Origin of the sequence: Pseudomonas sp. QS1027 (genome assembly GCF_002814235.1) — a bacterium.
In the GTDB taxonomy this organism is placed as follows: Bacteria; Pseudomonadota; Gammaproteobacteria; order Pseudomonadales; family Pseudomonadaceae; genus Aquipseudomonas.
The window spans coordinates 1-55,720 of sequence record NZ_PHSU01000043.1 but is presented as its reverse complement, the minus strand read 5'-3'; the positions used below and the strand labels follow the sequence as shown (position 1 = coordinate 55,720).

Here is a 55,720-nt window from a genome sequence, read left to right as displayed (position 1 = left end):
TTTAAACCCCTGTATTGATTCGACAAACGGGCCCAGAAGTGACCAAAAAGCTGTTATAAAGTTGCGCGATTACCAATTAGAGCCTTGCCTAATGCGACCATTTTTCAAGACATGGCTAACCATTTGCCTATTAATGCCACTGGCCGCCCACGCCACCAACCGTGAGCAACGTCTTCCTTCCGTCAACGGTCACACTGCCAAATCACCGGCTACCGTTGCCCATGCTACCGATCTGACCGCCCCGGTGGTCAAACGCCCTGGCAAGCACAGCAGCCATGGCAAAGCCCGTCATGATAGCGTGGTGGCTATCAATCCGGCAGCACCGAACGCCAAGCAGAGCAGCGCTGTGCTCAGCCGTGCGGTGAATGTGCTGGGGACCCCGTATCGCTGGGGCGGCAGTAGCCCGAGCAAGGGCTTCGACTGCAGCGGCCTGGTCAAGTATGCCTTCAACGGCGTAGCAGCCAGTGATCTGCCGCGCACGTCCAATGCCATGGCCGCCGGCCACGGGCAGAAAGTCGCGCGCAAGGACCTCAAGCCGGGCGACCTGCTGTTCTTCACCCTCAAGAGCCGCAAGGTCAACCACGTGGCCATCTACCTGGGCAACGACCGGTTTATCCATGCGCCGCGTCGCGGCAAGTCGGTGACCATCGACACGCTGAAGAAGCCGTACTGGGACAGCCATTACGTGATTGCCAAGCGAGTGATCCCGAAAGAGCAGAATCATATGCGGGTTGTGCAGCGCTGATTGGTTTCGTAGTGCGCCTGTGAAGTTTTTGGCGCACTTGAGGGCCTCTTCGCGGGCAAGCCCTGCTCCTACAGTGTTGCGTCGTTTACAAAATCGGTGAACGACGACGTACTGTAGGAGCAGGGCTTGTCGGGTCGCCGCACCGCCGCGAAGGCGTCAGAACAGCCACCACAAGGCGCCTAGGCCGGCCCCAGGCTCAAGTCATCCGGCCCTTTGCCACCCGCCCCTTTCTCCAACTTGATCATCAGCCGCAAGTCATTGGCGGAGTCCGCATGCGCCAGCGCATCGCGGTAGCTGATCACACCCTCCTGATGCAACGCATACAACGCCTGGTCCAGCGTCTGCATCCCCTGCTCGGTCGAGCGCTTCATCAACCCCTTCAGATCCTTGATCTCGCCCTTGCGAATCAGGTCGGCCATCAGCGGTGTATTCAGCAGCACTTCCACCACCGCCCGCCGCCCCTGGCCATCCCGGGTCGGAATCAACTGCTGGGCGACAATCGCCCGCAGGTTGAGTGACAAGTCCATCCAGATCTGCGGATGCCGGTCCACGGGAAAGAAGTTGATGATCCGCTCCAGCGCCTGGTCGGCATTCGGCGCATGCAGGGTCGCCAGGCACAGGTGCCCGGTTTCCGCGAACGCCAGGGCGTGGCCCATGGTCTCCCGGGTGCGTACTTCGCCGATCATGATCAGGTCGGGAGCCTGGCGCAGGGTGTTTTTCAGCGCCACCTCGTAGGAATCGGTGTCGATCCCCACTTCGCGCTGGGTAATGATGCAGTTCTGGTGCTCATGAACGAACTCGATGGGGTCCTCGACCGTGACGATATGGCCGCTGCCCTGCTGGTTGCGGTGGCCGATCATCGCCGCCAGGGAGGTCGACTTGCCGGCACCGGTCGCCCCGACCAGTATCACCAGCCCGCGCTTGAGCAGCGCCAGTTGCTCGATGATCGGCGGCAGCTTCAGCGTGGCCAGTTCGGGAATCCGCGTCTCGATGCGCCGCAACACCATGCCCGGTTGGCTGCGCTGGTAAAACGCGCTGACGCGAAAGCGCCCCACGCCCTTGGGATGGATGGCGAAATTGCATTCGTGCAGGTGGGTGAAGTCGAGCTTCTGGCGCTCGGTCATCAGGCCGAACACCGCGTCCTGGGCCTGTTCCTGGGTCAGCGGGACACGGGTCACCGGCAGGATCTGGCCGTTGACCTTGAGCGACGGCGGCAGGCCCGGGGTGATAAACAGGTCGGAAGCGCCTTTTTCGACCATCAGGCGCAGCAGTTTCTCGAACTCCATGAGCGTCCCCGCGTCACATCAGGCAGATACCTGTGTGACAGCGTAGAAGCCCCTGGGGTCCGTGTTAGAAGTTATCCGGAATCTTTGCCTTCTCCCGGGCGTTATCCCGGGTGATCAGGCCCTTGGTCAGCAGCTCCTTGAGGCACATGTCCAGGGTCTGCATGCCCAGCGAACCGCCGGTCTGGATCGAGGAATACATCTGCGCCACCTTGTCCTCGCGGATCAGGTTACGGATCGCCGGGGTGCCGAGCATGATCTCGTGGGCGGCGATACGCCCGCCGCCGACCTTCTTCAGCAGGCTCTGGGAAATCACCGCCTGCAGGGATTCGGAGAGCATCGAGCGGACCATGGACTTCTCCTGCGCCGGGAACACGTCGACCACCCGGTCGATGGTCTTGGCCGCCGAGGTGGTGTGCAGGGTGCCGAACACCAGGTGACCGGTTTCCGCGGCGGTCAGCGCCAGGCGGATGGTTTCCAGGTCGCGCATCTCGCCCACCAGGATCACGTCCGGGTCCTCCCGCAGGGCCGAACGCAGGGCCGCGGAAAAACTCTGGGTGTCGCGGTGCACTTCGCGCTGGTTGACCAGGCACTTCTTCGATTCGTGGACGAACTCGATCGGGTCCTCGATGGTCAGGATATGGTGATGCCTGTTGTTGTTCAGGTGGTCGATCATCGCCGCCAGGGTGGTCGACTTGCCCGAACCGGTCGGCCCGGTCACCAGCACCAGCCCGCGCGGCACCTCGGTGATCTTGCGGAACACCTCGCCCATGCCCAGGTCGCTCATGGTCAGGACTTTCGAGGGAATGGTCCGGAATACCGCGCCCGAACCGCGGTTGTGGTTGAAGGCGTTGACCCGGAAGCGCGCCACGCCCGGCACTTCGAAGGAGAAGTCGGTCTCCAGGAACTCCTCGTAGTCCTTGCGCTGGCGGTCGTTCATGATGTCGTAGATCAGGTCGTGGACCTGCTTGTGGTCCAGCGCCGGCAGGTTGATCCGCCGTACATCGCCGTCAACCCGGATCATCGGCGGCAGGCCCGCCGAGAGGTGCAAGTCCGACGCGCCCTGTTTGGCGCTAAAGGCCAGCAGCTCGGTGATATCCATGAGGCTCCCCAATACAGGTAGAATGCCGCAGACTTTTGACCTGCTGGCGAATTTGAATGACCACGATAGCAGACAACATCACCACCGTTGCAGCCCGCATCGCTGCCGCTGCACAGGCCGCCGGCCGCGACAGCGCCAGCATCGGCCTGCTCGCCGTGAGCAAGACCAAGCCCGCCGCCGCCGTGCGCGAAGCCCATGCCGCGGGCCTGCGGGACTTCGGCGAGAATTACCTGCAGGAAGCCCTGGGCAAACAGGCCGAATTGACCGACCTGCCCTTGTGCTGGCACTTCATCGGCCCCATTCAATCGAACAAGACTCGCGCCATCGCCGAGCATTTCGATTGGGTGCACTCCGTGGATCGCCTGAAAATCGCACAACGCCTGTCCGAACAGCGCCCGGCTGACCTGGCGCCGTTGAATATCTGCATCCAGGTCAATGTCAGCGGCGAGGCCAGCAAGTCCGGCTGCACCCCGGCCGACCTGCCGGCCCTGACCGCGGCCATCAGCGCGCTGCCGAACCTGAAGCTGCGCGGGCTGATGGCGATCCCCGAACCGACCGAAGAGCGTGCCGAACAAGACGCCGCGTTCGCCACCGTGCGGACTTTGCAAGACAGCCTCAACCTGCCGCTCGACACACTTTCCATGGGCATGAGCCACGATCTCGAGTCGGCCATTGCCCAAGGCGCCACCTGGGTGCGGATCGGTACCGCGCTGTTTGGCGCCCGCGATTATGGCCAGGCCTGAAATGGCCTCACACACTCGTTTCAAGGATCCGTCATGAGCAAGAGCAAGAATCGAATCACTTTCATCGGCGCCGGCAACATGGCGGCCAGCCTGATCGGCGGCCTGCGTGCCGAGGGCCTGGACGCCGCGCTGATTCGCGCCAGCGATCCCGGTGCCGAGACCCGCGCGCGGGTCCAGGCCGAACACGGTATCGAAGTGTTCGCCGACAACGCCGAGGCCATCCTCGGGGCTGATGTGGTGGTGCTGGCGGTCAAGCCGCAGGCCATGAAGGCCGTGTGCGAAGCCTTGCGCCCAAGCCTTGCGCCCAACCAACTGGTGGTGTCGATTGCCGCCGGCATCACCTGCGCCAGCATGAACCGCTGGCTGGGTGAGCAGCCAATCGTGCGCTGCATGCCGAACACCCCGGCGCTGCTGCGCCAGGGCGTCAGCGGCCTGTTCGCCACCGCGCAGGTCTCCGCCGAGCAGCGCCAACAGGCGCAAACCCTGCTGTCGGCCGTCGGCAGCGCCTTCTGGCTGGACGAAGAACAGCAACTGGACGCCGTGACCGCAGTGTCCGGTAGCGGCCCGGCGTACTTCTTCCTGCTGATCGAAGCCATGACCGCCGCCGGCGAGAAACTCGGCCTGCCCCGTGATATCGCCAGCCAACTGACCCTGAAGACCGCCCTGGGCGCCGCCCACATGGCCGTCTCCAGTGACGTTGAGGCCGCCGAACTGCGCCGTCGCGTGACGTCGCCGGCCGGCACCACGGAAGCCGCGATCAAGACCTTCCAGGCCGGCGGCTTCGAAGCCCTGGTAGAAAAGGCGCTCGGCGCCGCCGCCCACCGTTCGGCCGAAATGGCTGAGCAACTCGGTCAGTAATCCTCGAGGGAACACTTAATGTTTGCATTCAATAGCGCTGCCATTTTTGTCATTCAAACCCTGGGCAGCCTGTATCTGTTGGTGATTCTGCTGCGTTTCATCCTGCAACTGGTCCGGGCCAACTTCTACAACCCGCTCTGCCAGTTCACCGTCAAGGCCACCCAGCCGCTGCTCAAGCCGCTGCGCCGGATCATCCCAAGCCTGTTCGGCCTGGACATGTCCTCGCTGGTGCTGGCGATTATCGTGCAGATGCTGCTGATGGCGGTGATCCTGCTGCTCAGCTACGGCGTCACCGGCAATGTCGGCTACCTGCTGATCTGGGCGGTCATCGGCATCACCTCGCTGTTCCTCAAGGTGTTCTTCTTCGCCATGATCATCAGTGTGATCCTCTCCTGGGTCGCTCCCGGCAGCCATAGCCCGGCCGCCGAGCTGGTGTACCAGATCAGCGAACCGGCCCTGGCGCCGTTCCGCAAGATCGTGCCGAACCTGGGTGGCCTGGATATCTCGCCGATCCTGGCCTTCCTGGTGATCCAGTTGATCCAGAGCTACGTGATTCCGCCGCTGGCGGTCATGAGCGGCATGCCGGAAGTGCTGTTCCGGTTGATCTGATCAACTGTGGGAGCGGCGCTTGCCGCTGCTCCCCCCGCTCATTAGACTTACGCCTCATTCAAGCGTGAGCAGGGTCGATGTCCACTGTCTTTCCCCACGATTCCGTCGGGCTGGTCGTGCCGCAAACGGCACACTTCAGCGAGCCCCTGGCCCTGGCCTGTGGCCGTTCCCTGCCGGCCTACGACCTGATCTACGAAACCTACGGCACCCTCAATCCCGCGGCGAGCAACGCCGTGCTGATCTGCCATGCCCTTTCCGGCCATCATCACGCCGCCGGTTTCCACAGCCCCGACGAGCGCAAGCCCGGCTGGTGGGACAGCTGCATCGGCCCCGGCAAGCCCATCGACACCAACAAGTTCTTCGTCGTCAGCCTGAACAACCTCGGCGGCTGCAACGGCTCCACCGGCCCGAGCAGCATCAACCCCGAGACTGGCCGGCCCTTCGGCGCCGATTTCCCGGTGCTGACCGTGGAAGACTGGGTCCACAGCCAGGCCCACCTCGCCGACCGCCTCGGCATCGGCCAATGGGCCGCGGTGATCGGCGGCAGCCTGGGCGGCATGCAGGCCATGCAATGGAGCATCACCTACCCCGATCGCGTGCGCCATTGCGTCGCCATTGCCTCGGCCCCCAAGTTGTCGGCGCAGAACATCGCCTTCAACGAAGTGGCGCGCCAGGCGATCCTCACCGATCCGGAATTCCACGGCGGCTCCTTCCAGGAAAAGGGCGTGATCCCCAAGCGTGGCCTGATGCTGGCGCGCATGGTCGGGCACATCACCTACCTGTCCGATGACTCCATGGGCGAGAAATTCGGCCGGGGCCTCAAGAGCGAAAAGCTCAACTACGACTTCCACAGCGTGGAATTCCAGGTCGAGAGCTACCTGCGTTACCAGGGCGAGGAGTTTTCCGGGCGTTTCGATGCCAACACCTACCTGTTGATGACCAAGGCCCTGGACTACTTCGACCCGGCGGCCAACTTCGGCGACAACCTGGCGCAGACGTTCGCCGGTGCCACGGCCAGCTTCTGCGTGATGTCCTTCACCACCGACTGGCGTTTCTCGCCGGCCCGCTCGCGGGAAATCGTCGATGCGCTGATGGCCGCGCGCAAGGACGTCTGCTACCTGGAAATCGATGCACCGCAAGGCCACGACGCCTTCCTGATCCCGATCCCGCGTTACCTGCAGGCGTTCGGCAACTACATGAACCGAATTACGCTGTGAGGACGCCATGAGAGCCGACCTGGAAATCATCCAAGACTGGATCCCCGCCGGCAGCCGCGTGCTCGACCTCGGCTGCGGCGACGGCGAACTGCTGGCCTGGCTGCGCGACAACAAGCAGGTCAGCGGCTACGGCCTGGAAAACGACCCGGAGAACATCGCCACCTGCGTGGCCAAGGGCATCAACGTCATCGAGCAGGACCTGGACAAGGGCCTCGGCAACTTTGCCAGCAACAGCTTCGATATCGTGGTCATGACCCAGGCCCTGCAAGCCGTGCACTACCCGGACAAGATCCTCGACGAAATGCTCCGGGTCGGGCGCCAGTGCATCATCACCTTCCCCAACTTCGGTCACTGGCGCTGCCGCTGGTACCTGGCGAGCAAAGGCCGGATGCCGGTCTCGGAATTCCTCCCGTACACCTGGTACAACACGCCGAACATCCACTTCTGCACCTTCGAAGACTTCGAGGCGCTGTGCCGCGAACGGACCGCCAAGGTCATCAACCGGCTTGCCGTGGATCAACAGCACCGCCACGGGTGGGCCAGTAAGCTATGGCCTAATCTATTAGGTGAGATCGGCATTTATCGCGTCAGCAGCCCGGGTCTCGCCGATCATCAGATCGCGGTATAAACCGCCCTGTCTCGAGGAGAACGATCATGCTGCGTTCAGTTGTGTTTCTAGTGGCGGCCTGCTTCGGCGTCACGGCCATGGCCGCCGATGCCATCAAGGGCGAGCGCCAGGAAGTGTTCGGTGACATCACCGTACACTACAACACCTTCAACTCCACCTATATCCAACCGAACGTTGCCCGGGGTGTGGAGCTGGTACGCAGCAAGAACCAGGGTGTGATCAATGTCTCGGTGGTCAAGGCCGACAAACCGCTGGTCGCCCAGGTCAGCGGCAATGTGAAGGACCTGACCGGCAAGAGCGTCACACTGAACTTCAAGCAGATCACCGAACAGGGCGCCGTCTACTACCTGGCGCAGTACCCCGTCCCGCAGGCGGAAAACCGTGTCTTCGAGATCACCGTCACCATCGGCGGCGATGCCCACACTTTCAGCTTCAATCAGGAACTTTTCCCAGGCGAATGATGAATTTCACCCAACTGGTACTGGCCAGCCACAACGCCGGCAAACTCAAAGAACTCCAGGCCATGCTCGGTGGGTCGGTGCAACTGCGCTCGATCGGTGAGTTCAGCAGCGTCGAGCCGGAAGAAACCGGTTTGTCGTTCGTCGAAAACGCCATCCTCAAAGCCCGTAATGCGGCCCGCATTTCCGGCCTGCCGGCGCTGGCCGACGACTCGGGGCTGGCGGTGGACTTCCTCGGCGGCGCGCCGGGTATCTATTCGGCCCGTTACGCCGACGGCCAGGGCGATGCGGCGAACAACGCCAAGCTGCTCGACGCCTTGAAGGATGTCCCGACCGCCGAGCGCGGCGCGCAGTTCGTCTGCGTGCTGGCCCTGGTGCGGCATGCCGACGATCCGCTGCCGATCCTCTGCGAAGGCCTCTGGCACGGGCGCATCCTCACCGCCGCCAGCGGCGAGCACGGTTTTGGCTACGATCCGCTGTTCTGGGTACCGGAGCGTGACTGCTCCAGCGCCGAACTGGGTCCGGTCGAAAAGAACCAGCTCAGCCACCGCGCCCGCGCCATGGCCCTGTTGCGCCAGCGTCTGGGCCTGAAATGACCCAGCCCCACGTAGCGCCGCCGCTGATCCACGGCAGCGCGCCAACACCCCGGGCGGCCATGCCGGACCTGCCGCCCCTGGCGCTGTACATCCATATTCCCTGGTGCGTGCGCAAATGCCCGTATTGCGACTTCAACTCCCACACCGCCAGCCCGGTGCTGCCGGAAGAGGAGTATGTCGACGCGCTGCTGGCCGACCTCGACCAGGACCTGCACGCGGTGTATGGCCGTGAGTTGAGTTCGATCTTCTTCGGCGGCGGCACGCCCAGCCTGTTCAGCGCCGCGGCGCTGGGGCGCCTGCTCAAGGGCGTCGAAGCACGCATCCCGTTTGCCGGCGATATCGAAATCACCCTGGAAGCCAACCCCGGGACCTTCGAGCAGGAAAAATTCATCGCCTATCGCCAGCTGGGCATCAATCGGCTGTCCATCGGTATCCAGAGTTTCCAGGAAGACAAGCTCAAGGCCCTCGGCCGCATTCATACCGGCGGCGAAGCCGTGCGGGCGGCGGATATGGCGCGCCAGGCCGGTTTCGACAACTTCAACCTGGACCTGATGCACGGCTTGCCGGACCAGTCCCTGGAAGATGCCCTGGGTGATCTGCGCCAGGCCATCGCCCTGAAGCCCACCCATCTGTCCTGGTATCAGCTGACGCTGGAGCCGAACACGGTGTTCTGGAACCAGCCGCCGACGCTGCCGGAAGACGACACCCTGTGGGATATCCAGGAAGCCGGCCAGGCGCTGTTGGCCGAGCACGGCTACGCCCAGTACGAAGTCTCGGCCTATGCCCAGCCCGGGCGGGCGGCGCGGCACAACCTCAATTACTGGAGCTTCGGTGATTTCATCGGTATCGGCGCCGGCGCCCATGGCAAGCTCAGCCACCCGGACGGTCGCATCGTCCGGACCTGGAAAACCCGCCTGCCGAAGGACTACCTGAACCCGGCCAAGGCCTTCCAGGCCGGGGAGAAAGCCCTGGCCAACGAAGAACTGCCGTTCGAGTTCCTGATGAATGCCCTGCGCCTGACCGCGGGCGTTGACGCCGTCTTGTTTGCGCAACGTACCGGGCTTAGTCTCGACAGCTTGAACGAAGCACGCGCCGAGGCCGAACAAAGTGGCCTGTTGCAGGTCGAACCGTCACGCCTGGCGGCCACCGACCGCGGGCAGCTGTTTCTCAATGACTTGCTGCAATACTTTTTGACCTAAGGAAACCCCATGGACCTGGTACTCGACCTGCTCGCCACGGTATCGCGTTGGAGCCGCAGCAACCTGTCGGAAATCGCCCTGGCGCTGGTGGGCTGCCTGCTGGTGCTGTTTGGCGCGGATATCAAGGGTTGGATCGATCAACGCCTGGGCAGCATCGCCGGCGCCTTGCGCGTACCGCTGCTGGCCCTGCTGTGCATGATCGGCAGCGGCGCGGCCTTGATCTATGCCACGCCCTGGGTGGTGCGCGGCCTGAGCCAGTTCAACAACTACAGCCTGGCGCCGGTGTTGTTGGTGGTCCTGGTGTTGATCGGGGTGGTGGCGGATCGGCGCTGAGAGCGCTTCACCGCCACAGGCCTCAGGCCAGCTTCTCGAACTTCAGGTCCCAGACCCCATGCCCCAGTCGCTCGCCGCGGCGTTCGAACTTGGTGATCGGGCGTTCGGTCGGACGCGGCACGCATTTGCCGTCTTCGGCCAGGTTGCGATAACCCGGGGCAACGTTCATCACTTCCAGCATGTATTCGGCATACGGCTCCCAGTCGGTGGCCATGTGCAGGATCCCGCCGACCTTCAGCTTGCTGCGCACCAGCTCGGCAAAGGACGCCTGGACAATACGCCGCTTGTGGTGACGGCTCTTGTGCCACGGATCCGGGAAAAACAGCATCAGCCGGTCCAGGCTGTTGTCCGCCACGCAGCGGTTGAGCACTTCAATGGCGTCGCAGTCATAGACCCGCAGGTTCTTCAGGCCCTGGGTCAGCACGCCATTGAGCAGCGCGCCGACACCCGGACGGTGCACTTCGACACCGATAAAGTCCTGCTCGGGGGCCGCTGCCGCCATCTCCAGCAGGGAATGGCCCATGCCGAAGCCGATTTCCAGCGAGCGCGGCGCGGAACGACCGAACACCTGGTCGAAATCCACCGGCGCATCGGCCAGCGGCAGGACGAACAGCGGCGTGCCCTGCTCCAGGCCCTTCTGCTGGCCTTCGGTCATGCGCCCGGCGCGCATCACGAAACTCTTGATACGGCGGTGTTGGCGCTCTTCGCCTTCTTCCGCCTGGATTGGCGTGTCGTTCGATTCAGTCATCAAAGGCTCTTACTTGATCAGACCATCCAGCGGCGAGGAAGCGCTGGCATAGAGTTTTTTCGGCATGCGCCCGGCGAGGTAGGCCAGGCGACCAGCAACGATGGCGTGTTTCATGGCTTCGGCCATCAGGATCGGCTGCTGGGCGTGGGCGATGGCCGAGTTCATCAGCACCGCCTCGCAGCCCAGCTCCATGGCAATGGTGGCGTCGGAGGCGGTACCGACACCGGCATCCACCAGCACCGGGATCTTGGCTTCTTCAAGGATGATCTGCAGGTTGTACGGATTGCAGATCCCCAGGCCAGTGCCGATCAGGCCGGCCAGCGGCATGACCGCGATGCAGCCGATTTCCGCCAGTTGCCGGGCGATGATCGGGTCATCGCTGGTGTAGACCATCACGTCGAAGCCTTCCTTGACCAGCACTTCGGCGGCCTTGAGGGTTTCGATCACGTTGGGGAACAGGGTTTTCTGGTCGGCCAGGACTTCCAGCTTCACCAGGTTGTGGCCGTCCAGCAGCTCACGGGCCAGGCGGCAGGTGCGCACGGCTTCGATGGCGTCGTAGCAGCCGGCGGTGTTCGGCAGGATGGTGTAGCGATCCGGCGGCAGGATATCCAGCAGGTTCGGCTCGCCCGGGTTCTGCCCCAGATTGGTCCGGCGTACGGCCACGGTAACGATCTCGGCACCCGAGGCCTCGATGGCCAGGCGGGTTTCTTCCATGTCGCGGTATTTGCCGGTCCCCACCAGCAGGCGGGACTGGTAGGTACGGCCGGCCAGCACGAAGGGCTTGTCGCTGCGAACAGTGCTCATTCGGAAATCCTCTTGAAAGGTTGAGGGCTTGCAGAGTGGATCAAGACTGCGGGACCGCAGGGGCGATTAACCACCGCCGATAGCGTGCACCACTTCGACCTGATCACCTTCACGCAGGGCGGTGTCGGCATGCTGGCTGCGCGGGACGATATCCAGGTTCAGCTCCACCGCCACCCGCCGCCCGACCAGGTCAAGCCGGGCCAGCAACGCCGCGACGGTCTCGCCATCGGGCAGTTCAAAGGGTTCACCGTTCAATTGAATGCGCATGCGCCGGGCTGCCATCATTTTTAGGGGTCAGCATTCTAGCCCGATCAGTCCGGGCGACCCAAGCCATTCGTCGACCTGGCGGTCAGCTCAAGCCGCCTGCAGGCGCCAGGCGGCCAGACCGAGGCAGAACCAGCCGATCAGGAAGCCCAGGCCGCCGAACGGGGTGATGATGCCCAGCTTGCTCACACCGGTCAGGGTCAACAGATACAGGCTGCCGGAGAACAGGATAATCCCGATGGCGAACGAAAGGCCGGCCCAGGTGACCAGACGCCCCGGAATATGCGTCGCCAGCAGGGCCACGCCGAACAGCGCCAGGGCGTGCACCAACTGATAGGTCACGCCGGTGTGGAAGATCGCCAGGTATTCCGCGCTCAGGCGGTCTTTCAGGCCGTGGGCGGCAAAGGCACCGAGGGCGACACCGGTAAAACCGAAAAAGGCGGCCAGCAGCAAAAAACCACGCAACATGACGAACTCCATTCAGGGGGCACAGGGTCTGTATAATGGCCCGCTCCCACGCCCCGGCCAAGCCATCTCTATGTTGCAATTCCTTTTCCGCCGCCTCCTCACCGTCCTGAAATGGTTCGCCATTGGCAGTGTGTTGCTGGTGTTGCTGTTTCGTTGGGTGCCGCCGCCCGGGACCGCGCTGATGGTCGAACGCAAGATCGAGTCCTGGACCGATGGCGAGCCCATTGACCTGCAACGCAGCTGGCGCCCGTGGGAGCAGATCTCCGACGAGCTGAAAGTGGCGGTGATGGCCGGCGAGGATCAGAAATTCCCCGAGCACTGGGGCTTCGACTTCGATGCGATCCAGGCCGCCTTTGAACACAACGAGCGCGGCGGTTCGATTCGCGGCGCCAGCACCTTGAGCCAGCAGGTGTCGAAGAACCTGTTCCTGTGGTCGGGGCGCAGTTATTTGCGTAAAGGGCTGGAAGCCTGGTTCACCGCGCTGATCGAACTGACGTGGCCCAAACAGCGGATTCTCGAGGTGTACCTGAACAGCGTGGAGTGGGATGACGGCGTGTTCGGCGCGGAAGCGGCGGCACGGCATCACTTCGGCGTGAGCGCGGCGTCACTGTCGCGTCAGCAGGCCAGCTTGCTGGCGGCGGTGCTGCCCAATCCGCGGGAGTGGAGCGCCAGTCACCCGAGCACCTACGTGGCACGCCGAGCCGGCTGGATTCGCCAGCAGATGAGCCAACTGGGCGGGGATGACTACCTGGTGGGGCTGAACAACTCGCGCAAGGCACCCTGGGCACTGTGACCTCCAGGGCCCCATCGCGAGCAAGCTTGCTCCTACAGTGTCACGGTGTGCCACAATTTTGTGAACGACGGCTGGCCCTGTAGGAGCAAGCTTGCTCGCGATGAGGCCTGTCCAGACGCCGAAAATTTCGAACGTCGAAACAAAAACGCCCCGATCAGATCGGGGCGTTTTTTATTGCCTTAGTGCTTAAGCGGCAATCGACAGCTTCAGCTTGTTCATCGCACTCTTTTCCAGCTGGCGAATACGCTCGGCCGAAACATTGTACTTCTGCGCCAGGTCGTGCAGCGTGGCTTTCTCTTCCGCCAACCAGCGCTGGTAGAGAATGTCGCGGCTGCGCTCGTCGAGCACTTCCAGGGCCTCATGCAGGTTGCTGTTGGAGTTTTCGCTCCAATCGGCATCTTCCAGCTGACGCGCCGGGTCGTACCGGTGGTCTTCCAGGTAGTTGGCCGGAGACTGGAAAGCGCTGTCGTCGTCGGCTTCCGCCGCCGGGTCGAAGGCCATGTCCTGGCCGGTCAGACGGCTTTCCATCTCGCGCACTTCACGGGGCTCCACACCGAGGCTTTCGGCCACGCGATGGACTTCCTCGTTGTTCAACCAGGCCAGACGTTTCTTCTGGCTGCGCAGGTTGAAGAACAGCTTGCGCTGGGCCTTGGTGGTGGCCACTTTCACGATGCGCCAGTTGCGCAGGATGAACTCGTGGATTTCCGCCTTGATCCAGTGCACGGCAAACGACACCAGGCGCACACCCATTTCCGGGTTGAAGCGCTTCACGGCCTTCATCAGGCCGACGTTGCCTTCCTGGATCAGGTCAGCCTGGGCCAGACCGTAGCCGGAATAGCTACGGGCGATATGGACGACAAAACGCAGGTGGGCGAGCACCATCTGCCGAGCCGCCCCAAGATCCTGCTCATAATAGAGACTCTCGGCCAGTTCACGCTCCTGCTCCGGCGTCAGCAACGGAATGCTGTTCACCGTGTTCACGTAGGCTTCCAGGTTCGCACCCGGGACCAACGCGTAGACAGGTTGCAAAGAAGTGGTCATACGAAAAAACCTCCGACTCACATAACTCGTGCAGTGATGCACTGCGAAAATTGACCAGGAACCGTAGGACAAGTTCCCTAAACCACCAATACGGTCAATACAAACGAAACCACATTAATCTGACATTAACTACTTCGGTGCCAGCTCACGTAAATGCCGTGCGACCGCAATCCAAGCACCGATATACCCCAAGAGCACCGCCCCAAGCAACAATGACAGACCATCGGCAACCGGCACGCCGGCCAGGGCGAAATCGCTGCCGTAGAGACCGGCCAGCCCGACCACCGCGTCATTCAGCCAGTTCAAGCCGTAAGCCAGCACGCCCCAGGACAAAAACCCGGCACCAAAGCCATAAAGCGCGCCCATGTAGAGAAAAGGCCTACGCACATAGCTATCAGTGCCGCCGACCAGTTTAATCACTTCGATCTCGGTGCGGCGGTTTTCAATATGAAGACGAATGGTATTGCCTATCACCAAAAGTAATGCAGACACCAACAGCACCGTCAGGCCGAAGACAAACCGGTCGCCCAGCTTGAGAATAGCCGCCAGGCGCTCGACCCAGACCAGGTCCAGCTGAGCCTGTTGCACCTTGGGCAACTCGGCCAGGCGCTGGCGCAGGGCCTCCAATGTCGCCTTGTCGACTTCGTTCGGCGTCACCAGCACCACCCCCGGCAAGGGGTTCTGCGGCAATTCCTTGAGGGCTTCGCCCAGGCCCGACTGCTGCTGGAACTCGTCCAGGGCCTTTTCCTTGCTGATGTACTCGGCATCCGCGACGCCGGGCATGGCCTTGATCTGTTCGCTGAGATTCTCGCCTTCGGTCGGGCTGGCATCCAGTTGCAGGTACAGGGAAATCTGCGCCGCGCGCTGCCAGGAGCCGCCGAGGCGCTCGACATTGTTCAGCAGCAGCGACAAGCCCATGGGCAGGCTCAGGGCCACGGCCATCACCAGGCAGGTAAAGAAGCTGCCGATCGGCTGCTTGCCCAGGCGGCGCAGGCTGTCCACCAGGCTGGCGCGATGGCTTTCGATCCAGGCGCGCAGCAGGGTACCGAAGTCCGGGCCGTCGTCTTCGTCGCGCTTTTTCTTCGGGGCCTGCGGGTCGGAGGCCTTCGGGGCCACCCGTTCGGCGACTTTGGGGCTGCGGGTCGCACTCATTCGCCTGCCTCCCCGTCGCCGATCAATCGGCCGCGTTGCAGGGTCAGCATGCGGTGACGCATGCGGGCGATCAGGGCCAGGTCGTGGCTGGCGATCAGCACGCTGGTGCCCAGGCGGTTGATGTCTTCGAACACCCCCATGATTTCCGCCGCCAGGCGCGGGTCGAGGTTACCGGTGGGTTCGTCCGCCAGCAGCAGGGCCGGCCGATGGACGATGGCGCGGGCAATGCCGACGCGTTGTTGCTGGCCGGTGGAGAGGTCGCCGGGGTAGAGGTCGGTCTTGTCCGACAGCGCCACGCGCTCCAGGGCCGAATCCACGCGTTTGACGATCTCGGCCTTGGACAGGCCGAGGATCTGCAACGGCAAGGCAACGTTGTTGAACACCGTGCGATCGAACAGCAACTGGTGGTTCTGGAACACCACGCCGATCTGCCGGCGCAGGAACGGAATCTGTGCGTTGCTGATCTGGCCCAGGTCCTGCCCGGCCAGCAGCAGCTTGCCGGTGGTCGGACGCTCCATCGCCAGCAGCAGGCGCAGCAGGGTACTTTTGCCCGCGCCGGAATGCCCGGTCACGAACAGGAATTCACCACGACGTACCCGAAAGCTCAGTTCATGCAAGCCGACATGACCGTTCGGATAGCGCTTACCGACCTGTTCGAAACGAATCATGAACGCTCCCGCTCAGCGAAAAGGGCCTGGACAAAGGGTTCGGCTTCAAAGGTCCGCAAATCGTCGATCCCTTCGCCGACGCCGATGTAACGAATCGGCAGGCCAAATTGCTTGGCCAGGGCAAAGATCACCCCGCCCTTGGCGGTCCCATCGAGCTTAGTCAATGCCAGGCCGGTCAGTTGGACCGTCTGGTTGAATTGTTTGGCCTGGTTGATGGCGTTCTGCCCAGTCCCGGCGTCGAGCACCAGCAGCACTTCGTGCGGCGCCTCCACGTCGAGCTTGGCGATCACCCGGCGAACCTTCTTCAATTCTTCCATCAGGTTGTCTTTGGTGTGCAGGCGACCGGCGGTGTCGGCGATCAGCACGTCGATACCGCGCGCCTTGGCCGCCTGTACCGCGTCAAAGATGACCGAAGCCGAGTCGGCACCGGTGTGCTGGGCGATGACCGGGATCTGGTTGCGCTCGCCCCACACCTGCAATTGCTCCACCGCCGCCGCGCGGAAGGTATCGCCCGCCGCCAGCATGACTTTCTTGCCGTCGAGCTGCAGTTTCTTCGCCAGCTTGCCGATGGTGGTGGTCTTGCCGGCGCCGTTGACGCCCACCACCAGGATCACGAACGGTTTGTGCTGCGAAGTGATCTTCAGCGGCTGTTCGACCGGCTTGAGCATCGCGGTCAGCTCGGCCTGCAACGAGGCGTAGAGCGCGTCGCTGTCGGTCAACTGCTTGCGCGCGACCTTCTGGGTCAGGCTCTGGATGATCACCGAAGTGGCTTCGACACCCACGTCGGCGGTCAGCAGACGGGTTTCCAGCTCTTCGAGCAGGTCGTCGTCGATGGCTTTCTTGCCCAGGAACAGGCTGGCCATGCCTTCGCCAATACTGGCGCTGGTCTTGGACAGGCCCTGCTTGAGGCGGGTGAAGAAGCCGACCTTGGTTTCTTCGGAAACGGGCTTGGCCGGTTCGGCGGCCACGGGCTCTGCCACCGCAACTGGAGCCGGCGCAACCACAGGTGCCACGACTGGCGCGGGTGCCGGGACTGGTGCAGGTGCAGGTGCAGAGACTGGAGCTGGAGCTGGAGCTGGAGCTTCGACAATCGGCGCAATGACCGGCGCTGGCACCGGCTCGGCGATGAACGGTTCAGGCGCGGCCACTTCAGCGACCGGCGCGATAGCCGTCAGCGGGATCGGCGGGGTGATATGCGGCGCCTGGACATCCTCGACCAGGGCCACCGGCTCCTCGGCCACGGGCAAGCTCAGCCAGGGCTCATGTACCGGAGCAGCCGGTGCGGTGGTGGCAGGCGCTTCGACCAACGGCACGCTGACCGGCAACGGCTCGGCAGCCACCGGCAACGCCTCGCTCACTGGCGCGGGCGTGGCCTCAGGGGTCGGTTGTGGCTGTTCGACGACGGCTTCCTGCGGTTTTTTACGCAGCCATCCGAACAGGCTTTTTTTCTCGCCAGCCGGGGCTGGGGTCTTCTTGTCGTCGTTGGAACCAAACATGGAGGACGGCTATCTCACGGTAGCGACGCGCCAAGGTGGCGCTTCGGCAAATAATATTCTGATGCGCAACAGACTGCCTTTTGACCAGATTGTTCGCGCGCAACGCAGTATCCTAGCACCTCCTCGCCCGCCGACGCTAAGATCACGCGGGCCGTACTACAGGTTTGAAAACGAATGAATGCTCTAGCCCGCCGTGCCGCTGGCCTGTTGCTCAGCACGCTTTGTCTACCCCTGGCCGCCTTGGCCGCCGACCCGCAACCGACCCACGAATTCACCCTCGACAACGGCCTGAAGGTCGTGGTCCGCGAGGATCACCGCGCGCCCGTGGTGGTCTCGCAGATCTGGTACAAGGTCGGCTCGAGCTACGAAACCCCTGGCCAGACCGGCCTGTCCCACGCCCTGGAACACATGATGTTCAAGGGCAGTTCCAAAGTCGGCCCAGGCGAAGCCTCGCTGATCCTGCGGGACCTCGGTGCCGAAGAAAACGCCTTCACCAGCGACGACTACACCGCTTATTACCAGGTCCTGGCCCGCGACCGCCTGAGCGTGGCCCTGGAGCTGGAAGCCGACCGCATGGCCAGCCTGCGCCTGCCGGCCGACGAGTTCAGCCGGGAAATCGAAGTCATCAAGGAAGAACGTCGCCTGCGCACCGACGACAAGCCCATGGGCAAGGCCTTCGAGCGCTTCAAGGCGATGGCCTACCCGGCCAGCGGCTACCACACGCCGACCATCGGCTGGATGGCTGACCTCGATCGTATGAAGATCGAAGAACTGCGCCACTGGTACCAGTCCTGGTATGTGCCGAACAACGCCACCCTGGTGGTGGTCGGCGACGTCACCCCGGATGAAGTCAAAACCCTGGCCCAACGCTATTTCGGCGCCATCCCCCGGCGGGACACGCCGCCGGCGAAGATCCCGCGGGAACTCGACGAGCCTGGCGAACGCCTGATCACCCTGCACGTGAAGACCCAGTTACCGAGCCTGATGTTCGGCTTCAACGTGCCGAGCTTCGCCACCGCCGAAGACAAGCGTTCGGTCACCGCCCTGCGCCTGATCGCCGCCCTGCTCGACGGCGGCTACAGTGCGCGCCTGCCGTCGCAACTGGAGCGCGGCGAAGAGCTGATCTCCGGCGGCTCGTCGAGCTACGACGCCTACACCCGTGGCGACAGCCTGTTCCTGCTGACGGCCACTCCCAACAGCCAGAAGAAAAAGACCCTGGCCGACACCGAGGCCGGCCTCTGGCGCCTGCTCGACCAGCTGAAAACCCAGGCACCGAGTGCCGAAGAGCTGGAACGCGTACGCGCCCAGGTGATCGCCGGCCTGGTCTACGAACGTGACTCCATCACCAGCCAGGCCAGCGCCATCGGCATCCTGGAAACCGTCGGCCTGTCCTGGAAAATAATGGACAGCGAATTGTCCGACCTGCAAAGCGTCACGCCGCAGGATATCCAGAACGCCGCCCGTACCTATTTCACCCGCGAGCGCCTCAGCGTCGCCCATGTATTGCCCGAGGAGAGCGCCCAATGAGTCAGTCCAAGGGGCCACGTTTCGCCCTGCTCGCCCTGACCCTCGCCGTCGCGGCGGGCGGTATCGGCTTTTATCTGTTCGATTCGCGCAATTCCGAGGCCAGCCAGGCCCTGGACGAGGCCAAGTCCGCTCACAAGCTGCAATCCCTGGCCGAACTGGACGGCAAGGCGCCGGCGCACCGCACCCTGAACGTGCAGACCTGGAAAACCGCCGAAGGCAGCAAAGTGCTGTTCGTCGAAGCCCATGAACTGCCGATGTTCAACCTGAACCTGACCTTCGCCGCCGGCAGCAGCCAGGACGGCAACGCCGCGGGCCTGGCCGCGCTGACCAACGCCATGCTCAACGAAGGCGTGGCCGGCAAGGACGTCGGCGCCATCGCCCAGGGCTTCGAAGGCCTCGGGGCCGACTTCGGCAATGGTTCCTACAAGGACATGGCGATTGCTTCGCTACGCAGCCTCAGCGCCCCGGACAAACGCGAGCCGGCCCTGAAGCTGTTCGCCGAAGTGGTGGGCAAGCCGACCTTCCCTGCCGACTCCCTGGCACGGATCAAGAACCAGTTGCTGGCCGGTTTCGAATATCAGAAGCAGAACCCCGGCAAGCTGGCGAGCCTGGACCTGTCCAAGCGCCTGTATGGCGATCACCCCTACGCGCACCCGAGCGAAGGCACGGCCCAGAGCATTCCGCCGATTACCCTGGATCAGCTGCGCGCCTTCCATGCCAAGGCCTACGCGGCCGGCAACGTGGTGATCGCGCTGGTCGGCGACCTCTCGCGCAGCGAAGCCGAAGGCATCGCCAGCCAGGTCTCCGCCGCCCTGCCCAAGGGCCCGGCCTTGCCGAAGATCGCCCAGCCGGCTGAACCGAAAGCCAGCGTCGGGCATATCGAGTTCCCGTCCAAGCAGACCACCATCCTGATGGCCCAACAGGGCATCGACCGCACCGACCCGGACTACGCAGCCCTGTCCCTGGGCAACCAGATCCTCGGCGGCGGCGGTTTCGGTACCCGCCTGATGAGCGAAGTGCGGGAAAAACGCGGCCTGACCTATGGTGTCTATTCGGGCTTCTCGCCGATGCAGGTCCGGGGTCCGTTCCAGATCAACCTGCAAACCCGCGCCGAAATGAGCGAAGGCACGCTCAAACTGGTGGACGAGGTAGTCGCCGACTATCTGAAAAACGGCCCGACCCAGAAGGAAGTCGACGACGCCAAGCGCGAAATGGCCGGCAGCTTCCCGCTGTCCAATGCGAGCAACAGCAGCATCGTCGGCCAGTTGGGCCTGATGGGTTTCTATGACCTGCCGCTCGACTACCTGGAAAACTTCGTGCAGCAGACCCAGGCACTGACCGTCGAGCAGATCAAGTCGGCGATGAACAAACACCTGAGTGTCGACAAGATGATCGTCGTCACCGCAGGGCCCACGGTGCCGCAAAAGCCCCTGCCGCCACCGACTGACAAACCCGCCGAGCAGCCGCTCGGGGTTCCGGAGCATTAATGGCCAGCCCATCGCGTCCCAGCAAGAAACCCGCTCACCCGCATAACGGTGTGAATCAACTGCGTATCATCGGTGGCGAATGGCGCAGCCGACGCCTGAGCTTCCCGGATGTCCCGGGGCTGCGGCCGACCCCGGACCGGGTGCGTGAAACCCTGTTCAACTGGCTGGCGCCCTATGTCGCCGGGGCCAAGGTGCTCGATCCATTCGCCGGCAGCGGCGCCTTGTTCCTCGAGGCGCTGTCCCGTGGCGCGGCCATGGGCCAGGCGCTGGACGCCAGCAACCTGGCGGTGGCCAACCTGCGCGAGCACCTGGGCACCCTGCGTTGCAGCGTCGGCCAGGTGCAGACCGCCGACGCCATGCGCTACCTGGAAACCCAGACGGCCACGGCCTTCGACCTGGTGTTCCTCGACCCGCCGTTCAACCAGAACCTGCTGCCCGGCATCTGCGCCCTGCTGGAAGAACGCCAGTGGCTGGCCGACGACGCCTGGGTCTACACCGAAAGCGAAAACGCGCCCTCGGGCCTAGGCCTGCCGGGCAACTGGCGCCTGCACCGCGAGCAGAAGTCCGGCCGGGTCCACTACGCGCTGTGGCACCGCAGCGTAGCCAGCCAATAACCTGAGCGGCGGTTCGAGCCAAGTCTCGGGCCGCCCTCACTATCCCGCTACCGCCCGCTTATTCGTCATCCGGATCAAGGTGTTCCTTTGCAACTCAAAAGGCCCCTGAAGGATGAAACGCCCCGCCCCCCGGCGTGCACTCGGCTTGCTTTTCCTGCCAGTCATCGCCCTCGCCACACCCTCGCCCAGCACCCACGAACTGATGCTCGACAACGGTTTGAAAATCATCGTGCGCGAAGATCATCGAGCCCCCGTCGTGGCGGCCCAGCTCTGGTACAAAGTCGGCTCCAGCCACGAACCGCCGGGCGAATCAGGACTTTCCCATGCCCTGGAACACCTGTTGTTCCAGGGCAGCAGCAAAGTCTGCCCCGGCCAGGCGTTCCAGATCATGGAGCGCCTGGGCGCGCGGATCAACGCCTTCACCAACCATGACACCACCACCTACGAATACCTGATGCCGCGCCATGCCCTGGGCGTCGCGCTGGAAATCATGGCCGACCAGATGGGTTCCGCCCAGCTTTCGCCCGCCGCCTTCCGGCGTGAAATCGAGGTGATCAAAAACGAGCGGATGCAGAACGTCGACGACACCCCCGAAACCCTGCTCGACGAGAAGCTGCGCACCATCGCCTTTACCACCAGCGGCTATCGCACCTCGACCATCGGCTGGCAACACGACCTGCAACGCCTGAACATCCAGCAACTGCAACGCTGGTACGCCACCTGGTACGCGCCGAACAACGCCACCCTGGTGGTGGTCGGCGATATCACCCCCGGGGAGGTCGAAGCCCTGGCCCGACGCCACTTCGCCGACCTGCCCAGCCGGACGCTGCCCGCAACCCGGCGCCCGCTGGAGCTGAACGAGCCGGGTGAGCGGCGGATCATGCTCCAGACCCGCAATGAGTTTCCCAGCCTGATCATGGCGTTCAACGTGCCCAGCCTGGTCACCGCCGCCAACCCGCATACCGCGTACACCTTGCGCCTGCTCAACGAGCTGCTCGGCGTCGGCTCCGGTTCGCGGCTTTTCAGAGAGTTGAAGTTCCACGAAGAGTTGGTCACCCGGGCTCGCTCCCGTTACGAGGCCTTCAACCGGGGAGACGCCTTGTTGAAGATTGTCGTCGACCTGGACACCCTGAAAAATCCCAGCCTGGACGACCTTCAGACACGTCTGTGGCAACTGCTCGACGAGCTCAAGCGCACGCCTGTCAGCGCGCAGGAGCTTGAGCGCGCGCGCACCCGGATGATGGCGCGACGCGTCTTTGCCCTCGACTCGCTGGAAAACCAGGCGCAGAAACTCGGCGGCCTGGAAAGCGTCGGCCTGTCATGGACCCTGGAAAAACAGGAAGAAGAGCAACTGAAGGCCGTCACGCCCCAGGACATTCAACACGCCGCGCAAACCTACTTCACCCACGAGCGACTCAGCGTTGCCCTGGCCAGCCCCGGGGAAACCCACCATGAATAAGACTCACCCGGTGTTATCGAACGCCCTGCTGGCACTGCTCGCCACCCTGGCCATCCCTGGACCAATGGCATCGGCCGGCGCCGAACGGTCGACCGTCAATCCCCTGCAATCCCTGAGCGAGGTCCAGCACCTGGCACCCACCCCCACTACCCGCGTTATCCGCGGCTGGAAAACCCTCAGCGGAACCAAGGTGCTCTTCGTTGAAACCCATGGCCTGCCGTTGCTCGATGTGGCCGTGAGCTTTGCCGCGGGCAGCCGTTACGACGGCGAGCAACCCGGCTTGGCGGCCATGGCCCTGAGCCTGCTCAACGAAGGGTCGGAGGGTAAGGATGTCGACACGATCCTGAGCGCATTCGACAGCCTGGGGGTAAAGATCGGCAATGGCATCGACCGCGACCATGGCTATTTCACCCTGCGCAGTCTCAGCGACGAAACCATCCGCACACCGGCCTTGCAGTTGTTGAGCGAAGTGTTGAGCAAGCCCAGCTTCACCCGCGATGCCATTCGCCGGGTAAAGAGCGAGATCCTCGACCGGCAGATGCGCCAGGATGCCGCCTTTGACACCTGGGTCAATCACCGTTTTCAACCACCGCTCTACCCACGACACCCGTATGCCCAGCCTCTCTACGGCACCCGGGAAAGTATTGGAAAAATCACGACCGATCAGCTGCGGGACTTTCACAACAAGGCTTACAGCGCGGGCAATGCCATTATCGTGCTGGTCGGCGATCTCTCGCTGGAGCAGGCACAGAGCATCAGCGTGAAGCTTTCCGATGCCTTGCCCAAAGGTCCGGCGTTGCCACCCACCGCCAACCCCCGACCTGAAGACAGCCTCGTCGGCACCACCCATATCGAACGGTCGAGCACCCTGGTTCATCTGGATTTCGCCCAGATCGCCGCGCCCCGGAATCATCCCGATTACGTCGCCCTCTACGTGGCCAGCCTGATCTTTGGTGGCGGTTTCGATAGCCGTCTGATGAAAGTCTTGCGCGAACAGCACGGCGTCACCTACTCGGCGGAGGCCCAACTCAAGAACTGGCAAGCCCGTGGCCCGTTCCATATCAACCTCTCGACTCCGCCCGAATACCGCGAGGCCGTTATCCGGCGGGTCAAACGGATGTTCGAACAGCTCCTGAAAGACGGCCCGACCGAGCAGGAACTGCAGAACATCAAACTGAGCCTGCGCGGTGACATGGCGCTCAATGGCGCCAGCAATGCGGATATCCTCCAGGCGCTACTGGTGATCGCGCGTCACGACCTGCCACTGAGCCTGACGGACTACGCCGAACAGGCCCAGCAACTGACCAGAGAAATGATCAAGGCCGCCTTGAACGCACATTTCGACGCCAACAGTTGGGTGGTGACCAGTACCGGCCCGAGCGTCGCCCAGCAAGCGTTGCCCGATCTCCAGGTGCAGGGCCCCACTTGCCTGCCTCACGCCCTGCCGCCCGGATAAAAAGCTGCGGCAATGGACAGGACTGTGGCAATTTAGATGCATCGCACACACAAGCGTGGCTGCCATGACGACTTGCTGATGTCAGCACCCGACCTGTCCATTCCCACTCCGAGACTCGCTGCGTTGCCGCCATTTTCCCAACCCACTCGACTACCGGGTTTCACCCCTGCCACAGGCCTGGGCAACCCGCACCTGCAAACCTTGTGGGGGCCGCTCTGGCGCAAGACCGTCCACCTCGACCGCCGGCGCGAACGCCTGTGGCTTGACGACGGCGACTTCCTCGACCTCGACTGGCACGGCCCGCACGCCGCCGAGACGCCGCTGGTGCTGGTGCTGCACGGGCTGACCGGCTCGTCGAACTCGCCTTATGTCGCCGGTTTGCAACAGGCGCTGGGCAACCAGGGCTGGGCCAGCGTGGCGTTGAACTGGCGGGGCTGCTCGGGGGAGCCCAATCTGCTGGCGCGCAGCTATCACTCCGGGGCCAGCGAAGACCTGGCGGCCACAATCGCCCACCTCAAGGCCCAGCGCCCGCTGGCGCCACTCTATGCCGTCGGCTACTCCCTGGGCGGTAACGTGCTGCTCAAGCATCTGGGAGAAAGTGGCCAGGACAGCGGCCTGCAAGGCGCCGTCGCGGTGTCGGTGCCGTTTCGCCTGGACCAGTGCGCCGACCGCATCGGCCAGGGCTTTTCACGAATCTACCAGGCGCACTTCATGCGCGAGATGCTGGTCTACATCAAGAACAAGCAGCGCCAGTTCCAGCACGACGGGCGGATCGAGGGCCTGGCAACCCTGAGCGACCTGGGGCCGCTGACGGGGATGCGCACCTTCTGGGATTTCGATGGCCGGGTCACCGCGCCGTTGCACGGTTTTGCCGATGCGCAGGATTATTATCGGCGCGCCTCCAGCCGCTATTTCCTCGGGGCGATTCGCACCCCGACGCTGATTATCCAGGCCAAGGACGACCCGTTCGTGTTTCCCCACAGCCTGCCCGAGCCTGGCGAACTGGCACCGGGCACCCAACTCGAACTGCAGGCCAAGGGCGGGCATGTGGGGTTCGTCGACGGCTCGCTGGGCAAACCGACTTACTACCTGGAGCGCCGCATTCCGCAATGGCTGGCCGCTAGGGGATGTTGAGCGGAATGTGCGGCGCCTGGCTATCGATCAGGCATATTCATGGTAGGTAATAGCGCCAAGCGGCGTGGCGATATCATTCAATAGGGGCACCATTACTTGCCCATCCGAATAGCCATCTGGCTGATCATCCGCCCAGGCAAAAACCTCGGCTTCGAGTTCGGCATCCACTTGCCAGTCTTCGAGCATTTCAATCTCACGCTCTTGCGAGGGCCCGTCGTCGGACCCCGAGACTACTGCCAATAGCTCGTAGTCCTCAGCCTCGTCCGCTTTCGGCTCGAGCTTATCGGCCATGTCTGCCAACTCTTTGAACTCGGGGCCTCGCAATGCCCATGTCTGCATGTCCAAAGCGACGCCTACGTCCAGATCCAGGTCCAGATCCATATCCCTGGCATAGATCCGATCCAACACCTCAGCCAGCGGCCCGTCCTCACCCATGAATGAAACCAATGCCCCGACAATCTCCTCCTCGGCGGCCTGTAGAAAGCCTTCGAAATCGCTCATCTCCCCGTCACGAACCAGGCGCAGGCCGAGCTCACGGATATTTAACGAGGTGCTGCCCGCGACCAGGCCAACCAGGTAGTCAATGCTCCCTGAAAACCGCGCCAATGGTTCATCGGCCAGTTGATCGAGTGCACCGGCATCAAACTGACGGAAGACAAGCTGCGCCTGAGTCGAAATATTCGAGGTGGGGTGCAGTGCCTCCTGAATCAGCTGAAGGGAGGCCTGATGCAGTTCGAGCGCCCGGGCCTCGAACGCCGTGCAGGTCTCGACACTGTTGCCCAGCAACACACTACGGCCCAGCGCAAGCATCTTCTGATGGGTATTGTTCGCCAGCGTTTCAAAGTGTTTGGCGAGAGGTTCCATCGGCCCGCTGTATCGTGGCTCGGCAGGGGTTCGCGCCCCCGCCAATTCGTCCATTTCCTCTACCGACCTCGGATCGGGTTGATTATTCAACACGGCCTGTCCCATAAAAATCTCCTGTATTCGTTCTATCAAAGAGGTTTCTACAGCGTGCATTTCTCCACGCTCGTGGGATTAAGCCGGTGATGGAATCCGGCGTGTAGGTAGATAAATCTCGGCCTCCCGAATAATCAGTCGCCCGTCGCCACCGCTCGCTGCGGATCGGTAATCCACTCGCTCCAGGAGCCGGCATACAAGGTCCCCAACGGATAGCCCGCCAGGCACAGGGCAAACAGGTTGTGACACGCCGTCACCCCGGAGCCGCAATACGCCACCAGTTCCCGCGGCGAGCGATCCCCCAGCTTGGCGGCGAAACGCTGCTTGAGCTGATCCGCCGGTAGAAAACGCCCATCCGCATCCAGGTTCTCGTTGAACGCCGCGCACTGTGCGCCCGGAATATGCCCGGCCACCGGATCGATTGGCTCCACTTCACCACGAAAACGCGGCAGGGCACGGGCGTCCAGCAGGGTCAGCGACGACTGTCCAAGGCGCTGCTGCAAGTCTTCGACGCTGATCTGCAGCGCAGCGTCCGGCGTCCCTTCGAAGGCTCCCCGGCCGGCGGTCGGAGGGTTCAGGCTCAGCGGCTGTCCGGCGGCATGCCAGGCTTTCAGGCCACCATCGAGCAGGAACACGCCGTCGCGCTTGCCCAGCCAGGCCAGCAGCCACCAGGCGCGGGCGGCGTACATGCCCGGGCCGTCGTCATAGAGCACGACCTCGCTGTCGGCACTGATACCCCAGGTCCGCAGGCGCTCGACCAGGGTCGCCGCGTCCGGGAGCGGATGGCGCCCGGTCAGGCCCTTGGTCACCGGGCCACTCAGGTCGCGCTCCAGATCGGCGTGGTGCGCGCCTTCGATATGCCCCTGGGCATAACTGCGCTGCCCGTAATCCGGGTCATCAAGGGCAAAACGGCAATCCAGGATCACCAACCCGGGCCGGGCCTGGCGTTCGGCCAGTTGCCGGGGGCTGATCAGTTGCGCAAGGGACATGGCGAACTCCTCATTGATGAAGTAAATAATCGACGGCCTGGCGACAGGCGCGGCCTAGCTTTCCGATGCCTGGTTGCCTTCATCCAGAGCCAGGGCCAACGGCACATAAAATTCATTGAGCAACTTGTCCACCGCCGCCCGCGACTGCGCGGTGACAAAACCCGACTCCAGCACCAGCACCTGATAGACCCCACGCTTGATCGACTCTTCGCTCAGGTGGTGGGCGTTCTCGCGGGTGGTACTCAGGAAGCGTACCCAGGAGGTCAGGATAATCCAGGCATTGAGGGTCAGGGACTCGGTCTGCACGGCATCCATGCCCAGGATCCCGGCCTCGACAAAACCCGTGTAGATCGCCTGCCCCTGGATCAGGCAGCGCTGGGAAAAACGTCGGTAACGGGCGGCCAGTTCGGCATCGCTTTCCAGCAGATGTTCGAGGTCGCGGTGCAGGAAGCGGTAACGCCACATCGCCGCGAGCAAGGCCTTGAGATAGAAACGCTTGTCGTCGATGGTCGCCGCGCGGCCCTGGGGCGGGCGCAGGAAGCTGTCGACCAGGGCTTCGTACTCGGCGAACAGCACGGCGATGATCGCCTGCTTGTTGGGGAAGTGGTAGTAGAGGTTACCCGGCGAAATATCCATGTGCGCCGCGATATGGTTGGTGCTGACACTGCGCTCGCCCTGCAGATTGAACAGATCCAGGCTGTTCTGGACGATGCGTTCGCTGGTTTTTATTCGAGGGGCCATGACTTCAGCTTTACTTCCAGAAGACGGTATCGGCCATCTTACGGCCTATCCGGTTACGGATAAATCGCCATGATTCTCAGCCGCTATCAGAATGCACAGGCACTGCCTGTTGACTTTCTGGAGTATTAGCTCTAAACATTTGTTTAAAAATAAAATCACACACTGGAGCGCGCCATGTCTGCCGAAATAGCCTATCTGCAGGAGTCTCAGCAGCAACTGGACCAACTCCAGCGCCAGTTTCAAGCGCAGCGCCAGGCTTACGCCGCGCACCCCATGCCCCCCGCCGAGCAACGTCGGCAATGGCTCGACAGCCTGCGCCAACTGCTCAGCGACGAACGCCAGGCGCTGATCGACGCCATCAGCCAGGACTTCGGCAACCGCAGCGCCGATGAAACCCTGCTCGGCGAACTCATGCCCAGCCTGCACGGCATCCAGCATGCCCGCCGCCACCTCAAGGGCTGGATGAAAGCGTCACGCCGTAAGGTGGGCCTGGCCTTCCAGCCGGCCTCGGCCAAAGTCGTCTACCAGCCACTGGGGGTGGTCGGCGTGATCGTGCCCTGGAACTACCCGCTGTTCCTCAGCGTCGGCCCGCTGGTGGGCGCGTTGGCGGCGGGTAATCGGGTGATGCTCAAGCTCAGCGAGTCGACCCCGGCCACCGGTCTTTTGCTCAAGGAACTGCTGGGCCGGGTGTTCCCGGAGGATCAGGTGTGTGTGGTGCTCGGCGAGGCCGAGATCGGCATGGCCTTTTCCAAGCTGCCGTTCGATCACCTGCTGTTCACCGGTGCCACCAGCATCGGCCGGCACGTGATGCGCGCGGCGGCGGAAAACCTGACCCCGGTGACCCTGGAACTGGGTGGCAAGTCGCCGGCCATCGTCTCCCAGGACGTGCCCCTCAAGGACGCCGCCGAACGCATCGCCTTCGGCAAGACCCTCAACGCCGGCCAGACCTGCGTGGCGCCGGACTACGTGCTGGTGCCGGAAGATCGGGTCGGGTCCTTCGTCGAAGCCTACCGCCAGGCGGTGCGCAGCTTTTATCCGACGCTGGTCGACAACCCGGACTACACCAGCATCATCAACGACCGCCAACTGGCACGGCTCAACGGCTACCTGAGCGACGCCACCAGCAAGGGCGCGCTGCTGATTCCGCTATTCGACCAGGGCCAGGGTCGGCGCATGGGCCACAGCCTGCTGCTGAACGTCAACGATGAGATGACGCTGATGCAGGACGAGATCTTCGGCCCGTTGCTGCCCATCGTGCCGTACAAGGGCCTGGATGAGGCCTTTGCCTACATCAACAGCCGGCCTCGCCCCCTGGCGCTCTACTACTTCGGCTACAACAGGAGCGAACAGCAACGGGTGCTCGATGAAACCCATTCCGGCGGTGTCTGCCTGAACGACACCCTGCTCCATGTGCCCCAGGAAGACCTGCCCTTCGGCGGCATCGGCCCCTCGGGGATGGGCCATTACCACGGCCACGAAGGTTTCCTGACCTTCAGCAAGGCCAAGGGCGTACTGACCAAGCAGCGCTTCAACGCGGCACGGCTGATCTATCCGCCTTACGGCAAATCGATCCAGAAACTGATCCAGAAACTCTTCGTTCGTTGATGTTCCACTGCCCAGGTGAATAACAAGAATGCCAAGCCTGTCTGAATCTCCCGTACTGAGCCGTCGCGGCGTCCTGAAAATCGGCCTCTGCGCCGGTGCCTTTCTCAGCAGCGCCGGGCTTGTCGCCAGCCTCAGCGGCTGCTCGGCCGGCCATCCGGCCAGTGGTTTTGCCGTGTTGCAGGCCAACGACCTGCCTTTTTTGCAGGCACTGATCCCGGTGATGCTCGAAGGCGCCGTCGCCGCCGAGAAAATGCCCGCCGCCATCGACCAGACCCTGGCGAGCCTGGACTACAGCCTCGACCACCTGTCGCCGGAAATGCTCAAGCTGACCCGGCAGCTGTTCGACGTCCTCGGCATGGGCATCACCCGTGGACCGCTGACCGGCATCTGGGGCAGTTGGGAAAATGCCAGTGACACGCAGATCCACGGTTTTCTCGAACGCTGGGAAAACAGCTACCTGAGCCTGCTGCGCATGGGCCACGCATCGCTGCTGCAACTGGTGATGATGGCCTGGTACAACCGCGCCGAAGCCTGGGCGCACTGCGGTTATCCAGGCCCGCCGAAGGTCTGATCCTTGTAGATGCCCGGTTTCTGACAAAACAACAATAAAGAGGCTGCACATGCCCGTACCCGATCTGTTTCGCGAAGGCCTGGCCCGAGGCTGGAAAACCTATAACGGCGCCCGCCTGGAGCAGGACCTGACGCTGGAGGCCGATGTCGCCATCATCGGCAGCGGCGCGGGCGGCGGCACCACCGCCGAAATCCTCAGCGCCGCCGGCTACAAGGTCCTGCTGATCGAGGAAGGCCCGCTGAAAACCAGCAGCGACTTCAAGATGCTCGAAGACCAGGCCTACACCAGCCTCTACCAGGAAGGCATCGGCCGCATGAGCAAGGACGGCGCCATCACCATCCTCCAGGGCCGCGCGGTCGGCGGCACCACGCTGATCAACTGGACTTCGAGCTTTCGCACCCCGGACCAGACCCTCGAACACTGGGCCAGCGAGCACAACGTCAAGGGCCACAGCAGCGCCGAGATGGCGCCCTGGTTCGAGAAAATGGAACAACGCCTCGGCGTCGCCCCCTGGGTCATGCCGCCCAACGCCAACAACGATGTGATCCGCAATGGCTGCGAAGCCCTCGGCTACAGCTGGAAAGTCATCCCGCGCAACGTGCGCGGCTGCTGGAACCTGGGCTACTGCGGCATGGGCTGCCCGACCAACGCCAAGCAGTCGATGCTGGTCACCACCATTCCGGCGACCCTGGAGAAAGGCGGCGAGTTGCTCTATCTGGCGCGGGCCGAACGCTTGCAGATCGAAGGCGACCAGGTCACCGGCCTGCTCTGCGTGGCAATGGACGAGCGTTGCGTGGCCCCCAATGGCCGGACAATCAAGGTCAAGGCCCGGCATTACGTGCTGGCGGGCGGCGGTATCAACAGCCCGGGACTGCTGCTGCGCTCCAAGGCACCGGACCCCAGCGGCCAACTGGGCAAACGGACCTTCCTGCACCTGGTGAATTTCTCCGCCGGGCAATTTTCCGAGGTCATCAATCCGTTTTACGGCGCGCCCCAGTCGATCTATTCCGATCATTTCCAGTGGAATGCCGGCGTCACCGGGCCGATGTCCTACAAACTCGAAGTGCCGCCCCTGCAACCGGCGCTGGCCAGCACCCTGCTGGGCGGCTTCGGCACGCAAAACGCCTTGCGCATGGAACAACTGCCGCACACCCACATGATGCTGGCGCTGATGCGCGACGGCTTCCACCCGGACAGCCCCGGCGGCAGCGTGGAACTGCGCGGCGACGGCACGCCGGTGCTCGACTATCAGGTATCGGCCTATGCCTGGGACGGCCTGCGCCGGGCTTATCACACCATGGCCGAGATCCAGTTCGCGGCGGGCGCCAAGTCGGTGCTGCCGTTGCACGCCGATGCCGACTACGTGAACACCCTGGCCAAGGCCCGCGAACTGATCGACGAACTGAGCCTGGAGCTGTACCGCACGCGGCTCGGCAGCGCCCACGTCATGGGCGGTTGCGCCATGGGCGAAGAGGCGAAAAGTGCGGTCACCGACAGCCTCGGTCGCCACCATCAGTTGCGCAATCTGTCGGTTCACGACGGCTCGCTGTTCCCCACCAGCATAGGCGCCAACCCACAGCTTTCGGTCTACGGTCTGACAGCACAGCTGGCAACTGCCCTCGCGGAGCGCTTGAAAAACCCGTGAAAAAGAGGACTATTCGTCGCGTCTATAGTGCTTTCTTCCCGGTATCCTGACTTGGCCGACCGGAAAGGCTGCGATACCATCCGACTCCCCTAAACGGATACCCGCCAGGACGACGCGATGAACCGAGTGTTGTACCCAGGTACCTTCGACCCGATAACCAAGGGTCATGGCGACTTGGTCGAGCGCGCCGCGCGCCTGTTCGACCACGTGATCATCGCCGTGGCTGCCAGCCCGAAGAAAAACCCGCTGTTCCCCCTGGAGCAACGTGTGGAGTTGGCCCGCGAGGTCACCCAGCACCTGCCCAACGTGGAAGTGGTGGGTTTTTCCACCCTGCTGGCGCATTTCGCCAAGGAACAGAACGCCAACGTCTTCCTGCGCGGCCTGCGCGCCGTGTCGGACTTCGAATACGAGTTCCAGCTGGCGAACATGAACCGTCAGTTGGCCCCGGACGTCGAAAGCCTGTTCCTCACGCCGTCGGAGCGTTATTCGTTCATTTCGTCGACGTTGGTCCGGGAAATCGCGGCCCTGGGCGGCGATATCACCAAGTTCGTCCACCCGGCGGTGGCCGACGCGCTGACCCTGCGCTTCAAGAAATAACGCCGGCGCGGGCACTCTCGAGGCTGGCTATTACGGCCGCCTCGACGGGTGCGCGTGCACTGCGCGCGCCAATGCGGCACAATTGACGCATTAGTTTTCATGTCGCCCGGGCCTGCCGTCCGGGCCGGAGTGCCCATGTCCCTGATCATCACCGACGATTGCATCAACTGCGACGTCTGCGAACCCGAGTGCCCGAACGCCGCCATTTCCCAGGGCGAAGAGATCTACGTGATCGACCCGAACCTGTGCACCCAGTGCATCGGCCACTACGACGAGCCGCAATGCCAGCAGGTCTGCCCCGTGGACTGCATCCCACTGGATGAAGCCCATCCGGAAACCGAAGACGAGTTGATGGCCAAGTACCGGAAGATCACCGGCAAGGCTTGAGCCTGGTTTTATCGGGTCAAGGCAGGTACGGCGGCAGCTTACTGGTCGCCGTCGAAGCCTTCCGCCGTGCACCCCAGGCAACGGGCAAAGGCCGCTTTCCCAGGGGTCAGCACCAGTGACTTGCCGGCGTTACCCATGCCCTTGACGCCACCGAAAGCGGTAAACGGCAACGACACCACGAACACCGCCGTGCCGATCAGGGTCGCGCCCACCAGCAGGGGGCGGGCGATGATCAGGTCGGCGATCATCGCGTAGGCCGGTGGATTCTGGATCGTGTAGGTCGGGTCGCCGCTGCTGCCATCGTCCGCCAGCACCGGCAACGCCTGCAGACCAAAACTCAGGGCCACAACCAGGGCCAGGGTGCGAAACGGGTTCATGGCACTATCCTTCAACAAAGCAATGGATGGCAAAGTCTTAACTATAACAGCGTCCGCACGCTTGTCAGGTCAGCTCTGGCAACGTGGACAATACACGCTGGCCCGCTGTCCCAGACGAATCTCGCGCAAGACAGTGCCACAGACCTTGCAGTGCTCGCCACCACGCCCGTAGACGAACAGTTCCTGCTGGAAATAGCCGGGCTGGCCGTCGCCGCCGATAAAGTCGCGCAAGGTGGTGCCGCCCCGCTCGATGGCGGCCGCCAGGATGCGCTTGATCTCGATCGCCAGCGCCAGGTAGCGCCCCCGGGAAATGCTCCCGGCCTCGCGGCGCGGGTCGATGCCGGCGGCGAACAGCGCCTCGGTCGCGTAGATATTGCCGACCCCCACCACCACCGCGTTATCCATGATGAACGGCTTCACCGCCATGGAGCGCTTGCGCGACAGCTGGAACAGTCGCTCACCATCGAACAGCTCGGTCAGCGGCTCCGGCCCCAGGCGCGCGAGCAATTCGTGATTGAGCGGGTCCAGGCTCCAGAGCATCGCGCCGAAGCGCCGTGGGTCGGTGTAGCGCAGGGCCAGCCCGGACTCCAGCTCGATATCCACATGCTCATGCTTGGCCGCCGGCAAGCCGGCTTCCACCAGGCGCAGGTTGCCCGACATGCCCAGGTGACTGATCAGGGTCCCGACCTCGGCGTTGATCAACAGGTACTTGGCCCGCCGCTCCACCAGCACGATGCGCTGCCCGGACAGGCGCACATCGAGGTCTTCCGGGATCGGCCAGCGCAACCGACGGTCGCGCACGATCACACGGCTGACGCGCTGGCCTTCCAGATGGGGCGCGATACCGCGCCGGGTGGTTTCGACTTCAGGTAATTCAGGCATGACGGCCCCAGGTCAGGCGATAACGGGCTCGGCGACGCTGCTCGGGCGCTTAGTTCGCGCCGAGCTCGCGGATGTTCTCTCTGAGGTTTTCGAAGTCATAGTCGGACAGGCCGACATAATCGAGCACCAGATGGCCGATGGCGTTCCATTCGTGGTCTTCGGCTTCGTTGCCCAGCACCCGATGGGACGCACAGATATGTTCGGCCATTTTCAGGATCGCCAGCAGGTTTTTCAACTGGCTGTTGCGGGTCGACTCGTCGCTGAAGATCGCCAGGGCGTTGTGGTGATTGGCGATGGCGTTGGTCACATGTTCCGGCAGGCGCCAGGATTTGGCCGTGTAGTAGCCGACCACCGCATGGTTGGTGTTCAGCTCGGCATTTTCCGTGTCCACCACGCGCTGCTCCGGGCCGGCATTGGCGTAGGCCCGCTCCAGCACCGCCATATAGTTGGGGAAACGCTTGATCATCAGCGGAATGCCGCAATCGTGGAACAGCCCCAGGGCATAGGACTCATCGACCGCCTGGCCGCCGGTACGCTTGGCCAGGGTCAGGCTGGTCATGGCCACATCCTGGGCGGTGTCCCAGAAGCGATTGAGGGTGACGATGGTTTCATCGGCCATCTCGCCCTTGATCGACTGCGCGTTGATCAGGTTGATGATCGAACGGCTGCCCAGCAGGTTCACCGCGCGCTGGATCGAGGCGATCTTGTTCGACAGGCCGTAGTAAGGCGAATTGACGATTTTCAGCAACGCGCCGGAGAGGCCGGGGTCCTGGCTGATCAAGCGGGCAATCACCTCCAGATCCGGGTCAGGCATGTACTGCTCCATCTGCAAATCCACCATGATTTGCGGTTGGGGAGGCACGCTAATGCCTTGCAGGGCCTGCTGGATCTGTTCAGGTGAAAGTTCTTGGGACATGGGTACACACTCCGGGCGAGTGAGGGATTCTAGCGGAAAACTTGTACGCCATGGGCCGAGTGTACAATCACTTACATGAAACATCGCACGCCGGGGACGTCGAACTCCCGCTATAATTCCGCTCTTTTTTCCCCGGAGCGACGTCATGTCCCTGCCTAGCCTACGCCTCAAAGCCAACGCCGACCGACGCCTGCGCAACGGTCACCTGTGGGTCTACAGCAACGAAATCGACGTGGCGGCCACTCCACTGCATGGCTTCAAGGCTGGCGACCAGGCCATCCTGGAAGCCGCCGGCGGCAAGCCGCTGGGCATCGTCGCCATGAGCCCGAACAACCTGATCTGCGCCCGCCTGCTGTCGCGCGACATCAAGTTGCCGCTGGACAAATCGCTGCTGGTGCACCGCCTCAACGTGGCCTTGTCGCTGCGCGAGCGGCTGTTCGACAAGCCGTTCTATCGCCTGGTCTACGGCGATTCCGACCTGCTGCCGGGTCTGGTGGTGGATCGTTTCGGCGATATCCTGGTGGTCCAGCTCGCCTCTGCGGCCATGGAACAGCACAAGGATGAGGTGATTGCGGCGCTGGTCCAGGTCCTGAAACCGAGCGGCATCCTGTTCAAGAACGACTCCGCGGCCCGCGACGCCGAAGGCCTGGAGCGTTATGTCGAAACCGTGTTCGGCCTGGTGCCGGAGTGGGTCGCCCTGGAAGAGAACGGCGTGAAGTTCGAAGCGCCGGTGATGGAAGGCCAGAAGACCGGCTGGTTCTACGACCACCGCATGAACCGTGCGCGCCTGGCGCCGTATGCCAAGGGCAAGCGGGTGCTGGACCTGTTCAGCTATATCGGCGGCTGGGGCGTGCAGGCGGCTGCGTTCGGCGCCAGCGAAGTGTTCTGCGTCGATGCCTCGTCCTTTGCCCTCGACGGTGTCGAGCGTAACGCGGCGTTGAACGGTTTTGCCGAGAAGATGACCTGCATCGAAGGTGATGTGTTCGAAGCCCTGAAGGAACTGAAGGCCTCCGAAGAGCGTTTCGACGTGATCGTGGCCGACCCGCCCGCCTTCATCAAACGCAAGAAAGACCTGAAGAACGGCGAAGGCGCCTATCGCCGCCTGAACGAGCAGGCCATGCGCCTGCTGAGCAAGGACGGCATCCTGGTCAGCGCCTCGTGCTCGATGCATTTGCCGGAAGATGACCTGCAGAACATCCTGCTGACCAGCGCCCGTCACCTGGACCGCAATATCCAGCTGCTGGAACGCGGCGGCCAGGGCCCGGACCATCCGGTACACCCGGCGATTCCGGAAACCCGTTATATCAAGAGCATTACTTGCCGCTTGCTGCCTAACAGCTAAGTGATAACCCGCACCGCCTTGGCTCAAGGCGGTGCGGGCGCCCTGACTGACACTTTGAAGTTCCAAAGATACTGTGTAGTCCCTATCGGATAACAGCTCCGACTATTCCCACACCCCCAACAAATGGAAGTGACCGACAACCACATCGGACATGACCTACGCAAACGCTATTGCCAACCTGTTCCATCAGCCTATTATCAATCTGCCACCTCAATAACGAGGTGATAAACATCAACAACAGACAGGTAATATGAACATGGAAAAAATCAATCTTGAGCACAAAACTTCCGTTGGGTTCCACGTGATGCTCGGAACCTCAAAATAACCCTGAGAAAGGTTGGGCCGACGCCCGTTCTCGGCCCAGCCTCAAATAAAGGGGGTCTATTTCATGTATATCAATCCGAGCCTGCTCGTTTTAATAAAGCCTCCTGCCCTGGTGATCTGGAACTATCAGTCACACGAGCAGTACTCAATAGACAAACATCATTCAAGCCGACTGATCGAGCTTATCGAGGCTCCCGCCCGCTTCGATCCGACACACCCGATTGATTCGACGCTCCTGGCCACCGGCATTCTCAGTGAAACGCCCTTTGCCGCCAACGACTGGGGCTGGGATGACCTGTCGCGGATTTTCCATATCGGTACCAAGGATCTGCTGCCAGGCGCCCGCCTGCAAAACGTCGAGGAATGGGCTAGGCACTATCTGTCCGAGTGCCAGGAGGTCATGGGCCGTCCAGCGCCAGAACCGCATCGATATGCCAGTGCATTACCCCAGGATATGATTTATCTGCCGACGCCTTGCGTCGATAAAACCACCGACTTCAAAAACGTATTGCTGGAACGAAAAACCTGTCGTGACTTTTTCAAACAGAGTGTTTCGCTTCATACGCTCAGCCACCTTCTCTATCTGTCACTGGGCTATTTGAAAGAGCGCGAAGGCGACTGCCACGCCTCGATACCCCAGGCGTTCAAAGCCCGTCGCAGCAGCCCATCGGGTGGGGGACTGAACAGTACCGAAGGTTACTTGTATGCCTACAATATAAAGGGGCTTGGCCCCGGCTTTTATTATTATCACCCCGACAAACATGCCCTGACGCTGATAAAGCGTATCAGCGCGCCGTTGGCGACGTTCGTACAAGGTCAACACTTCATCAATAACTTGCCTCTGGGTCTGTTTATCACTTCTCGATTCGACAAGATGTGGTGGAAGTATCCACACTCCCAGGGTTACCGGGTTTCACTGCTCGAAGCCGGGCATATTTCACAAACCCTGCAACTGACCGCCACGGCCTTGGGCATGAAGACCTGGGTGACGGCCGCCTTGAGCGAAGAAAAAATCGAACAGGCCCTCGGGCTGAATAACCTTTGTGAACAACCGCTGCTTTTTGTCGGGGCCGGTTACAGCAACGGGGAGGCTCTGTGCGCTGAACTCAAACACCTGCTCGCCGCGGAAAGTCACTGATGCAAGGTCCCTCCCCCGCCTTGGGTACCGCTGGCTATAAATACTCCTGCCTGCTGCTGCTCAGCTGTATATCGCTGATCAGCTTTTTCCCGCTCAATGTCCTGCTGCCAGCCTTTCCTGCCCTGGCCGAGCAATTCAATACCTCGACGACCGACATCGCCTTGGCGATCAGCCTGTTTACGCTAGTGTTCGCCTTCTCACAGTTTGTCGCCGGGCCGCTCTCCGATAAATTCGGCCGCAAGGAGATCCTGCTAGGCTGCCTGGCGATTTCCTGCCTGGGCTCCCTAGGCTGCACTCTGGCCCAGGACTACACGGCCTTTCTGTTTTTTCGCGGTGTCCAGGCACTGGGCTGTGGTTTTTTTGTGCTGGGCCTGGCCCTGGTCGAAGACCTGTTCAACCCGGCGGACCGCGCGCCCATCCGCATTTACTACATGAGTTTCAGCGGCCTGTTCGTGGCCCTGTCGCCCCTGCTGGGCTCCTGGCTACAGACGTCCTTTGGCTGGAAAAGCAGCTTCTACGCCTTTTCCTTTATCGCAGCGGGTATTTTCCTGCATGCGCTCTGGGTTCTCCCCGCAAGATCCGCACAGCCGTCCCGAGGAAACCCATCGATACGCCAGTCCATAAAAACCGTCCTGAGCCACGCCGACTTCCGCCGTTACTGGCAGATAGCAGCGCTGGTGTTTTCCGCCTACTTCGCGCTGATCAGTGTATCGCCGCTGATTTTCATGGATGACCTGAAACTCTCCGAAGTCCAATACACCCTCGTCCTGTTTATCTATGGCCTGGCCTATCTGTGCGGCGGCCTGCTCGCCTCCACACTGCAAAAACGCCTGGGTGTTCGAGCGCAGATCGATACGGGCCTGATCCTGTTGGGCGTCTCCGGCCTGCTTCTGCTACTGATCATGCAACTGCAAATTGTCTCGACCGCGACCCTGCTCCTGCCCATGTGCCTCAGTGCCATTGCCGTTACCGTCACCCGCCCTGCGGCCATCTCGGCGGCGATGTTGCTGTTCTCCGCCAACGCCGGCACGGCGGCCTCGACGGGCAACAGCCTGATGTTCATCGCAGCCGCCACGACCAGTGCTGTCGTGGCCAAGGCAGGCGTCGACTTGCTGCCGGCCATCGCAGCGGTTTTCATTATTTTCAGCGTCTTCGGCCTGCTGAGCAGCGCCCGGCTCAATCGCTGAATCGCCAAACGCAGCCCGGAAACACAAGTGCCCCCTCGAATCCAGAGCGCCTGGCTGAACCCAAGCTTCACACCCTTGAGCGCCCGCCCCATTCCTTCCCGCCGCCAGCGGTGTAGAATCGCGCTATTCATCGCCAGTCATCCCCCGGCGGGTTTATGAGCTCAGGCCCAGGCGCGCGGCGATCCCGCGAGGCCAACGGCAGCTTTCGGGCACCCGGCTATTTTCGGTGTGCACCAGAGGCCCATAGAAGCTCACTTCCCTTTGTGTACCTGATTAGCCGCCCGGAGTGCTCCATGCCTGATTACCGCTCGAAAACATCCACCCACGGCCGCAACATGGCCGGTGCCCGCGCCCTGTGGCGTGCCACGGGGATGAAAGACGCCGATTTCAAGAAACCGATCATCGCCGTCGCCAACTCCTTCACCCAGTTCGTTCCCGGCCATGTCCACCTCAAGGACATGGGCCAACTGGTCGCCCGCGAGATCGAACGCGCCGGCGGCGTGGCCAAGGAATTCAACACCATCGCCGTGGATGACGGCATCGCCATGGGCCACGACGGCATGCTCTATTCGCTGCCGAGCCGCGAGATCATCGCCGACTCCGTCGAATACATGGTCAACGCCCACTGCGCCGACGCCATCGTCTGCATCTCCAACTGCGACAAGATCACCCCCGGCATGCTGATGGCCGCCCTGCGCCTGAACATCCCGGTGATCTTCGTTTCCGGCGGCCCGATGGAAGCCGGCAAGACCAAACTGGCCGCCCACGGCCTCGACCTGGTGGACGCCATGGTCATCGCCGCCGACTCCAGCGCCTCTGACGAGAAGGTTGCCGAGTACGAGCGCAGCGCTTGCCCGACGTGCGGTTCGTGCTCCGGCATGTTCACCGCCAACTCGATGAACTGCCTCACCGAAGCCCTGGGCCTGGCCCTGCCGGGCAACGGTTCGGCCTTGGCGACCCACTCCGACCGCGAGCAACTGTTCCTCCAGGCCGGCCGGACCATCGTCGAGCTGTGCCAGCGTTACTACGGCGACAACGATGACTCGGTGCTGCCGCGCAATATCGCCAATATCAAGGCGTTCGAAAACGCCATGACCCTGGACATCGCCATGGGCGGTTCCACCAACACCATCCTGCACCTGCTGGCTGCCGCCCAGGAAGCCGAGATCGATTTCGACCTGCACGACATCGACCGCCTGTCCCGTCACGTGCCGCAGCTGTGCAAGGTCGCGCCGAACATCCAGAAGTACCATATGGAGGACGTGCACCGCGCCGGCGGGATCTTCAGCATCCTCGGCGAACTGGCCCGTGGCGGCCTGCTGCACACCGACCTGCCGACCGTGCACAGCAAGACCCTGGCCGAGGGCATCGCCAAGTGGGACATCACCCAGACCAGCGATGAAGCGGTGCACACCTTCTTCAAGGCCGGTCCCGCCGGTATCCCGACCCAGACCGCGTTCAGCCAGTCGACCCGTTGGGAATCCCTCGACGACGACCGTGAAAACGGCTGCATCCGCAGTGTCGAGCACGCCTATTCGAAAGAAGGCGGCCTGGCCGTGCTCTACGGCAATATCGCCCTGGACGGCTGTGTGGTGAAAACCGCCGGCGTCGACGAGTCGATCCACGTGTTCGAAGGCAACGCGAAGATCTTCGAAAGCCAGGACAGCGCCGTGCGCGGCATCCTCGCCGACGAAGTGCAGGCCGGCGACATCGTGATCATCCGTTACGAAGGCCCGAAAGGCGGTCCGGGCATGCAGGAAATGCTCTACCCGACGTCCTACCTGAAGTCCAAGGGCCTGGGCAAAGCCTGCGCCCTGCTGACCGACGGGCGTTTCTCCGGCGGCACCTCGGGCCTGTCCATCGGCCATGCTTCCCCGGAAGCAGCCGCGGGTGGCGCGATTGGTTTGGTTCAGGACGGCGACAAGGTGCTGATCGACATTCCGAATCGCTCGATCAACCTGTTGGTCAGTGATGAAGTGCTGGCGGCACGTCGCGCCGAACAGGACAAGAAAGGCTGGAAGCCGGTGGAAGTGCGTCCACGCAAGGTGACCACGGCCTTGAAGGCCTATGCCCTGCTGGCCACCAGCGCAGACAAGGGCGCGGTGCGCAACAAGGCGATGCTCGACGGTCTCTAAGGCATATATGTGTCAAAAAAACCGGCGCCCAGGCGCCGGTTCTTTTTGAAAGCATGTTTCTGGAGCGTCGATGAGTTCATTACATGGCATCAAAACGCATGATATGCACGTTGTTTGTGCTCCCCGTATAGAGATCCATCACCTGCTTATTATTAAAGTACCCCGCTAACATTCTATTCATTCCATCGACGCCACTAAACTCGGCCGCGCCCGCATTACAATCAAAGAAAACCGTCGAACCTGAGCGGCTACAAACAGCTGTCACATAATGACCGGGAATGCCTATCAAGTAATACCCCGGCTCAGACATGACAATTCTCGATATCCGTTCCTGGCAGGGCCATGTCAAGACAGGATACATTTTCACAAATTTCAAGCCAACGACAGGTCCCAAGCGGGTACAGTTAATAGCCAATGCCTGAGCACTTGCCTGGCTAGCCGTCTGACCAACACCATCGACATGAACCTCCCCCAATCCGTTTTGAATCTTGAGCCCAAACTCCAATAAAGCGGACCAACTATATGATTTTGCATCCGTCAAGCTGCGCAGTCCATGCTTGGCATAGAGCCCCAAAAAAATCATGCTTATCCCGCCACAAATGCCTTGGCGGATAATTGAGCTTTGCTCGGCCTTGATCAGTTTCCCTTGACTGAATTTTTCTTTTTTAATGGCACCTGCAGACTTGGCCGCACACAAGAACACATTTGAAACACCCACAGCTTATCGCCTCCCAGCTCAACTCAGTTCATTTAAAACTGAACAGCATCCCTATAAAATCAAAAGCGTTATAGACGCAACGACCCTGGGCCCGCTCCGTACACAACACGGTCTAAAGCTCGAAATAAATACTATTTAGTCCTCACCCGAACTTCAAGCCTTCCGTCAGCCACCCCAAAAGAAAAGCAATACTTAATATTTATAAGATAAGTCCGATTGTGAAACTTCTTAAGTTTCAACTTATTAGTATCAAACAGCAACAGCCCAGGCAAATGTCCATGACAGTCTTCATCCATGCTTCCCCGTGTTCCGGTCACGTCACCACGCCCAAGCGCCAGCGGCTTATTCCAAAAGCGATGGCAGCCATTCCATATCGATATTAAATCCATATTTATCAAGCTGTTAGGCTTACCGGTTCGCAATTGCCGACTAGGGTAATTGGCACCTATCGTTTTCCGGAGCTTCAATGAATCTGCCGCTGATTCTCAACCTGCTGGTGTTCCTCGCCCTGCTGCTGGGCCTGGCCCAAACCCGTCGCACCACCTTCAGCCTGGCGAAAAAAGTGCTGCTCGCCCTGGTCCTCGGGGTGCTCTTCGGGGTTGCCCTGCACAGCATCTATGGTGCCGGCAATCCGGTGCTCAAAGCCTCCATTGGCTGGTTCGACCTGGTCGGCAATGGCTACGTGCAATTGCTGCAGATGATCGTGATCCCGCTGGTGTTCGCCTCGATCCTCAGCGCCGTGGCCCGCCTGCACAACGCCACGTCCCTGGGCAAGATCAGCTTTCTGACCATCGGCACGCTGCTGTTCACCACGGCCATTGCCGCGCTGATCGGTATCGGCCTGACCAACCTGTTCGGCCTCACCGCCGAAGGCCTGGTGGCCGGCACCCAGGAATTGGCCCGTCTGCAAGTGATCCAGAGCGATTACGCGGGCAAGGTCGCCGACCTCAATGTGCCGCAGTTGCTGCTTTCGTTCATCCCGCAGAACCCCTTCGCCGACCTGGCTCGGGCCAAGCCGACCTCGATCATCAGCGTGGTGATCTTTGCCGCGTTCATGGGCGTGGCCGCGCTGCAACTGCTCAAGGATGATGCCGAGAAGGGCCGGAAGGTGGTGAATGCCATCGACACCCTGCAAGCCTGGGTCACGCGCCTGGTGCGCCTGGTGATGAAGCTCACGCCCTACGGCGTGCTGGCGCTGATGACCAAGGTAGTTGCCGGTTCCAACCTGCAGGACATCATCAAGCTCGGCAGTTTCGTGGTGGTGTCATATATCGGCCTGGCCTTGATGTTCGGGGTTCACGGGCTGCTGGTGTCCCTGGCCGGGATCAACCCGCTGCGCTTCTTCCGCAAGATCTGGCCGGTGCTGACCTTTGCCTTCACCAGCCGCTCCAGCGCGGCGAGCATTCCGCTGAGCATTGAGGCCCAGACCCGGCGCTTGGGGATTCCACAGTCGATTGCCAGCTTTGCCGCCTCGTTCGGCGCGACCATCGGCCAGAACGGTTGTGCCGGGCTGTATCCGGCGATGCTGGCGGTGATGGTGGCGCCGACGGTGGGGATCAACCCGCTGGACCCGCTGTGGATCGCGACGTTGGTGGCCATTGTGACCTTGAGTTCGGCCGGGGTGGCCGGGGTCGGTGGCGGGGCGACGTTCGCCGCGCTGATCGTGCTGCCGGCGATGGGCTTGCCGGTGTCACTGGTGGCGTTGCTGATTTCCGTGGAGCCGCTGATCGACATGGGCCGCACGGCGTTGAACGTGAGCGGCTCGATCACCGCCGGGGCGATCACCAGCCAGGTCATGCAGCAGACCGACAAGGCCTTGCTGGAGGCTGAAGAGCATGGGGAATTGGCGCAGGCTTGAGTCCTGCCGCGCCTGATAGATCGCCTTCGCGGGCAAGCCCTGCTCCTGCAGTTTTTTGTCGTACGCAAAATTTGTGTCCGACACGCTCATGTAGGAGCAGGGCTTGCCCGCGAAGCTCTTAGCGCTTCTCCCAGACTTCGAAACTGAACGCCGGTTTGCCATCCGTCGCCGGGTGCGGTTCATCCGAGACCAACTGCCACTGGCTCTCATCGATCTGCGGAAACCAGGCATCCCCCTCCGGGCTCAGCGCTACGCGGGTCAAGTACAACCGGTCCGCCTGCTCCAACCCCTGGGTGTACAGCTGCGCCCCGCCGATCAGCATCAGCTCGCTCGCGCCCTGCTCCAACGCCCACGCCTCAGCGCGCACCAGCGCCGCCGCAAGCGACGGAAAAACCTCCGCGCCCTCCAGCTGCAAACCGGCCTGGCGACTGACCACCAGGTTCAACCGGCCCGGCAATGGCCGTCCCAGCGAGTCCCAGGTCTTGCGCCCCATGATGATCGGCTTGCCGAGGGTCGTGGCCTTGAAGTATTTGAAATCCGCCGGCAAATGCCAGGGCATGCTGTTGTCGACGCCGATCACGCGGTTTTCACCGAGGGCCGCGATCAGGCTTAAAGGGAGAGTTCTGTTCATGCCGCCGAGGATACCAGAGCCCATGGGCCGACTCGGACATACGCCGACAAAATTAACTCGGTCGTTCCACAAGGGACAGCGGGATGCAGCTACCCGCCACAGCGGTTATGCTTCCAGCTCACTTGAGCCCAGGACGCCGCGTGACTGAACCGACTCCCCTGCACCGCCTCTGGCTGACCGAGACGGTGCGCCTGCGCGAAGAACAGGCAGGCCCGCTGGAAGACCTCGAAGCCAATCGCCGCGCCCGCGCCGCGGGAGGCGACCTGCCGACCCGCATCCAGCACCGCGCCCTCTGGCTGGCCGAACGAGATGGCCTGCTCAACGCGCTGCACCATTGGCTGCAAGGCGCACGCCTGGCGCTGCTGGTCCTCGCGATGCTGGTGATCGTCAGCGGCGCCGGCATGGCCTTCGCCGCCCTGGGCAACGGCCAGGCGCCGGTCAATGTGTTCTGGGCCCTGGGCAGCCTCCTCGGGCTGAACCTGCTGTTGCTGCTGAGTTGGGCCATCGGCCTTATCTTCGCCGGTGAACACGCGGCCAGCTTCGGCCGCCTCTGGCTGTGGCTCAGTGAAAAACTCGCCCGCGATGCCCAGGCCGCGCAATTGGCCCCGGCCCTGTTGCTGATGCTCCAGCGCCGACGCCTCAATCGCTGGGCCATCGGCAGCGTGGTCCACGGCCTGTGGTTGCTGGCCATGCTCAGCGCCCTGGTCCTGCTGCTGATGTTGATGTCGACCCGGCGCTACGGTTTTGTCTGGGAAACCACCCTGCTGCGCGGCGACACCTTTGTCACGGTGACCCAGGCCCTCGGCGCCCTGCCCGCCCTGCTCGGATTCGGCCTGCCCGACCCGGAGATGATCCGTGCCAGCGGCAATACCGCGCTGAACCTGGAGAACGCCCGGCACGCCTGGGCCTCCTGGCTGGTGGGGGTGCTGGTAGTCTATGGCGTGTTGCCGCGCCTGCTGCTGGCGGGGTTTTGCCTGTGGCGCTGGCGCCGTGGCAGCCGCGCCCTGAGCCTGGACCTCAACCTGCCCGGCTACGCGCAACTGCGTGAACGGTTGATGCCCAGCAGCGAACGCCTGGGGGTCAGCGATGCGGCGCCGGACACGCTGCACAACGCCCAGAGCGGAGTCAGTGCCGTGGAGAGCGAAGGCGCCTTGCTGGTGGCCATCGAGCTGGACAACCAGCGCCCCTGGCCGCCGACCTTGCCGAAAACCGTAAAGGACGCCGGTATCCTCGACAGCCGCGAATCCCGGAACAAGCTTCTCGAACAATTGACCCGCTTCCCACCGGCGCGCCTGGCGATTGCCTGCGACCCTCGGCGCTCGCCGGACCGTGGCAGCCTCGGGCTGATCGCCGAACTGGCCCGCAGCGCCGGCGCGACCCGCGTCTGGCTGCTGCAAGCGCCGCCCGGCCAGGCGCTGGACGCTGACCGCCTCGGCGACTGGCACAGTGCCCTGCAACAACTGGAACTGCCTTTCGCCGACAGCGCTCCGCTGAACTGGCTGGAGACCGGCCATGACTAAAGCCCTGAAACTGGCCGTGGTCGGCCACACCAATGTCGGCAAGACGTCGCTGCTGCGCACCCTGACCCGGGACGTCGGCTTCGGCGAAGTCTCCCACCGCCCCAGCACCACCCGGCACGTGGAGGGCGCGCGGCTGTCGGTGGACGGCGAAGCCCTGCTCGAACTCTACGACACGCCGGGCCTGGAAGACGCCATCGCCCTGCTCGACTACCTCGAACGCCTGGACCGCCCGGGCGAACGCCTCGACGGCCCGGCCCGCGTCGCGCGGTTTCTCGACGGCAGCGAAGCCCGCCAGCGCTTCGAACAGGAAGCCAAGGTGCTGCGCCAGTTGCTGGCCTCGGACGCCGGGCTTTATGTGATCGACGCCCGCGAGCCGGTGCTGGCCAAGTACCGCGACGAACTGAGCGTGCTCGCCAGTTGCGGCAAGCCATTGTTGCCGGTACTCAACTTTGTCAGCAGCGCCGAGCAGCGCGAGCCGGAATGGCGCGAAGCCCTGGCCCGCCTGGGCCTGCACGCCCTGGTGCGGTTCGACAGCGTGGCGCCGCCGGAAGACGGCGAGCGACGGCTGTATGAAAGCCTTGCGCTGTTGCTCGAAGGCGCCCGCCCGCAACTGGAACGGCTGGTCCTCGACCTGGAGGCACAACGTCGCGCCCGTCGGCAAAGCGCCAATCGACTGATCGCCGAACTGCTGATCGACTGTGCGGCCTGTCGGCGCAGCGTAATCAGCGCCGCCGACGCGCAGACCCAAGCCATCGCCGAACTGCGCCAGGCCGTGCGCCAACGGGAGCAACGCTGTGTCGAAGCCCTGCTCAAGCTCTACGGGTTCCGCCGTGGCGATGCGGCGGCTGGCGACCTGCCGCTATTGGACGGACGCTGGGGCGACGATCTGTTCAATCCGGAAACCCTCAAGCAACTCGGTGTGAAAGTCGGTGGAGGGATTGCCGCCGGTGCGGCGGCCGGTGCCGGTATCGACCTGCTGGTGGGTGGCCTGACCCTCGGCGCGGCGGCCCTGGCCGGTGCCCTCGCCGGCGGCGCCCTGCAAACCGTCCGCGGCTATGGCAGCCGCCTGCTGGGCAAACTCAAGGGGCAACGGGAACTGACCGTCGACGACAGCGTGCTGCGTCTGCTGGCGCTGCGCCAACGGCAACTGCTGCAAGCCCTCGAGGCCCGTGGGCATGCGGCAATGGAAAGCATCAAGATGAGCCTGCCGGTGGATAGCACCTGGCGTGAGGGCAAACTGCCCGAAGCCTTGCACAAGGCCCGGGCACATCCGCAGTGGTCGTCGCTCAACCCCCAGGCCCGGTTGAACCAGCCAGAACGCCAGGAGCAAATCGACCTGTTGCTGCAACGTCTGGCTGAGACCTGAAACGGAGTTGTCAGCTATACCATTTGAACTTCAGAAAGGTCCGACCCATGGACTTGATCCATTCCTCTTCAGCCCGGCTGACAATACCCTCACCGTCGACATCGAAATAAACCACCGAATCCAGCGTCCCATTATTGTCGGTGTCATGGGCCGAGGCCTTGAAGACCAGGGTCTGGTTTCTCGGCGTCCCCGTCCCTTCATGAAGATGCAGCCTCACCACATTCGGTGACTTGTCGTGGTGATAGTTCTCGGCAAACACCTTGATATAGCGCTGCCAGTTTTTCCCGCGGTTGAACCAGCCAAGCTTCAGGAACTGGTTGGCAAAGGCCCTGAGCAGTTTTTCATCCTTGGCGTTGTCCCTGCCATCACCGTTGACGTCACCGCCGAACTGCAAATCCGTCACCCCATCGGCGGTCATATCGACCGCTGCCGCCTTGAGCACCAGCTTGTCGGGCTTGCCGGGCACTTCCTCATAAAAACGCAGCAACACCGTATCAGCCCGGCCATTGCCGCTGCGATCCTGGGCGGTCATTCTCAAATAACGCATAAAAAACTCCTTTCCATGTGAGCCACCACCTTAGTGCAGCGCATCTTTCAGCCACCAGACCAGGATTCCTGAGCCTGTGTGCGAAACCGCGCTCTGTGTCGAGGGACACGGCAACACTCAGGACCAACCACCGCCCAGGCTCTTGTACAGGGCGATGCGATTGCTCACCTGCAACAGGCGGGTCCGGATCAGCGCTTGTCGTGCCGTGCTCAGGCCGCGCTGGGCGTCGAGCACTTCGAGGTAGCTGTTCAAGCCATCCTGATGGAGCAGTTGCGCCAACTCGACGCGGCGCGATTCGTTCAGCACCAGCCGTTGCTGCGCATCGAGCTGCCGATTGAGCGGTTCGTTCGAACCCAATGCGTCGGCCACTTCACGAAAGGCCTGCTGGATCGAACGCTGATACTCGACGACGGCGATATCACGCTGCACCTTCGACAGTTCGAGCTGCGTGAAGCGTCGACCGATATCGAACAGCGGCAAAGTCACGGCGGGAGTGAAGGACCAGCCCTTGGCCTCGCCGGAAAACAGTTCACTCAACTGCGGGCTGCTGGCGCCGAAGAAACCGGTCAGGGAAATGCTCGGCAGAAAGGCCGCCCGGGCGGCCCCGATATTGGCGTTGAAAGCCTGGAGCCGGGCCTCGGCGGCGCGAATATCCGGGCGACGCACCAACAACTCGGAAGGCAGGCCCGGGGCGATCTCCGGCAACCGCGGCCCTTCGTTCCATTCCCAGGCGGACAACCGCGCAGGATCAATCGTCGTGCCCACCAGCAATTCCAGGCGGTTCAGCGCCAGCCCCTGTTGCCGGGCCGCCTCGGCCATCTCGGCCTCCAGGGTCAGGGCCAGCGTATCGGCCTGGCGCAACTCCAGCTCGCTCGCCAGTCCGAATTCCTGGCGGCGAGCGATCAGGCGTTTCGACTCCCCCGCCCGCTCCAGCAACTGCCGGTTCTGCCGGTGCAATTCAAGGTAGGCACGGTGCTCGTAGTAAGCCGTCGCCACCTCGCCGACCAGACCGATCTGCACGCTCAGGGCATCTTCCTCACGGGCCACCAGGCGTTGCCCGGCTTCGGTTTTCAACGCCCGGACCCGGCCCCAGAGATCCAGCTCAAAAGCCGTGATCCCCAGCCGGAACTGCCCTTGCTCGCGAATCACCGATTTTCCGATGGGAGAGTCCGCAGCGGAAATCTTCTGCCGTTGTACCGAGCCGTCAATCCCGCCGCCAGGCCATTGCTCGGCGGCGGAAATCCCATACAGCGCCCGCGCCTCGTCGATGCGCAAGACGGCCACCTGCAGATCATGGTTGTGGACCCGCGCCAGTTCGATCAGTGCTTGCAGCTCGGGATCGAGAAAAACCGTGCGCCAGTCCGGTAACGGCGCGGCATCGCCCTGCGAGCCCGGGTCACGCCAGTGCTCGGCCACGTTCGACGACGGCCGCTGATAGTCGGGGATAAACGAACACCCCGCCAACAGCAAGACCAGCAGTCCCAGATAACACCTCATCCTCCAAGCCCCCGCCGTTGCAGCAGACCCGGCAGTCCCGAGGCCTTCTCGTCCGAAGTCTTCTGTCGCTGATAGAAGGCTTCCAGCCGTGACAGGTAGAACCAGTGCTCGGGGGCCTCGGCAATGAACGACTCCATCGCCAGGGCCCATTGCGCCTGCATCTGCGGCGCGGCGGCGCGGGTGATCCACTGGATCACATGCAGCTCACCACAGCCGCCAAGCTCGGCACGATGCCCCGCCAGCAGCACGTCGCACTTCATTTTCGCCGCCAGGAACATCGGCCCTTTGACGAATTGCGCGGCGCGGCCAAACAGCCGGCCGTCCACCGGCTCGCCGGAACGCACGCCGCCGAAACTCACCGGCAGGTCGGCAAAGATGATCACCTGGTCGCCACGCTTGAGCGCCCGGGCAATCGCCAGCGCGGTCTTCGGCGCGTTGCTGTCGAGAATATCCACGCGGTGCCCGAAAGCCTCCAGGCTCTTGAGGGAGCGTCGGGTCAGGGGATCGTTGAAGTTCCAGATCGGAATGATGAAACGCTTCGGTGGTGGGCAACGTTCGATGATGCAGGCCACCGCCATCCAGTATTCCCCCGTGTGGGCCAGCACGATGATCGTCGAACGCACCCGCGTGCGCGGCCAGTGTTGCCGGGGATCGTTCCAGGCGATCGCACGAATCCAGGCGCGCAAGCGCTCGGGATGATGGCGTGGGTAAAGCCTCTGATAGATAGCGCACTGCAACTGGATGGCACCGTAGCGACAAGCCAGCAGCCGACAGGCGCGGGGTTCCAGTCCGAACAGTTCGAGGTTCTGTCGACAGGCGTTGTAGTCCGCGCCACGCCACGCCGAGGGCAGCCGCAGCAGCATGGCCGGCAACAGCGGCAAGCAACGCTGTGCGACCTTCAATCGAAAGATCGGCGCCAGCCCTTTCAGCAGACGCGCGCGCAACCCGGCCTTGCAGCGCATCCACCACAACCAGCGGCGGATCGGCCAACCTGGACGAAACGGATTCATCGCGGCGCGCCGGCCAGGGGCCGCAAACGCCCCTGGTGCATCAGCAGCACCGTGTCGCAGGCCAGGGCCACGGCCTTGTCGTGGGTCACGATCACGCAGAGCATGGGCAAGCGGCGCACGGTCTCGATAATCACATCACGGGCGCTGGGGTCCAGGTGGGAAGTCGGCTCATCGAGCAACAACAGCTCCGGGCGCCGATACAGCGCCCGGGCAATCAGCAAACGTTGCTTCTGGCCCGAGGACAATTGCACACCCATGGGCCCGAGCAAGGTGTTGAAGCCGTTGCTCAGTTTCAGGATGCTTTCCAACAACCCGGCCTGCTCGACACAGCTCTGCAAACGCGTGCCGTCCAGCGGGTCGCTGTCCATCAGGATGTTCTCGATCACCGTCCCGGCGATGATTTCATCGTGGGCCGTGACATAGGCCACGCTCTGGCGATAGCGGCGCAAACCGAAATGCCGCATCGCCTGGCCATTGATCCTGAAGCGCCCGGTGTCCAGGGCATAGAACCCGGCGAGCACTTTCAGGAAGGTGCTCTTGCCGCAGCCCGAAGGGCCGAATATTGCGATGCGACGGCACGGGCCTTCCAGGCTGAAACTCAGGTCCTCGAAGGTCGGCCGGTCGAACGAGCTGTAGCGAAAGCGTGCGCCTTCGATCTGGATCGAGCGCAAGGGCTGATGCTGGCCGAGGGGATCGGCGCTGTACACGCTCGACTCCACCTGCTCGACCGGCTCATCGACGATTTCCTCGACCCGCTTGAGCTCGACCTTCACCAGCCGCAGGTTCATGTAGCTGTCGACCACCTTCAGCGCACAGCCCATGAACATGTCCTTGTAGAGGACAAAGGCGAACAGGTCGCCGACGCTGTTCTCGCCGTGGAGCACGGCCAACGCACCGAGGGCGCTGACCAGCAGCGAATGACCATGGGACAGCCCTTCATGCACCACCTGGTTCATCGCCTGCAAACGCTGGACGCCGGCGCGGGCCATTTCGGTGTCGGTGTGCTGGTTGCTCCAGTTCGCCAGCTTCGCCGCCTCGTAGTTGTAGAGTTTCATCGACTCGACATTGCCCAGGGTGCCGAGCAGGGTCACGTTGCGCGCCGTTTCGGCTTCGATCGAGGTCTTGTGGTGTTTCTCCATGACCGGCAGGGTCACGCCGCGAAAGACAAAGAACAGCAGGCACAACAGCAGCGACAGGGCCGCCAGCTTGGCGTTGATCAAGGCCATCAGCGCGAGGAACGCCACCCCGAAGGCCAGGTCGATGGCGATGTCCATCCAGCCGGCGGTGAACTGCACGAACGCTTTGTCGGTGGCCTGGGTCCGCCGCAGGATATCGCCGGGCGCGCGGCGTTCGAAGTAGCTCACCGGCAGGCGCAGCAGCCAGGCGATAACCCCGGTGGACAGGTCCTGGCTCAGGGCGATGCGCAGGCGCATGTCGAGGACCGCCCGCAGCCAGGCGGCGAGGCTCTTGAACAGAAAGATCCCGCCAAAGACATAGAGGATCAGAAAGAGGAAATCCTCATCGTTCTTCGCCACCACTTCATCGATGGTCAGGGAGAACAGTTTGGGCGCGGCGATGGCGCCGAAGTAGCCGACCACCGACAGCAGGCCCATGGGCACCAGGTAGCGCAACAACCAGGTGTTTTTGCGCAGGACGCCGAGCGGACCGAAGGTACCGGGAACGCGCCGACGGACCTGGGTGGTGAAGCCCAGCCCCGGGAGCATTTCCAGGGCCGCGCCACTGAACATCGACAGCGCTTCTTCCCAGGTATAGAAGCGTCGCCCCACCGCCGGATCGACGATATGCAGTCCCTGGCGGTTGGTGGATTGCAGCACGACGAAGTGCATGTTGTTCCAGAACAGGATCGACGGTGCGCGCAGTTGCCGTACGTCGTGCAGTTGCAAGCGCAGCGGGCGACAACTGAAACCCAGTTCCTCGCTGACCTTGATCACCTGGAACAGCGACATGCCGTCCCGCGCCACCCGGTAGCGCTGGCGCATCTCGCGCAGGCTCAGGGCCTTGCCGTGATAACCGGCGACCATGGCAATCGAGGCCATGCCGCATTCGGACATTTCGTCCTGGAGAATCACCGGGACCGTGCGCTGGAACAACTGCCGCGAACGGGCCAGGGCCTCGCGCAGCGATTGCTTGAGCCGGCTCATGCCGACTTATCCACAGGCCGCGCCGGAGTGCCCAGCGCCGGCAGATAGTCCGGATTGCCCGCCAGCCCACGGAGCACCGGCAGGAACAGCCACTCCATCAGGTTCAGGCGTTCCAGGCGCAACGAGCCGCTGAGGGTCATGCCGTCCTTGAGCCAATCCTGGCGGATCTTGGTGCGCGGGTCGGAAAAGTCGAGCTTCACCTCGGCCCGATAGGTCGGCCCCGGTTCCTCGCCATCGGTCCTGGCACCGGGCGGGGCCTCCAGATAAGTACTGGCGGTGCTACGGACGATCTGCCCCTTGATCACGCCGTAACGCTCATAGGGAAACGCATCGACCCGCACGATGACTTCGGTGCCGGCGCCGGCAAAACCGATGGCCGCCGGACTGACATCGAGGACCACCACCGGCGCCTCGTGCAGCGCCCGGCTGATGCGCAGCAACATCATCGGCTGACCGCCCTGGGCGCGGGCGCCGGGGAACACCGAGACGGCATCGACCACTCCTTCGACGGGTGACAGCAGGACATATTCCTGGCTCTTGTTGAGATTTTCGAGGCGTTCGCGCAGCTCGTGGCGTTGCCGGGCGAGGTCGCTGAGGCGGCTGGTGAGGGTGTGATCGGCCTCGCTGGCGCGCTGCTCCAGTTCGAGGATGCGTTGCTGCGCGCTGGCCTGGGCCAGGTCGTTGTTTGCCAGGTCCTGGAGCACCGCCTCGTGCTTGACGATCGCCTCGTTCAGCGCCGCCACGGACACCGCGCCTTCGGCCGCCAGTCGTTCATGACGCTGGCGATTCTCCTGGGCAATCGCGGCCCGACGCTGGATCGAACGCTTGATGGTGGCGGTGAGTTGCAGATCCTTGTGCAGTTGCTCGATCTGCAATTTCAGGAGTTTCTTCTGGGTCTCGTGGGCCGAACGAGCCTGGGTTTCGTCGCCCGTGGCATCGTCCAGCAGGCTGCCCAGGCGCTCGGCGCTTTGGGCGGAAAGGGGTTTGTCGCTGCCTTCGTTGAAACTTTCCGGCTCCAGGGCGCGGATGCGCACCAGGGGCTGGTCCTTGCTCACCGAATCACCGGCCTCGACCAGTACCTCGCGGATATGGGCCGGGCGTTCACTGGTGATGCGGACCACATCGCGGGTCAGGATCCGGCCCTGGACATCTTCTTTCTTCGCGTAGTTGCCGATAAACAGCAAGACCAGGCCACCGGCGAAAAACAGGCAGACGAACCAGGCAAAGACCACAGGTGCCAGCGCCGCTCGCGGCGCGACCTTGCCCAATTCAAGCATAGGGGGAACTCGTGCATGGCAACCGACGCGACAGGGCTCGCGCCAGTGAGGGAATACAACTCTGAGGAAACAACACACCCTGCAGGAGCCGGCTGTCTGGCGATGAAGCCGTCAGGTCTCGCGTTGCCCATCCGGACGCCATCACCGGCAAGCCGGCTCCTGCAATGGGCGATAGCTATCGCCCTGGCAGCGGGATCAGCTGGCTTTCTTCAGGCCTTCGGAGATCCAGTCGACCGCCTGGTCGAGGAGCGGACCGAAATCAGTGAAGAACCCGGAACCACGAACGTCCTGGGTCTCTTCGAGGGTCATTTCCTGAAGGGTGTTTTCTTGTTGGGTTGCTTCCAGCATTGGTGTAGACCTCGGCATTATTATTGGATGAAGACAACATCGAGTCGTGCGGCGAGAGCACCGTCGAATCGAACTTTCAGGCAGTTGCGCAACGACGCGCCGTGCTTGAACTGCGAGAGCCATCTTCAGCCAAGGTCGTATTTATTTATATCCGAATAGTCTCTGGAATCCCGCGTCAAATCCGCATGGACCTGTGGTCACTCAGCCGGTATCAACGTAGGAACTGCTCCGCCTTGTCGCGCAACAGTTGCAGGTCGAGCACCGGCACGGCCTCAAGCTTGGCCTGCTCGTCCCAATGGCGCATCCGCAGGCTCACGGCGCAGAGCGGATCCTGCTCAAACTCCCGGGCCTCTTCCTCCGTCATGACGCCGCCCTGGTACTCCAGGGTACGGCGACTCGCTTCACTCAAACGCTCGTAGTACCCGGGCTCGCGCAACGTCAGAAAACGTTTGGCCTGGACGTGATACTCCACCAGCCGCGCCAGCCGTTCGCTGAAGCCGGCCCGGCGCAGGTAGTCGGCACCAAGGCGCTCGTGACTGACCACGCCATAACCGCCCATATCCCCTGTCGGCTGTTCGCCGGCCGGGCAGATATGCCCGATATCGTGGAAGAACGCCGCCAGCACCACTTCGTCATCGAAGCCCTCGGCCAGCGCCAGTTGCGCGGCCTGGGACATATGCTCCAGCTGTGACACCGGCTCACCGATGTAGTCGGCGTTGCCGAACTGCTGGTACAGGCCGAAGACTTCGTCCAGTACCTGCTCGACGGGCTTCATGCCGACTCCCCCAGCAAACGGGCGATATTGCCTTCGGCCAGGGCCGGACCGACGCTCATGCCGACCCCGGTGTGCATCAGCGCGGTACTCACGCCTGGCGCGGCGCGGAGGAACGAAAAGGGTCCCGGTCCCTTGGAGCCGTAGACGCCCTGCCAACGCTCCAGCACCTGTACCTTGCAGCCCAGGGTCTGCTCGGCCAGTTCCAGCAGCCAGGTATCGACCTGTTCGGCATTGAACGGCGAGGCATCGCTGCCGTAGTGGTGGGAGTCGCCGATGATCAGGTCGCCATAGGGTGTCGGGCTGATCAACAGGTGAATGCCGTGTTCGTGCAGGTGCGGGCTGTCGCGCAGGATCTCGGCCTGGACGGCCGCCGCCTCCGGCAGATCGGCAAAGGCGCCGTAGTGCACGCAGCTGAGGCCGGTGAGCAGCGCGTGTTGCAGGTTCAGCTCGACCTGGGGCCGGGCGCGGAGCATTTGCAGGCGGCAGATGCTCGGTTGCAACTGGCTGATGGGTTCGGCCAGCAGGGTCTGATAATCGTGGCCGGAACAGACGATGATCTGTTCGGCGTGGAAGGTACCGGCGGTGCTGTGCAACTGGCCCGGCTCGACTTCGCGGACCAGGGTCGAGAAGAGGAAGGTCACGCCCAGTTCGCGGCGCAGGTAGTCGATCAGCGTCGGGATCGCTTCGCGCGAATAAAGCTGCTGGTCGTCAAGACCGTGCAGCGCGGCGCGGTGATGGCTGAACTGGCCGCCGTAGAGATCGTTCAGCGCGGCACCGCGCAGCAGCTCGACGCGGTAGCCCTGCTCCTCGGCGCGGCCGGCGCAGAAGGCGTCCAGCAGATGTTCTTCGGCTTCAGTGCGGGCGAACAGGTACGAGCCGTTGCGCTTGAGGGCGAAGCCGGCCTGTTGTGCCCAGTGAGCCCAGATGTCGCGGCTGGCGCGAGACAGCTCGGACATGATGCCCGGCGGCTGGCCGGTGACCAGGGCCTGGCCGAAGTTGCGCACCGAAGCGCCCAGGGGCGTGGCGCTGCGCTCGAAGACCGTGACCTTGAGGCCGCGTCGGGCGGCGGCGTAGGCGTGTGACAGGCCGAGGATGCCAGCGCCGACAATGAGGATGTCGTTGTGATTTGTCATGGTGGGTCCTGAAGGAAATGGCCGCTTGAAAACACCGCGAAACCTGTAGGAGCCGGCTTGCTGGCGATGAGGCCGGTACCGCCGCCACATCATCTGCGCCCTATATATCGCCATCGCCAGCAAGCCGGCTTGTGTCTGGCGTCAGGGTTAGACTGGTGGTGAGAGCGGTGAGTGGCAAGCTGAATGCCGGCAGTGCTTAAAGC

55 protein-coding genes are annotated in these 55,720 nt (G+C 62.8%); 29 read left to right on the top strand and 26 right to left on the bottom strand.

Features of this window, described 5'->3' with window-relative positions; genetic code table 11:
- Nucleotides 1-91: 91 nt before the first annotated feature.
- Nucleotides 92-745, top strand: coding sequence for a C40 family peptidase (locus CWE01_RS32335; protein ID WP_100944617.1), 654 nt, complete (start codon nt 92-94; stop codon nt 743-745).
- A 179-nt stretch (nt 746-924) separates the two neighbouring features.
- Here CWE01_RS32335 and CWE01_RS32330 read toward each other — a convergent pair whose 3' ends face one another.
- Both CWE01_RS32330 and CWE01_RS32325 read right to left on the bottom strand, forming a co-directional pair.
- Complete coding sequence (locus CWE01_RS32330) at nt 925-2,031, bottom strand: PilT/PilU family type 4a pilus ATPase (protein ID WP_100944616.1); 1,107 nt, start codon at nt 2,029-2,031, stop codon at nt 925-927.
- A 64-nt stretch (nt 2,032-2,095) separates the two neighbouring features.
- Nucleotides 2,096-3,130, bottom strand: coding sequence for a type IV pilus twitching motility protein PilT (locus CWE01_RS32325; protein ID WP_100944615.1), 1,035 nt, complete (start codon nt 3,128-3,130; stop codon nt 2,096-2,098).
- 56 nt (nt 3,131-3,186) lie between these two features.
- Here CWE01_RS32325 and CWE01_RS32320 point away from each other — a divergent pair, with 56 nt between their 5' ends.
- The 9 genes from CWE01_RS32320 (at nt 3,187) to CWE01_RS32280 (ending at nt 9,771) form a co-directional block, all read left to right on the top strand.
- Nucleotides 3,187-3,873, top strand: a complete 687-nt coding sequence (locus CWE01_RS32320; protein WP_100944614.1) for a YggS family pyridoxal phosphate-dependent enzyme — start codon at nt 3,187-3,189, stop codon at nt 3,871-3,873.
- A gap of 33 nt (nt 3,874-3,906) precedes the next feature.
- Nucleotides 3,907-4,731, top strand: coding sequence for a pyrroline-5-carboxylate reductase (gene proC, locus CWE01_RS32315; RefSeq protein ID WP_100944613.1), 825 nt, complete (start codon nt 3,907-3,909; stop codon nt 4,729-4,731).
- 18 nt (nt 4,732-4,749) lie between these two features.
- Nucleotides 4,750-5,340, top strand: a complete 591-nt coding sequence (locus CWE01_RS32310) for a YggT family protein (protein WP_100944612.1) — start codon at nt 4,750-4,752, stop codon at nt 5,338-5,340.
- A gap of 77 nt (nt 5,341-5,417) precedes the next feature.
- Nucleotides 5,418-6,557, top strand: a complete 1,140-nt coding sequence (locus tag CWE01_RS32305) for a homoserine O-acetyltransferase (RefSeq protein ID WP_100944611.1) — start codon at nt 5,418-5,420, stop codon at nt 6,555-6,557.
- Nucleotides 6,558-6,564: 7 nt separating this feature from the next.
- Nucleotides 6,565-7,185, top strand: coding sequence for a methionine biosynthesis protein MetW (metW, locus tag CWE01_RS32300; protein ID WP_100944610.1), 621 nt, complete (start codon nt 6,565-6,567; stop codon nt 7,183-7,185).
- Nucleotides 7,186-7,211: 26 nt separating this feature from the next.
- On the top strand, nt 7,212-7,646 hold the full coding sequence (locus CWE01_RS32295) for a DUF4426 domain-containing protein (protein WP_100944609.1): 435 nt from the start codon (nt 7,212-7,214) through the stop codon (nt 7,644-7,646).
- Nucleotides 7,643-8,239, top strand: a complete 597-nt coding sequence (gene rdgB, locus CWE01_RS32290) for an RdgB/HAM1 family non-canonical purine NTP pyrophosphatase (protein WP_100944608.1) — start codon at nt 7,643-7,645, stop codon at nt 8,237-8,239. The genes CWE01_RS32295 and rdgB overlap by 4 nt, the downstream gene beginning before the upstream one ends.
- Nucleotides 8,240-8,298: 59 nt before the next feature.
- A complete protein-coding gene (hemW, locus tag CWE01_RS32285; protein WP_177410534.1) occupies nt 8,299-9,438 on the top strand; it encodes a radical SAM family heme chaperone HemW in 1,140 nt (379 codons plus the stop codon).
- Nucleotides 9,439-9,447: 9 nt separating this feature from the next.
- The gene (locus CWE01_RS32280; protein WP_060781995.1) at nt 9,448-9,771 is read left to right on the top strand and encodes a DUF3392 domain-containing protein; all 324 of its coding nucleotides are present in this window, start codon (nt 9,448-9,450) and stop codon (nt 9,769-9,771) included.
- 22 nt (nt 9,772-9,793) lie between these two features.
- Here the strand turns inward: CWE01_RS32280 and trmB are convergent, their stop codons facing one another.
- The 4 genes from trmB to CWE01_RS32260 all read right to left on the bottom strand — a co-directional run bounded on the left by trmB (nt 9,794) and on the right by CWE01_RS32260 (nt 12,055).
- On the bottom strand, nt 9,794-10,519 hold the full coding sequence (gene trmB / locus CWE01_RS32275; RefSeq protein WP_100944606.1) for a tRNA (guanosine(46)-N7)-methyltransferase TrmB: 726 nt from the start codon (nt 10,517-10,519) through the stop codon (nt 9,794-9,796).
- A 9-nt stretch (nt 10,520-10,528) separates the two neighbouring features.
- On the bottom strand, nt 10,529-11,323 hold the full coding sequence (locus tag CWE01_RS32270; RefSeq protein WP_100944605.1) for a thiazole synthase: 795 nt from the start codon (nt 11,321-11,323) through the stop codon (nt 10,529-10,531).
- A gap of 66 nt (nt 11,324-11,389) precedes the next feature.
- On the bottom strand, nt 11,390-11,590 hold the full coding sequence (thiS, locus tag CWE01_RS32265; protein ID WP_100944604.1) for a sulfur carrier protein ThiS: 201 nt from the start codon (nt 11,588-11,590) through the stop codon (nt 11,390-11,392).
- An 87-nt stretch (nt 11,591-11,677) separates the two neighbouring features.
- Complete coding sequence (locus tag CWE01_RS32260) at nt 11,678-12,055, bottom strand: DUF423 domain-containing protein (RefSeq protein ID WP_100944603.1); 378 nt, start codon at nt 12,053-12,055, stop codon at nt 11,678-11,680.
- A gap of 70 nt (nt 12,056-12,125) precedes the next feature.
- Here CWE01_RS32260 and mtgA point away from each other — a divergent pair, with 70 nt between their 5' ends.
- Entirely contained in the window at nt 12,126-12,848 is a 723-nt protein-coding gene (gene mtgA, locus CWE01_RS32255) for a monofunctional biosynthetic peptidoglycan transglycosylase (protein ID WP_100944602.1), read from the top strand.
- A 186-nt stretch (nt 12,849-13,034) separates the two neighbouring features.
- Here the strand turns inward: mtgA and rpoH are convergent, their stop codons facing one another.
- From rpoH to ftsY, 4 genes are all read right to left on the bottom strand, one after another.
- Nucleotides 13,035-13,889, bottom strand: a complete 855-nt coding sequence (gene rpoH / locus CWE01_RS32250; protein ID WP_100944601.1) for an RNA polymerase sigma factor RpoH — start codon at nt 13,887-13,889, stop codon at nt 13,035-13,037.
- Nucleotides 13,890-14,018: 129 nt separating this feature from the next.
- On the bottom strand, nt 14,019-15,041 hold the full coding sequence (ftsX, locus tag CWE01_RS32245) for a permease-like cell division protein FtsX (protein ID WP_100944600.1): 1,023 nt from the start codon (nt 15,039-15,041) through the stop codon (nt 14,019-14,021).
- On the bottom strand, nt 15,038-15,709 hold the full coding sequence (gene ftsE, locus CWE01_RS32240; protein WP_100944599.1) for a cell division ATP-binding protein FtsE: 672 nt from the start codon (nt 15,707-15,709) through the stop codon (nt 15,038-15,040). Before ftsE ends, ftsX begins: the two co-directional genes overlap by 4 nt.
- Entirely contained in the window at nt 15,706-17,205 is a 1,500-nt protein-coding gene (gene ftsY, locus CWE01_RS32235; RefSeq protein ID WP_100944598.1) for a signal recognition particle-docking protein FtsY, read from the bottom strand. Before ftsY ends, ftsE begins: the two co-directional genes overlap by 4 nt.
- A 174-nt stretch (nt 17,206-17,379) precedes the next feature.
- Between ftsY and CWE01_RS32230 the strand changes: the two genes are divergently transcribed.
- From CWE01_RS32230 to CWE01_RS32205, 6 genes are all read left to right on the top strand, one after another.
- Nucleotides 17,380-18,732 carry a pitrilysin family protein gene (locus tag CWE01_RS32230; protein WP_100944597.1) on the top strand — a complete coding sequence of 451 codons (1,353 nt, stop codon included), beginning with the start codon at nt 17,380-17,382 and terminating at the stop codon, nt 18,730-18,732.
- Nucleotides 18,729-20,219, top strand: a complete 1,491-nt coding sequence (locus CWE01_RS32225; protein ID WP_100944596.1) for a pitrilysin family protein — start codon at nt 18,729-18,731, stop codon at nt 20,217-20,219. The genes CWE01_RS32230 and CWE01_RS32225 overlap by 4 nt, the downstream gene beginning before the upstream one ends.
- Nucleotides 20,219-20,833: a 16S rRNA (guanine(966)-N(2))-methyltransferase RsmD gene (gene rsmD / locus CWE01_RS32220; RefSeq protein ID WP_100944595.1), complete on the top strand. Its 615-nt coding sequence runs from the start codon at nt 20,219-20,221 to the stop codon at nt 20,831-20,833. Before CWE01_RS32225 ends, rsmD begins: the two co-directional genes overlap by 1 nt.
- 112 nt (nt 20,834-20,945) lie before the next feature.
- Nucleotides 20,946-22,292 carry a pitrilysin family protein gene (locus tag CWE01_RS32215; RefSeq protein WP_100944594.1) on the top strand — a complete coding sequence of 449 codons (1,347 nt, stop codon included), beginning with the start codon at nt 20,946-20,948 and terminating at the stop codon, nt 22,290-22,292.
- A complete protein-coding gene (locus CWE01_RS32210) occupies nt 22,285-23,748 on the top strand; it encodes a pitrilysin family protein (protein ID WP_100944593.1) in 1,464 nt (487 codons plus the stop codon). Before CWE01_RS32215 ends, CWE01_RS32210 begins: the two co-directional genes overlap by 8 nt.
- Before the next feature lie 78 nt (nt 23,749-23,826).
- A complete protein-coding gene (locus CWE01_RS32205; RefSeq protein ID WP_100944662.1) occupies nt 23,827-24,882 on the top strand; it encodes a hydrolase in 1,056 nt (351 codons plus the stop codon).
- 27 nt (nt 24,883-24,909) lie between these two features.
- Here the strand turns inward: CWE01_RS32205 and CWE01_RS32200 are convergent, their stop codons facing one another.
- The 3 genes from CWE01_RS32200 to CWE01_RS32190 form a co-directional block, all read right to left on the bottom strand.
- Nucleotides 24,910-25,899: a hypothetical protein gene (locus CWE01_RS32200; RefSeq protein ID WP_157815316.1), complete on the bottom strand. Its 990-nt coding sequence runs from the start codon at nt 25,897-25,899 to the stop codon at nt 24,910-24,912.
- Nucleotides 25,900-25,973: 74 nt separating this feature from the next.
- Nucleotides 25,974-26,828, bottom strand: a complete 855-nt coding sequence (locus CWE01_RS32195; protein WP_100944591.1) for a sulfurtransferase — start codon at nt 26,826-26,828, stop codon at nt 25,974-25,976.
- Between the two features lie 54 nt (nt 26,829-26,882).
- The gene (locus CWE01_RS32190; protein WP_100944590.1) at nt 26,883-27,569 is read right to left on the bottom strand and encodes a TetR/AcrR family transcriptional regulator; all 687 of its coding nucleotides are present in this window, start codon (nt 27,567-27,569) and stop codon (nt 26,883-26,885) included.
- 174 nt (nt 27,570-27,743) lie between these two features.
- On the opposite strand from CWE01_RS32190, the gene CWE01_RS32185 reads away from it, so the two are divergent.
- From CWE01_RS32185 to CWE01_RS32165, 5 genes are all read left to right on the top strand, one after another.
- Nucleotides 27,744-29,174, top strand: a complete 1,431-nt coding sequence (locus CWE01_RS32185) for a coniferyl aldehyde dehydrogenase (protein WP_100944589.1) — start codon at nt 27,744-27,746, stop codon at nt 29,172-29,174.
- A gap of 28 nt (nt 29,175-29,202) precedes the next feature.
- A complete protein-coding gene (locus tag CWE01_RS32180; RefSeq protein ID WP_100944588.1) occupies nt 29,203-29,745 on the top strand; it encodes a twin-arginine translocation pathway signal protein in 543 nt (180 codons plus the stop codon).
- 49 nt (nt 29,746-29,794) lie between these two features.
- A complete protein-coding gene (locus CWE01_RS32175) occupies nt 29,795-31,390 on the top strand; it encodes a GMC family oxidoreductase (protein ID WP_100944587.1) in 1,596 nt (531 codons plus the stop codon).
- Nucleotides 31,391-31,507: 117 nt separating this feature from the next.
- Nucleotides 31,508-31,987 carry a pantetheine-phosphate adenylyltransferase gene (gene coaD / locus CWE01_RS32170; RefSeq protein WP_100944586.1) on the top strand — a complete coding sequence of 160 codons (480 nt, stop codon included), beginning with the start codon at nt 31,508-31,510 and terminating at the stop codon, nt 31,985-31,987.
- A gap of 135 nt (nt 31,988-32,122) precedes the next feature.
- Nucleotides 32,123-32,374: a YfhL family 4Fe-4S dicluster ferredoxin gene (locus CWE01_RS32165; protein ID WP_100944585.1), complete on the top strand. Its 252-nt coding sequence runs from the start codon at nt 32,123-32,125 to the stop codon at nt 32,372-32,374.
- A gap of 38 nt (nt 32,375-32,412) precedes the next feature.
- On the opposite strand, the gene CWE01_RS32160 is transcribed toward CWE01_RS32165, so the two are convergent.
- The 3 genes from CWE01_RS32160 to CWE01_RS32150 form a co-directional block, all read right to left on the bottom strand.
- Entirely contained in the window at nt 32,413-32,751 is a 339-nt protein-coding gene (locus tag CWE01_RS32160; RefSeq protein ID WP_100944584.1) for a multidrug transporter, read from the bottom strand.
- Between the two features lie 69 nt (nt 32,752-32,820).
- Nucleotides 32,821-33,633, bottom strand: a complete 813-nt coding sequence (gene mutM, locus CWE01_RS32155) for a bifunctional DNA-formamidopyrimidine glycosylase/DNA-(apurinic or apyrimidinic site) lyase (RefSeq protein ID WP_100944583.1) — start codon at nt 33,631-33,633, stop codon at nt 32,821-32,823.
- Between the two features lie 49 nt (nt 33,634-33,682).
- Nucleotides 33,683-34,495, bottom strand: a complete 813-nt coding sequence (locus tag CWE01_RS32150; RefSeq protein WP_177145404.1) for an HDOD domain-containing protein — start codon at nt 34,493-34,495, stop codon at nt 33,683-33,685.
- Between the two features lie 199 nt (nt 34,496-34,694).
- Between CWE01_RS32150 and CWE01_RS32145 the strand changes: the two genes are divergently transcribed.
- The 4 genes from CWE01_RS32145 to ilvD all read left to right on the top strand — a co-directional run bounded on the left by CWE01_RS32145 (nt 34,695) and on the right by ilvD (nt 40,675).
- A complete protein-coding gene (locus tag CWE01_RS32145) occupies nt 34,695-35,891 on the top strand; it encodes a class I SAM-dependent rRNA methyltransferase (RefSeq protein ID WP_100944581.1) in 1,197 nt (398 codons plus the stop codon).
- Nucleotides 35,892-36,279: 388 nt separating this feature from the next.
- Nucleotides 36,280-37,353, top strand: coding sequence for a SagB family peptide dehydrogenase (locus CWE01_RS32140; protein ID WP_177410533.1), 1,074 nt, complete (start codon nt 36,280-36,282; stop codon nt 37,351-37,353).
- On the top strand, nt 37,353-38,540 hold the full coding sequence (locus CWE01_RS32135) for an MFS transporter (protein WP_100944580.1): 1,188 nt from the start codon (nt 37,353-37,355) through the stop codon (nt 38,538-38,540). Before CWE01_RS32140 ends, CWE01_RS32135 begins: the two co-directional genes overlap by 1 nt.
- Before the next feature lie 293 nt (nt 38,541-38,833).
- Nucleotides 38,834-40,675 (top strand): dihydroxy-acid dehydratase, encoded by a 1,842-nt coding sequence (gene ilvD, locus CWE01_RS32130; RefSeq protein WP_100944579.1) that lies wholly within the window; start codon nt 38,834-38,836, stop codon nt 40,673-40,675.
- A 79-nt stretch (nt 40,676-40,754) separates the two neighbouring features.
- Here ilvD and CWE01_RS32125 read toward each other — a convergent pair whose 3' ends face one another.
- The gene (locus tag CWE01_RS32125) at nt 40,755-41,393 is read right to left on the bottom strand and encodes a hypothetical protein (RefSeq protein ID WP_100944578.1); all 639 of its coding nucleotides are present in this window, start codon (nt 41,391-41,393) and stop codon (nt 40,755-40,757) included.
- 466 nt (nt 41,394-41,859) lie between these two features.
- Between CWE01_RS32125 and CWE01_RS32120 the strand changes: the two genes are divergently transcribed.
- Nucleotides 41,860-43,251 (top strand): L-cystine transporter, encoded by a 1,392-nt coding sequence (locus CWE01_RS32120; protein ID WP_100944577.1) that lies wholly within the window; start codon nt 41,860-41,862, stop codon nt 43,249-43,251.
- Nucleotides 43,252-43,369: 118 nt separating this feature from the next.
- Here the strand turns inward: CWE01_RS32120 and CWE01_RS32115 are convergent, their stop codons facing one another.
- Nucleotides 43,370-43,882 carry a dihydrofolate reductase gene (locus CWE01_RS32115; RefSeq protein WP_100944660.1) on the bottom strand — a complete coding sequence of 171 codons (513 nt, stop codon included), beginning with the start codon at nt 43,880-43,882 and terminating at the stop codon, nt 43,370-43,372.
- 140 nt (nt 43,883-44,022) lie between these two features.
- Here CWE01_RS32115 and CWE01_RS32110 point away from each other — a divergent pair, with 140 nt between their 5' ends.
- Together CWE01_RS32110 and CWE01_RS32105 are read left to right on the top strand one after the other, a co-directional pair.
- The gene (locus CWE01_RS32110; protein WP_100944576.1) at nt 44,023-45,402 is read left to right on the top strand and encodes a DUF2868 domain-containing protein; all 1,380 of its coding nucleotides are present in this window, start codon (nt 44,023-44,025) and stop codon (nt 45,400-45,402) included.
- Nucleotides 45,395-46,768, top strand: a complete 1,374-nt coding sequence (locus tag CWE01_RS32105) for a DUF3482 domain-containing protein (protein ID WP_100944575.1) — start codon at nt 45,395-45,397, stop codon at nt 46,766-46,768. Before CWE01_RS32110 ends, CWE01_RS32105 begins: the two co-directional genes overlap by 8 nt.
- A 10-nt stretch (nt 46,769-46,778) precedes the next feature.
- Here the strand turns inward: CWE01_RS32105 and CWE01_RS32100 are convergent, their stop codons facing one another.
- The 8 genes from CWE01_RS32100 to CWE01_RS32070 all read right to left on the bottom strand — a co-directional run bounded on the left by CWE01_RS32100 (nt 46,779) and on the right by CWE01_RS32070 (nt 55,517).
- Entirely contained in the window at nt 46,779-47,315 is a 537-nt protein-coding gene (locus CWE01_RS32100) for a hypothetical protein (protein ID WP_157815315.1), read from the bottom strand.
- A gap of 117 nt (nt 47,316-47,432) precedes the next feature.
- The gene (locus CWE01_RS32095) at nt 47,433-48,812 is read right to left on the bottom strand and encodes an efflux transporter outer membrane subunit (protein ID WP_100944573.1); all 1,380 of its coding nucleotides are present in this window, start codon (nt 48,810-48,812) and stop codon (nt 47,433-47,435) included.
- A complete protein-coding gene (locus CWE01_RS32090) occupies nt 48,809-49,822 on the bottom strand; it encodes a hypothetical protein (protein ID WP_100944572.1) in 1,014 nt (337 codons plus the stop codon). The genes CWE01_RS32095 and CWE01_RS32090 overlap by 4 nt, the downstream gene beginning before the upstream one ends.
- Nucleotides 49,819-51,984 carry a peptidase domain-containing ABC transporter gene (locus CWE01_RS32085; RefSeq protein ID WP_100944571.1) on the bottom strand — a complete coding sequence of 722 codons (2,166 nt, stop codon included), beginning with the start codon at nt 51,982-51,984 and terminating at the stop codon, nt 49,819-49,821. The genes CWE01_RS32090 and CWE01_RS32085 overlap by 4 nt, the downstream gene beginning before the upstream one ends.
- Entirely contained in the window at nt 51,981-53,261 is a 1,281-nt protein-coding gene (locus CWE01_RS32080; RefSeq protein ID WP_256579440.1) for an HlyD family secretion protein, read from the bottom strand. Before CWE01_RS32080 ends, CWE01_RS32085 begins: the two co-directional genes overlap by 4 nt.
- 195 nt (nt 53,262-53,456) lie before the next feature.
- Nucleotides 53,457-53,609 carry a hypothetical protein gene (locus CWE01_RS33655; RefSeq protein WP_177100966.1) on the bottom strand — a complete coding sequence of 51 codons (153 nt, stop codon included), beginning with the start codon at nt 53,607-53,609 and terminating at the stop codon, nt 53,457-53,459.
- Nucleotides 53,610-53,820: 211 nt separating this feature from the next.
- Nucleotides 53,821-54,384, bottom strand: coding sequence for a phosphonate degradation HD-domain oxygenase (locus CWE01_RS32075; protein WP_100944570.1), 564 nt, complete (start codon nt 54,382-54,384; stop codon nt 53,821-53,823).
- A complete protein-coding gene (locus tag CWE01_RS32070; RefSeq protein ID WP_100944569.1) occupies nt 54,381-55,517 on the bottom strand; it encodes a TIGR03364 family FAD-dependent oxidoreductase in 1,137 nt (378 codons plus the stop codon). Before CWE01_RS32070 ends, CWE01_RS32075 begins: the two co-directional genes overlap by 4 nt.
- Nucleotides 55,518-55,720 lie beyond the last annotated feature (203 nt).

Bases quoted from the DNA above. Each gene is read 5' to 3' on its own strand.
- CWE01_RS32215 (WP_100944594.1), top strand. From the start codon at position 20,946: ATGAAACGCCCCGCCCCCCGGCGTGCACTCGGCTTGCTTTTCCTGCCA.
- CWE01_RS32095 (WP_100944573.1), bottom strand. From the start codon at position 48,812: ATGAGGTGTTATCTGGGACTGCTGGTCTTGCTGTTGGCGGGGTGTTCG.
- metW (WP_100944610.1), top strand. From the start codon at position 6,565: ATGAGAGCCGACCTGGAAATCATCCAAGACTGGATCCCCGCCGGCAGC.
- CWE01_RS32335 (WP_100944617.1), top strand. From the start codon at position 92: ATGCGACCATTTTTCAAGACATGGCTAACCATTTGCCTATTAATGCCA.
- CWE01_RS32195 (WP_100944591.1), bottom strand. From the start codon at position 26,828: ATGTCCCTTGCGCAACTGATCAGCCCCCGGCAACTGGCCGAACGCCAG.
- ftsE (WP_100944599.1), bottom strand. From the start codon at position 15,709: ATGATTCGTTTCGAACAGGTCGGTAAGCGCTATCCGAACGGTCATGTC.
- CWE01_RS32325 (WP_100944615.1), bottom strand. From the start codon at position 3,130: ATGGATATCACCGAGCTGCTGGCCTTTAGCGCCAAACAGGGCGCGTCG.
- CWE01_RS32115 (WP_100944660.1), bottom strand. From the start codon at position 43,882: ATGAACAGAACTCTCCCTTTAAGCCTGATCGCGGCCCTCGGTGAAAAC.
- CWE01_RS32210 (WP_100944593.1), top strand. From the start codon at position 22,285: ATGAATAAGACTCACCCGGTGTTATCGAACGCCCTGCTGGCACTGCTC.
- thiS (WP_100944604.1), bottom strand. From the start codon at position 11,590: ATGCGCATTCAATTGAACGGTGAACCCTTTGAACTGCCCGATGGCGAG.
- CWE01_RS32075 (WP_100944570.1), bottom strand. From the start codon at position 54,384: ATGAAGCCCGTCGAGCAGGTACTGGACGAAGTCTTCGGCCTGTACCAG.
- CWE01_RS32080 (WP_256579440.1), bottom strand. From the start codon at position 53,261: ATGCTTGAATTGGGCAAGGTCGCGCCGCGAGCGGCGCTGGCACCTGTG.
- mutM (WP_100944583.1), bottom strand. From the start codon at position 33,633: ATGCCTGAATTACCTGAAGTCGAAACCACCCGGCGCGGTATCGCGCCC.
- rpoH (WP_100944601.1), bottom strand. From the start codon at position 13,889: ATGACCACTTCTTTGCAACCTGTCTACGCGTTGGTCCCGGGTGCGAAC.
- rdgB (WP_100944608.1), top strand. From the start codon at position 7,643: ATGATGAATTTCACCCAACTGGTACTGGCCAGCCACAACGCCGGCAAA.
- trmB (WP_100944606.1), bottom strand. From the start codon at position 10,519: ATGACTGAATCGAACGACACGCCAATCCAGGCGGAAGAAGGCGAAGAG.
- rsmD (WP_100944595.1), top strand. From the start codon at position 20,219: ATGGCCAGCCCATCGCGTCCCAGCAAGAAACCCGCTCACCCGCATAAC.
- CWE01_RS32205 (WP_100944662.1), top strand. From the start codon at position 23,827: ATGTCAGCACCCGACCTGTCCATTCCCACTCCGAGACTCGCTGCGTTG.
- CWE01_RS32310 (WP_100944612.1), top strand. From the start codon at position 4,750: ATGTTTGCATTCAATAGCGCTGCCATTTTTGTCATTCAAACCCTGGGC.
- CWE01_RS32305 (WP_100944611.1), top strand. From the start codon at position 5,418: ATGTCCACTGTCTTTCCCCACGATTCCGTCGGGCTGGTCGTGCCGCAA.
- ftsX (WP_100944600.1), bottom strand. From the start codon at position 15,041: ATGAGTGCGACCCGCAGCCCCAAAGTCGCCGAACGGGTGGCCCCGAAG.
- CWE01_RS32185 (WP_100944589.1), top strand. From the start codon at position 27,744: ATGTCTGCCGAAATAGCCTATCTGCAGGAGTCTCAGCAGCAACTGGAC.
- CWE01_RS32120 (WP_100944577.1), top strand. From the start codon at position 41,860: ATGAATCTGCCGCTGATTCTCAACCTGCTGGTGTTCCTCGCCCTGCTG.
- proC (WP_100944613.1), top strand. From the start codon at position 3,907: ATGAGCAAGAGCAAGAATCGAATCACTTTCATCGGCGCCGGCAACATG.
- CWE01_RS32090 (WP_100944572.1), bottom strand. From the start codon at position 49,822: ATGAATCCGTTTCGTCCAGGTTGGCCGATCCGCCGCTGGTTGTGGTGG.
- ftsY (WP_100944598.1), bottom strand. From the start codon at position 17,205: ATGTTTGGTTCCAACGACGACAAGAAGACCCCAGCCCCGGCTGGCGAG.
- CWE01_RS32320 (WP_100944614.1), top strand. From the start codon at position 3,187: ATGACCACGATAGCAGACAACATCACCACCGTTGCAGCCCGCATCGCT.
- CWE01_RS32270 (WP_100944605.1), bottom strand. From the start codon at position 11,323: ATGAGCACTGTTCGCAGCGACAAGCCCTTCGTGCTGGCCGGCCGTACC.
- hemW (WP_177410534.1), top strand. From the start codon at position 8,299: ATGCCGGACCTGCCGCCCCTGGCGCTGTACATCCATATTCCCTGGTGC.
- CWE01_RS32180 (WP_100944588.1), top strand. From the start codon at position 29,203: ATGCCAAGCCTGTCTGAATCTCCCGTACTGAGCCGTCGCGGCGTCCTG.
- CWE01_RS32330 (WP_100944616.1), bottom strand. From the start codon at position 2,031: ATGGAGTTCGAGAAACTGCTGCGCCTGATGGTCGAAAAAGGCGCTTCC.
- CWE01_RS32145 (WP_100944581.1), top strand. From the start codon at position 34,695: ATGTCCCTGCCTAGCCTACGCCTCAAAGCCAACGCCGACCGACGCCTG.
- CWE01_RS32140 (WP_177410533.1), top strand. From the start codon at position 36,280: ATGTATATCAATCCGAGCCTGCTCGTTTTAATAAAGCCTCCTGCCCTG.
- CWE01_RS32160 (WP_100944584.1), bottom strand. From the start codon at position 32,751: ATGAACCCGTTTCGCACCCTGGCCCTGGTTGTGGCCCTGAGTTTTGGT.
- CWE01_RS33655 (WP_177100966.1), bottom strand. From the start codon at position 53,609: ATGCTGGAAGCAACCCAACAAGAAAACACCCTTCAGGAAATGACCCTC.
- CWE01_RS32230 (WP_100944597.1), top strand. From the start codon at position 17,380: ATGAATGCTCTAGCCCGCCGTGCCGCTGGCCTGTTGCTCAGCACGCTT.
- CWE01_RS32280 (WP_060781995.1), top strand. From the start codon at position 9,448: ATGGACCTGGTACTCGACCTGCTCGCCACGGTATCGCGTTGGAGCCGC.
- mtgA (WP_100944602.1), top strand. From the start codon at position 12,126: ATGTTGCAATTCCTTTTCCGCCGCCTCCTCACCGTCCTGAAATGGTTC.
- coaD (WP_100944586.1), top strand. From the start codon at position 31,508: ATGAACCGAGTGTTGTACCCAGGTACCTTCGACCCGATAACCAAGGGT.
- CWE01_RS32085 (WP_100944571.1), bottom strand. From the start codon at position 51,984: ATGAGCCGGCTCAAGCAATCGCTGCGCGAGGCCCTGGCCCGTTCGCGG.
- CWE01_RS32070 (WP_100944569.1), bottom strand. From the start codon at position 55,517: ATGACAAATCACAACGACATCCTCATTGTCGGCGCTGGCATCCTCGGC.
- ilvD (WP_100944579.1), top strand. From the start codon at position 38,834: ATGCCTGATTACCGCTCGAAAACATCCACCCACGGCCGCAACATGGCC.
- CWE01_RS32100 (WP_157815315.1), bottom strand. From the start codon at position 47,315: ATGCGTTATTTGAGAATGACCGCCCAGGATCGCAGCGGCAATGGCCGG.
- CWE01_RS32165 (WP_100944585.1), top strand. From the start codon at position 32,123: ATGTCCCTGATCATCACCGACGATTGCATCAACTGCGACGTCTGCGAA.
- CWE01_RS32225 (WP_100944596.1), top strand. From the start codon at position 18,729: ATGAGTCAGTCCAAGGGGCCACGTTTCGCCCTGCTCGCCCTGACCCTC.
- CWE01_RS32295 (WP_100944609.1), top strand. From the start codon at position 7,212: ATGCTGCGTTCAGTTGTGTTTCTAGTGGCGGCCTGCTTCGGCGTCACG.
- CWE01_RS32135 (WP_100944580.1), top strand. From the start codon at position 37,353: ATGCAAGGTCCCTCCCCCGCCTTGGGTACCGCTGGCTATAAATACTCC.
- CWE01_RS32105 (WP_100944575.1), top strand. From the start codon at position 45,395: ATGACTAAAGCCCTGAAACTGGCCGTGGTCGGCCACACCAATGTCGGC.
- CWE01_RS32175 (WP_100944587.1), top strand. From the start codon at position 29,795: ATGCCCGTACCCGATCTGTTTCGCGAAGGCCTGGCCCGAGGCTGGAAA.
- CWE01_RS32200 (WP_157815316.1), bottom strand. From the start codon at position 25,899: ATGCACGCTGTAGAAACCTCTTTGATAGAACGAATACAGGAGATTTTT.
- CWE01_RS32190 (WP_100944590.1), bottom strand. From the start codon at position 27,569: ATGGCCCCTCGAATAAAAACCAGCGAACGCATCGTCCAGAACAGCCTG.
- CWE01_RS32260 (WP_100944603.1), bottom strand. From the start codon at position 12,055: ATGTTGCGTGGTTTTTTGCTGCTGGCCGCCTTTTTCGGTTTTACCGGT.